Here is a 57,671-nt window from a genome sequence, read left to right on the forward strand (position 1 = left end):
TATCGGTGTGCTGACATTAGCCTTTTCGGAAAAGGAAAATTATGTGAGGTTTCCCGAAGGCGGGGAAGCTTATTACCCTGCGGAGCAGGTAATGATGCTCAAAGATAAACAGGAGGTCTTCAACGACCTGACCAACAATGGCTCGTCCATGCCGCTCGATGATTTCAAGGCAATGTACAAGATCATGCTATTGCAGGATAGGGGAACTTCCCAGGCCTTATATTCCGCGCTGGCCATTGCGAATGATAACCCGGGTGTGCAGGAAAAGGTATTACAACCCATTCCCCCGACACAAAAACAGGAGCTGTCCAAAACGTACAGCCGATGAAACTACTGATCGGCTTCTGCCTGATCTGCCTGCCCCTCAAACATCTTAAAATAAATTCCGAATACGGTTACCGCATCCATCCGCTTACCGGCAAATATGCCATGCATGCGGGTGTCGACCTCAAAGCCCGCCATGATACCGTTTATGCTATCCTTAGTGGTTTAGTCAAATCCACCGGCTACGATAATGGCCTGGGCATCAACATCCGGTTGGCTCATGGAGCGGTTGAATCCATATACGGTCACCTCAGCCAAATTTTTGTGATACCCACCGATAGCATAACCGCTGGTGAGCCTATCGGCATCACCGGCGCTACCGGACACGTGACCGGCGAGCACCTGCACTTCAGTATCTGCTTCAGGCATCAATACATCAATCCAATTAAATTTTTATACCAACTGCTAAAAAAACAAGAAAATGAGCAAAACTTTCAAAGCACTGCCGATCCAGCTTTCAGACAAGCTGATCGGTGAAATCAAAGAGGGTAATTCCCTGTTTCAAAAACCGGTTAAAGAAAACGGCATGCCTGCCTTTGTGAAACCGATCAATCCAGTTACCGGAAAAGGCTATAGCGCCATGAATGCGCTGATCCTGGGTATGCAGCGACACGACGATCCGCGCTGGCTATCGGCAGATGCCGCCCGCTATGCCGGTAATTGGGTAAAAAAAGATGAAAAAGGCACCATTATTGAGTTTCCAAAGACCAGCGACATTCAGGCTATCCGAACAGCTGAAGGTAAGGTTATCAAAGACGATGCAGGTGTTACACAAACCAAAACGATAGAATTTGATAAACCACAGCGTGGACAGGCTTTCCTTTTTAATGGAACCCAGCTAAAGGATATGCCACCCCTGGAAGAATTTTTGGCCAAGCAAAATGAGGGGCAAACACAGTCACCAAACGAGCGCGCGGCAAAGGTGATCGAAGACAGCAAGGCGGTGATCATCCACGGCGGTCAGGAGGCTTACTATGACAAGCAACGGGACGCCATTTTTATGCCGGAACCCGAGCTTTTTGAAAACGAAACTAAATACCTGCAGGCCGCTATTCATCAGCTGGCTCACTGGACTGGTCATGAAGACCGTTTGAACCGCCCGATGGAAGGAAAATTTGGCTCAATGGATTACGCCCGCGAGGAAATGCGGGCCGCAATTGCCGGAATCCTGATCGGCGGTGAACTAAAAATCGGCCATAATTTTGGTCAGCAGGCTGCTTATATGAACACGTTTGCGAAGATATTAAAGGATGAACCATTTGAAATTGCCAAAGCGACAAGGGATGCGCAAAAGATCGCTAACTTGTTATTAGGCGTTTCACAGAAGCGGGAACAAAAGCAAGGTCCGGAAGTAGGTTTTAAACAGGGGGACGAGATTGCCTACATGGACACCACTTATAAGGTGCTCGAAACCTATAAAACCAAAAGCATCAAAGTCGAGGATGCGGAAGGGACTCGCAAGGTATTGAAGCCGGAATATGGCCTTTATAAATCCCTGTTAGAAGCTAAAACCAACCCTCGCGAACCGGAAATGGTATTGGAGGAAGAGCAGCGCCAGTCCGAAGAACAGGGCCAGCAACAAAAAATTGGACGATAAATGAACCTGGTTAATTTTCATGGAGATGATCTCCCGATCAAGGATCTGGAAACCATCGGGCTGGCCGCAGGCGGTCAGCTCCTGTTAAATGTCGATGACCTGAAAGCATTGCTTTCAGGTCGCCGCACTTCTATGCTGGAACTGCATGATCTTGAAACCGACAACATCAAGATAAAATCCATCAACGCCAAGATTTCCCTCAAATCAAACGAGGCGGGCAAATTGGACTTATTGATACATCCGATTTACCGGAAGCCGGAAATACCGGATTTTCTAAACGAAACCGAGGCCGAGAAATTGCGCAAGGGTGAAGTTGCCAGCTTACTCAAGATCACACTCGACAACCACGGCAACAAAAAGGAAATGCTGGTTGAATTTGACCCGCAAACCAAAGAATTCATCGTGTCAGATACTGACAAGATCCTCGCACCGGATATGGTTAATAATGAATTTCTGACCCCCGCTCAAAAAGAAGCCTATAAGAAGGGAAAAGAAGTACAGATTGCCGATGGTACCAGATTTAATTATTCCGGTACAGATCATCACGGCATCCGCGCCAATAAACTGGCCTTGATTGCCTCGATTTTAATTGATGGCGGCCTTTCCTATATGGTGTATAAAGGTTTAAATGCAATGTTTAATCAGAAGCGTGATCAAAAATCAGCTGAAAAATTAAGCCCCGGCTATTATGAGGCGATTAAGGATATCGAAAATCAGCATGGTTTTAAGCCGCACCAGTTTGAGCAATCCCGATCACGCAAAGCCAGGTAATACAGATGAATCGCTTACTGACAGGGCTTGGTATTCCTTTAGAAGTCCAGGCGTTTTTTAACATATCAACCGATCTTACCTTTAATTATGGTGATCAGTTTGAACGATATGATGCCGGTTTCCACATTGTCCCATCCACGCAAAACCTTTGGTTTGCCGGAACTCAAAACGCGACACATTTGATCATTACCTATTCGGTAATGGAAGCGATGGCCTTTATTACCTTTAACCGCCATCGTTTTCCCCGGCTGGAGCAATTGGCATTTATTGCCATCGGCAACAAACTGCATGTGGAACAGGGCGATTGGATCAGGCAAAGTTTTCCGGGTCGTAAGGTTATATTGGTATTTGGCAAAGAACTGGTAGGGCATATCACCGATATAAAGTTAGCAGCTGCTATAAAAAACATCCCTATCCGGATATTTTATAAGGATAGGGATTTTCATATTTATCGCAATAACTGCTTAAAGGTTTTCGATCAGGAGCAGATTTCCTTGCATGCTTTCCAGGAAGCCTTCGCCATTCGCCCCCGTTTCCGAACCGGTAAGCCGGTTCATTCATTAACTTTTTTAGATCAATTAATTTATGATGCAGAACGATGATATTTTACTAAGGCCGGCAATGCTGTTCGCATTCCTGAAAGCCTTGCCGCTCATTACGCTGGCCATCACCTTTCTTTTGCTGGCCTGGTGGCTGTCCCCTTATTTTATTTTATTCAGTATGGTGGTATGCGGTTTCGCCTGGTACAGGCTATTATATATCCGTAGTTTTCAATACCTGATCACCCATGAATATATAAGGATGACGAGCGGTATTTTCTTTAAGCGTATCGATCAGCTGGAAATGTTCAGGGTTAAGGACTACATCATCACCCAATCTTTTATTTTACAGCTATGTAAATTGATGTACCTGACCTTAAAAAGTACAGACCCTGAAAATCCGGTTATACAATTCCAGGGAATCCCTGAATCTGTCATAACGGATACTATTCGGGATAGGGTATTGGAAGCGCGAAAAAGCAATAATATTTACGAATTAAATTAAGTAAGCACTTGGAAATTACTAATCTAATTAGTAATTTTAATTAATAAAAATAATCATGAAAGCGATAGTACGAAACATCTTATTGGCCTGTATAATTTCCATGTTTGCCTTTTTTGGGGCCGTTGGAAGGAAACATACCAGTGATAAAATGACTGACGCTCAAAAGGCAGAGGCAAGGAAGGAAACTATAACCTGTTTAGCGGTTGCCTTTTTAGCCTGCGGTGCCTGTGCATGGAGATGTAACGTTCTTTATAAAAGATTAAATGAAGAACGGGAATACAAGCGCAGGTTCAATGAGTATAGTCGTAATTCTGCGTTTAACAGGCGTTATTAAATTTAATTATTAATTTGGCAACATCTTAAAGCCGGCATTCCTGCCGCGCAATTGTGATAAGGTTTAGGTTGAGAAGTTCCGGCGGCAAGCGCACGGGACTTCTCTATTTTAGACCATTACTAATCTTGGTTATGCTGCTTTTCATGCGGTATTTTCTTGATTGATAGTGCCCCCAAGTGGGATCACTAATTCCCTTCCCTCAAATAGTACCCAATGTCTATCGAAATTATAACGAAAGACGATCTCGAAGTTTTTCGTAAAACCTTGCTAAATGATATTAAACTTTTATTATCTGCTAACCATAATGATGATGATAAGGGTTGGCTAAGATGTAGTGATGTTAGAAAAATGCTTAAGATCTCAACAGGCACCGTACAAAATTTAAGAATCAGCGGCAAGCTTAAATCACAAAAAGTAGGAGGCATCCACTATTATAAACTCACTGATATTGAAAATATGATCAGTGGCAAAATCAAATAGTTATGTCGGAACTCTCAACCTTGTCAAAACTGCAGGATGACATATCCGGTGACCCAAGGGTAACGGTATGGCATATTAGTTTATATTCCTCCATTTTAAACTTATGGCAGCAGGGTGGCTTTGAAAAGCAAATTAAAGTCACCAGGAAGATCCTAATGACCAAGGCTCATTTTGGCAGCACCAGCACTTATCACAAGTGTATGAATAAGCTGATCGAATTAGGATATATCAGCTACAACCCAACCTATGACTGTTATAAAGGCAGTAGAATTGAAATCATACTGGCGGATCAATAACGATCCGCCAGTTTATTCCCCTTTTTCTTCACCAGGCTTTTTTCCAGCTGGAGCATATCCTTGCTCACCTTATAGTCCTGTGTTTTCGCATAATGCTGTGTTTGCTTAATGGAGGCATGGCCAAGCATCTTCGATACAGATTCTATCGGTACGCCGTTATTGAGCGTTACCGTAGTGGCGAAGGTATGCCTGGCGATGTGAAAGGTGAGCTCCGTCTTTACGCCGCACAGGTCAGCGATCTCTTTCAGGTAAGCATTCATCTTTTGATTGGTCAGCACCGGCAAAACCATTCCTGAAGCGACACATTTTGGATGTTCCCTGTAATTGGAAATGATTTGCCTGGCCTGGCCCAGCAACGGCAGATTCGAAGGCGAGTTTGTTTTCTGCCGCTTGATAAATATCCATTCCTTATTGTCAACGCCTTTTTTAATGTCTGATCTCCTCAGATTTCTTACGTCTGCGTAAGCAAGGCCCGTGTAGCAACTGAACACGAATACATCCCTGACAATATCCAGCCTTTCCGAAATAAAATTCCTTTCTATTATTCTAAAAAGTTCCGCCTCTGTTAGTGCCGCCCTTTCGACCGTTTTTTTGGTCAGTTTGAAGTTGGCAAACGGATCTCCGGGCAGCCATCTGTTTTTTACACAGATCAAAACTACTTTTTTAAAGTTAGCCAGGTATTTCATTGTTGTATTGTGATTGCATTTCCGCACGGTTTTTAACCAGAATGCATACTGTGAAATAAATTCGTGGTCCAGCTCTTTGATCGGCTTATCATCTACTTTATACATCCATTTGATGAAAGCGCGGGTATGTTCCAAGGACACATTATAACGGTCTATAGTACCGGTAGCGAAATCTATACCTTCCAGTGCTTTCATTTGATCGTTGTGTTGCTGGAACACTTCCATGATCATTTTTGGTTTTTCAATGTTCCCGGTTAAGATATCCTTAATAGCTAATGCTGAAATGACACTGTCAGAGTAGTTCAGCATCCGTTTCACATGAAATACATGCTGTTCAAAGGAATCAAGATACTGGTTTAATTCCTTGGACGCCTCTTTTGTCCCGATGGCCCGGCCCGCATGGGCATTCCACCGTGATTGTTCACACCTGCGCTTGGTAGAGACCTCGATGGCTTTACCATCGACGGTAATTTTCAGATAGATAAATCTGTTGTCCTGTTGTTTGTTTTTGGGCTGCTTTAAAAAGAACAATAACCCAAACGTTTTTTCTAGCATAAAACATAAATAAAAGTTAAACAAAATTACGTTTCAGCCATTCTTTTCACAAGATGCGCGTGTCGCGAACATGCTGTGATTCAAATGGTTATAAGCCATTCGTAGCGTCTTTTTGATTTTTAGCTTGATTTTGAAAAGACGCTACGAATGACGCAACAGAGTTTTGCGATTATTTGCGAGTTTTGGCAGGTATGTAAAAGAAAAAGCCCCTTAATTTCGCAATTAAGGGGCTTTTGACACTTTTGTTAATGTAATCAGCGGAGAGCTAGGGATTCGAACCCCAGGAACCTTTCACAGTTCAACAGTTTTCAAGACTGCCGCAATCGACCACTCTGCCAGCTCTCCGGGGTCAAAAGTACAAAACCATGGCGAATTGGCAAACTTGATGCAAAGTTTTTTTATTTATTTATAAGTTGCTGATTTGTTGAAGCTTGCGTGCTGTTTTTGGTTGATTTTATATGCTTTTATAAAATTTAAGGTTGCTAACACCTGTTAAAAAGCGCTTAAAAAAGCTGTTGCAACGCATTAATTTTCTCATTCGGGCGGCTTTTGACGAAAGCTGTTAAACATTGGTTTAACCTCTTTGATATTTCGCTTGGAGTATTCGATGCTTGCATTCAACTCGAAGCCTATTAGCAGGATGAGCGAGTTAAGATACAGCCATAGCATGAGTATAATGAGCCCGCCTAATGAGCCGTACACTTTATTGTATGATGAGAAGTTGTTGATGTAATAAGTAAAGCCCAGAGAAGTTAATATGGCCAATATAGTTGCCATTATGGAGCCGGTGCTTAAAAACTTCCATTTTTGTTTGTTAGCGGGCCCATACCGGTATAGCAGGGATATGGTGACAAAGAATATAACAACAATAATTAACCAGCGGGAAAGCGTAAGTAAATAGATCCAAAAATGACTCTTCTCTCTTATGTGCGATTTTAATAGGGTTATAAAAGCCTCCCCGGCTGTCATTAATGTAATTGCCGCTAAAAGCGCTACGCTGATAACTACAGTAAGCGACAAAGCTATGCTTCGCCTTTTTAACCAGGTACGCTTTTCAATAATCAGTGACGAACGGTTAAACGCCTGCATTAAATTGCTGATGCCGTTTGTGGCAAAGTACAGTGCCGATACGAACCCTATTGATAATAATTTGCCGTTGTGGATCTTTACAATATCCTCAATGGTGGCCTCGAAAGCCATATAAGCATTATAAGGTAAAACTGTCGCCAAAACCCTAAGCAATTCTGCCTGGAAATTTTTTATAGGGATGTAAGGGATAAGGGTAAACAAAAATATAGTGGCCGGGAAAAACGCCAGCATAAAATTAAATGCCAGCGCTGATGCCTTGTTCAGTAAAGTACGCTGCTGAACTTCATGTGCAAAAAAGGCAGCTACATTATACAAAGGCAAGGGGTGAAAGCCCGGTAGTATATATGACTTTGACCACCTGATAAATCTTTGGTAAAACTTAAGCCGGAGTAAAAGACGATGTGTCCACTTCATTTAATCAAACTTACTCAAAAAACAGCTTTAATTTATCGCGAAATTCCTGCGGGGCCAGGCAGGGTCGGCTGGTTTTCATGTTTATAAACACCAGGGATGTTTCGCCGATATTTATCAACTCCTGTTTTTCGTTATAAAGTTCATATTTAAAGTGGATCTTTATCCGCGGCATTTCATTCATAATAACTTTTATAGTTATTTCCTCGTCGTATAATGCCGGTTTCAGGTATTTGCAGTTAAGCTCCAAAACTGGCATCATAATGCCTGATTCTTCCATGCCGCTGTAAGTTAGGCCCAGGCTGCGCAGCATCTCCACGCGACCTACTTCATAAAACCCGGCATAATTGCCATAATACATGTAGCCCATCTGGTCGGTTTCGCCATACCGAACCCTTAATTTCGTAGAATGCTCAAACATTATTTTTTGATGTTTCTTTCATTAAGTGCCTGTTGAAATTTGCGCGCATTTACCATATGGTCGGCAACATTGGTGGCAAAAGCATGATAACCTGAAAAATCGGCTTTGGCACACATATAAATATAGTCGCTTTTCTGATAATCAAGCACGGCATTAACGGCATTAACTGATGGCATCATAATTGGGCCCGGGGGCAAGCCTGTATGCAGGTAAGTGTTATAGGGCGAATTTATAGAAAGGTACCTGGTAAGCACCCGTTTAATTGTGAAATCATTTTCGGCAAAAATAACAGTGGGGTCGGCCTCCAGCTTCATGCCCTTTTTCAGGCGGTTTAAATACAGACCGGCCACGGCAGGCATTTCGTCATCATGTAAAGCTTCTGCATCAACTATAGAGGCTAAAACAGAAACCTCTATAGGGTTAAGATTAATGGCTGCAGCCTTTTGCTTACGTTCAGGGGTCCAGAATTTTTCATAATTGGCATACATCCGCTTAAAAAACTTTTCCGGAGTAATGTTCCAGTAAAGCTGGTAGCTGTTCGGCATAAACATGGTATACACATTATCTGTTGTAAAACCATATTGCTGTATATAGCTGGTTGAATCCAGTAACCGGATGATAGCCGTTGAGTCTGGTTCTATCTTTTTGGCCACAAAGCCGGCAAACTCTTCCTTCAGCCTTAAATTATGAAACGACAAAGTAACAGGTTCCTGGGAACCAGAGGCCAGCATGTTTACTAGTCTGCGGTTGCTCATGCCATTTTGCAGGTGATAGCGGCCCGGTTTAATCCGGCTAACATAGTTCATATTTTCGGCTGCATGATAAAACGAGGCAGTATCTTTTACTATTCCCTGCTGCTTAATAGTTTTATAAACATCATTAAAATCAGCGCCGGTGTGTATGTAAAGATATTCCTGTTTGTCTGTTACATTTGGGCTAAAATATTTCAGATAGTAGTTTAATCCGGTAAATCCTATTGCTATAATAAGTATGATCACCATAGCTACAATAAATTTTCTTAAAGTTCCGCCTGATGATGCTTTTTTTGCTGTCATTGTAAAATATTTATTGTGTTAATTTTTGAAGGGCCATTAGGCCGCCGGTTAAGTTGCGTGCCTGCTGGTAGCCATTTTGAATTAATATCGCTCTTGCTGTTTCGCTTCTTAAACCTACTTTGCAAATAACAATAATTTCATCCGTTTTGTTATATCCTAAATGGTTTATGTTATTGTTTAACGCTGATAAAGGGATATTCTTGCCGCCAATGTTGTAGGTATGATATTCTATCTTTTCCCTAACATCAAGCAAATTCAGTTCTTCACCATTTTGGATCTTGGCCAATAATTCCCTACTGTTGATTGGTGACATCTTTTTTACCTTGTGAAACGGTAAGATTTATGCGCGTACCATTACTTGCCTTACTTAATGAGTCGGTTTTCATGGGTGATTGTGCTACAACAACCAAACTGGTAGAATCGGTTATAGCGCCCTGGTAAGTTATGGTGCCTAAAGTTAAGCCGCCGTTTTTTATTACAAATTTGGCCTCGTCAAAGTCCTTATTTACCAGGTCGGGGATGTCAACTTCACTTGCACCTTCGCCGTTGCCCAACACCAGGTCAATTCTTGATCCTTTTGGGATCTTGGCGCCGGCTTTTATAACCTGGCCGCCAAAGCGCATTTCCAGGATCCTGTCGCGCGCAATGTCAGATTTATAAGTTGTATCACCAACTTTTAAGCCATAGTTTGCCAGTGTTGCCACTGCCTCACGGTAAGTGTAAGGCTCCAGGTCGGGCAAAGAAATGGGAGGGGCAAGGCGGGTAACTACCGTTAAATAAATTGTCCTGTTTTCTTTAACGTTAGTGCCGGGATCAGGATCCTGCTCAATAACTGAGCCGGGGGCCTGGTCAAGTACATAAACTGAGTCAATTTTATATTCAAAGCCTTGCTCTTTTAGTAAACCCATTGCTTTTTCGGCCGACAAGCCTTTTAACTGCGGCACAGGGATGCCCGTGCCATGCCTGGTGTAAAAGCTTAAGCTAAAGAACACTATCATAAAAATAACAACTACCGAACCCACCGCTAGAAGCAGATTAGTACGGAATTGCCTGGTTTTTAAATAAGCCCAAAATTTACGCATCTGTTTTTTATAAGGATATTTGTACTCAATTTGCAATCAAACATAGTGCAAAATTTCGGAATTCGGAATTTCGATTTCGGATTTGATAATTGGAATCAGGATTGTTTTTGAGGGTTATGGAAGTTAGCTGAGACTTTAAATCCCTGGAATTTAGAGGTAGTAAATAAGAATAACCCTAACACTTTACAGTTTTCTTTTTAGCAACGGGTTTTCCCCTGCCTATTGTTTTTTGGATATAATCAGCTGCCGCTGGCACTTTGCAAGCCGTACCATTCTTATCTATCATAATGGTACCTAATTTGTTTGCAGTTGCAATGGCATCATCAGTTAAAGCGGCTATGTACGACCCCAGCGAGATTATAAAACCATTCATAGTATAACGCACACGGTTGCCGGCCGAATGGATAGTTTGTTCAACCCTGGTAAGTAACGCTTTCAAAGCCTTAATATCCAATTCATCATCTGGCTTTAGCGAAACTATATTGGAGAGTGTTGCCCAACCGGCGGCGGCAATATATTCCTTTCCGTCATTTATCCATTCACATGCCAGTTCATATCCATAATTGCTTCCAGCAGCCACCCATGGCACAGTGTACTCGCCGATGTTATTCGAAACGGCCTGGTTTACCCAGGTTTGCAAATCATCCCTGGTCATTTTTTCATCATCCGCTATCAAACCTGCCAGGTACATGGCATCGGCATTTCCTGTTGCATAAAGGTCTTTAGCAAGCTGGTAATCTTTTTTGACCTTTTGTTGGATCGTCTTTAATTGCTCTATCTTCACCCCGAAAAATGGCTCTTTAACTCCATGTTTCAGTAAGATCTTTTTTATACTATCGCTGCCCATAGCCTTAAGGTCAGCCATAATTTCTTTTACCTCCATCATGATATTTATGCTAACTCTTTGTTGCCATGAATATATCAAATTTTATAGCTATTAAAATTAAAAAATAACAATTTTACGGCATAAAACTGTTAGCAGGATTAGATTTTATGGGTATAGCAGAAACTTAACTAGCCTTGAAAATAGTAAATACTTCCATGAAAATCAGATTAAATACTGCTCAATAACATCCCCCGGGATCTTTAATCCCCGGCCGGTTGCCATGTCAATCATTACATAATCAAAATAGCCGTCGCAGCAGATTTTTCCGGTTGCTTTGTTGGTGATACTGAACTTTACACGGCAGCCTTTATCGTTTATAGTTTCTATGCCGGTTTTCACTATAAAGTAGTCGCCCATAGTTAGGGCGCGTTTATAATCAACGTGCGCAGTACTCACCACCCAACCAAAACCCCGCTCTATGAATTTTTCCATTGCCATGCCATAGCAGCGTTCCATTTGATCATACCGGGCGGCCAGCACATAATCAAAGTATTTGCTGTTGTGGACGTGATGAAACATATCAATATCATCAGGCCGTACACGGAATTCAGTTTCGAAGGTGGAGAGAGTAGGAGGTGTTTCCATGGGGTATAAAGGTAAGAAATGATGCGCAGATGTGCGAATGTGCAAATGTGCGGATGGCTGTTTTAAACAGAGTTATTTTAGTAGTTACCTATCCTGTATTGTCGCCTGCCTTTCCGCCGGCAGGCTGTGAGGACACAGCCTGTGGGGTTGAGTTAGATTATGTTTAGTGGTGGATTTTGCATTAGCGATAGCAGCGGATACCGGCCTCGCGCCTAAGGCTCGTGGCGTATGAGCGGATAGCGCGGCCCCGCTTCTACCAGCGGGAAACGCCCATGTCCTTTTGAAACTTGATTGAAGGATTAAAAGATGACCATTAAAAATAAAGCAGCCAAAATCCTCAAATCAGGAAAATTATGGTTCAGAAAATAACGCGCAAACAGACGCGAAGCATCGCGTCTCTACCACACATACTATAAATTTTTTCAATACACCAATATAACAACTACAACCAATATAACAACAACAACCATTACAACTTATCCGACCCACCCCTTGTATATTCCACAAACAAAACTTACCTTTGCACCCACAATTAATAGAGTTATTTACGCTTTAATATTATTCACGTAATGTATTTAAGTTCAGAAGCAAAGGCAGAGATCTTTGCAAAACATGGTAAAAGCGCTGCCGATACAGGTACAGCGGAAGGTCAGGTGGCATTGTTCACTTACCGTATTGCACATTTAACCGGTCACTTGAAAAAAAACAAACATGATTTTTCAACCCAGTTATCACTGCAAAAATTAGTAGGTAAACGTCGTGCATTACTTGCATACCTGTTCAAAAAAGACATTGAAAGATATCGTGCTATCATCAAAGCCCTACAGCTAAGGGATATCATCAAATAACTTTTCTTATTTTTTTATAAAAAGCCGTCCGATTTATCTGGATGGCTTTTTTACTTTGGAAAACATTATAAGCCGCTTATAAAAAAATTAAAAGCTTATAATTTCTTCGTTGCCGGTAAAAGGCAAATTATAGAACGAAACTATATACACACACATAAAAACCGATGCGCTCCGAAAGATGAAAAGCGCATCAAAACGAAAAAAAGATGAGTTTAAACGTAATTAAAAAGGTTATTGATTTAGGTGACGGCCGCACCATTGAGATCGAAACCGGTAAGCTGGCCAAACAAGCCGATGGCTCTGTAGTAATTAAAATGGGTGATACCATGTTGCTTGCTACTGTAGTATCATCATTGGAAGCAAAAGAAGGAGTTGATTTTTTACCCCTATCTGTTGACTACCAGGAAAAATATGCTGCCACGGGACGGATCCCGGGTGGGTTTTTACGCCGCGAGGCCCGTTTATCAGACTACGAGGTTTTGATCTCGCGTTTGGTTGACCGTGCTTTACGCCCAATGTTCCCTGAAGATTATCACGCTGATACACAAGTGATGATCTCTTTGATTTCTGCCGATAAAGATATTATGCCTGATTGCCTTGCAGGTTTGGCGGCATCAGCAGCTTTATCAGTTTCTGATATTCCTTTTAACGGCCCTATCTCTGAAGTACGTGTTGCTAAAGTTGATGGACAGTTGATCATCAACCCAACATTAAGCCAGCTGGCTAATGCTACTTTAGAATTTATTGTAGCAGGCAGCGAGCATGACATTAACATGGTTGAAGGTGAATCAAAAGAGATCCAGGAAGAAGAGCTGGTTGAAGCAATTAAATTTGCGCACACTGCTATCAAGATTCAGTGTTTAGCACAAAAAGAACTGACTGCGGAGGTTGGTAAAACGGTTAAACGTGTTTACAGCCACGAGAACAGCAATGAGGATTTAAAGAAAGCCATTTATGCTGCTACTTATGAGCAGGTTTATGCTATCGCATCTTCTGCATCTGCGAAGGATGAGCGTTCAGCTAAATTTAAGGAAGTGCGCGATACTTACATCGCAACTTTAGGTGAGATTGATGACGTTACCAAATTTCTTGCTAAAAAATACTACCATGATGTTGAGTACGACGCTATCCGGAACCTTGTATTAGATGAAGGCAAACGTTTAGACGGCCGTTCAACTACCCAGATCCGCCCGATATGGAGCGAGATTGGTTATTTGCCATCTGCACACGGTTCTGCTGTGTTCACCCGTGGCGAAACACAATCATTAACCACAGTTACCTTAGGTGCTAAGGATGACGAGCAAATGATTGATGGTGCCTTCATTAATGGCTATCAGAAATTCCTTTTACATTATAATTTCCCTGGTTTCTCAACAGGTGAAGTTCGCCCTAACAGGGGAGCAGGCCGCAGAGAAATTGGTCATGGTAATTTGGCAATGCGCTCGTTAAAACGTGTATTGCCTGCTGAAGATGAGAATCCTTATACCATCCGTATCGTATCTGATATTTTAGAATCAAACGGTTCGTCATCAATGGCTACGGTTTGTGCCGGTACATTGGCGTTGATGGATGCAGGTGTTAAGATCACTGCGCCGGTATCAGGTATTGCAATGGGTTTGATCACCAATGAAATGGGTACTAAATATGCTATCCTTTCTGATATTTTAGGTGATGAAGATCACCTGGGTGATATGGACTTTAAAGTAACCGGTACTGAAAAAGGCATTGTTGCGGTACAAATGGACCTTAAGATAAACGGACTATCATACGAAGTTTTAACCAATGCGTTGAACCAGGCTAAAGATGGTCGTTTACACATTTTAGGCGAAATGGCTAAAACCATTACCGTTCCGCGCGAAGATTACAAACCACATGCTCCGCGCATTATCACTATCCGTATTGATAAAGAATTCATTGGTGCGGTTATCGGACCTGGTGGAAAGATCATCCAGGAAATGCAACGCGAAACCGGTGCTACTATCTCAATTGAAGAAGTAGGTAACCAGGGCGTTGTTCAGATCTTTGCAGATAACAAGGAAGCTATTGATAAAGCGGTATCACGTATCAAAGCTATTGCTTCAAAACCTGAGGTTGGCGAAATATATGAAGGTAAAGTAAAATCAATAATGCCTTTCGGCGCATTTGTTGAAATTATGCCGGGTAAAGACGGTTTACTGCATATCTCTGAAATTGATCATCGCAGAATTGAAACAATGGACGGGATCTTTGAAATTGGCGACGAAGTACGCGTTAAATTGCTTGATGTTGATAAGCAAGGTAAATTGAAACTTTCACGTAAAGTTTTGCTGCCACGCCCGGAAGCGCCTAAGAATTAGTAAGTAGTTGATTGGGTTAGATTAAGTTGATTGAGTTAAATGGTTTTTAACTTAATCACTCACTCAATTAACTTAGTCAACTAATTTTAAATATTAAAACCCTCAATATGAGGGTTTTAATATTTAAAATTAATTAATTTCATTTTTTTAAAACAAAAAGGAGCTTTTTCAACTTCAATAAGTTTGAAGTTGACTGATAAAACCGTTAAGTCCGATCCCTGATATAAAATGGCTTCTACTAATAACGATCCTTTAGATTTTATCAATAATTCACCGGGTATACAATCGGGCTCACAGGCGGATTTAGTACAGTTGTTATTATATGAAATTATAAGGGTTAAAGAACTTATTATCTATTACGATTCCATCCCAAATGGAGGTGGCCAGCTTGGCTCGTCTATCTTGAATGAGCTTGTTTCAGAAGCTTACAACTCCCTCGTGAACTATGATACCGTTTTAATGCAGAAATATTATGATCTGCTGTTGAACTGTGATTAGCGCTTCGCAGTGGTTAGAGATTAGAGATTAGTTTTTTGAAGTCTGAAAGAAGGAGATTTATTTCAATATTTACAACTCCTGTAACTCTCAAAACGTCTACAACCTTTACAACATCTACAACCCTTACAACCTTTTCACAATCCTCCGCAAACGAACACTCCGCTGCATCAAAACCGAACGTTTTTATTTACGATTTTTATTTTATTATTTTGATTTTCAATTAGTTAAAATAATGGCATTGTGTTGGCTATTCAGCATTTATAAATATATATGCATTATGTTTACCAACTACTTTAAAATAGCATTCAGAAATCTTTGGAGGAACAAGGGCTTTTCTGCCATAAATATTTTCGGGCTGGCTATTGGCCTTGCAGTTTGCTTGTTGATCACGCTATTTGTTGTGGATGAATTAAGCTATGACAGGTATAACCTAAACGCCGATCGAATTTACCGGGCAAATTCGGATTTTAAAGTAAATGGCGGCGATTTTAAAGACAGGGAAACACCGGCGCCTATGGCGTCTGTGTTGATGAAGGAATACCCGCAAATTGAGCAGGCTACCCGGTTAAGGAATAATGGAAAGACCCTGGTAAAAAAAGGAAATGAAACCCTTACTGAAGATGGCAGCATTTACGCTGATGTTAATTTATTCAAAGTTTTTACTTTGCCAATTATAGCGGGCGATTCCAAAACAGCATTGGCTCAGCCGCATTCATTGGTTATTTCTGAATATATTGCAAGGAAGTATTTTAACACAATCGACGTTATTGGTAAAACACTGCATCTTGATAACACCGATGATTATAAAATAACCGCGGTTATAAAAAATACGCCGCACCAGGCGCATCTTCATTTTAACTTAATTAAGGCAATGTCCGGCTGGCCATCAAGCAACAGTACCGAGTGGTTAAATGTAAATTATATTACCTATATATTAGTACGTAAGGGCATTACCCAGCAGGACCTGGACGGGTATTTAAGGCAGATGACAAAAAAGCATGCCGGGCCCGAATTAGTGAATGCCATCCATAGCTCCATAGCCGACCTGGAAGGGAAAGGTGATCATTTCAGGTTTGTTACCATACCCTTAACAAAGATCCATCTTTACTCAACCTTAGCGCAGGAGCAGGAACCATCGGGTAATGTGCAGTATGTTTATATGTTTATAATCATAGCTGTATTCATATTGCTTATAGCCTGCGTTAATTTCATGAACCTATCAACGGCCCGCTCCGCAGGCCGGGCCAGGGAAGTAGGTGTGCGCAAGGTTTTAGGGTCTAGTCGTGGTACGCTGATCTGCCAGTTTTTAATTGAATCAACACTTACCAGCTTTATAGCGTTAAGCATCGCACTGTTTATTGCCGCGTTACTACTTCCTTATTTTAACCAGCTGTCGGGCAAGCAAATAACGCTCGACTTGCTTGGGACCGTTTGGCTTGTACCGTGCCTGTTAGCGATCACAGTTTTTATCGGTCTTATGGCGGGGCTTTACCCGGCATTCTTTATGTCGGCTTTTCAGCCTGTCGAAGTTTTAAAAGGAAGGCTGGCATCCGGATTTAAAGGCAGCTGGCTGCGCAATAGCCTGGTGGTTTTTCAATTTGCTACAGTAATAATGCTGATTGTGGGCACCCTGGTAATATATAATCAATTAAGCTATATCCGTAACAAAAAACTGGGCTATAACCGCGAGCAGGTTTTGGTGCTGCATAACACTGCATCGCTTTACCTGCGTGCAAAATCATTTAAGCAGGATGTGCTGAAACTGGCAGGCGTACAATCAGGCACCATATCCTCTTTTTTACCAACCGGTATTAATACAAATACGGAAGGTTACAGCAAGGATGCTACTAACAGCCCCGGGCAGTTTACTGCTATAAACACATGGTATATTGATGAAGATTATATCCCAGTACTTGGCATGAAAATGTTAAAAGGCCGAAATTTTTCAAAAGGAACCCTGACGGATTCAACAGCAGTTATTGTTAATGAAACAGCGGCTAATCTATTGGGTTTTCGCGATCCGCTTAATAAAAAGATTTTCAGGGGAATAGCTGACAACCACCTGATGCTTAATGTAATTGGCGTGGTAAAGGATTTTAACGCGGGGTCGTTACGCAGCAAAATTGAACCGCTTATTATGCGGTTGGGCGATGACCGCGGATCAATGGAGTTCAGGGTAAGTACGAAAAATTTACCTGCGTTAATTTCACAAATTGAAACACTTTACCATTCGGCGGATGCAAATATGGCCGGGCAGCCGTTCTCGTATTCGTTTATGGATGATGACTTTAACCATATTTACCAGGATGAACAAAATACCGGGAAAATCTTTATGTCGTTTGCGTTTTTTGCTATATTAATAGCATGTTTGGGTTTATTTGGGCTGGTTACTTATGCAGCAGAGCAACGCACCAAAGAAATTGGCGTTCGCAAGGTATTAGGCGCAAGTGTAACCAGTATTGTAAGTATGTTATCTGTTGATTTTCTGAAACTTGTAGTTATCGCTGCAGTTATAGCTTTTCCCATTGCATGGTATGCTATGAACAGTTGGCTGCAAGGCTTTGCATTCAGGGCTCCCATTAATTTGTGGGTATTTGTTGTTGCCGGGTTGTTGGCTGCGGTAATAACACTGGTAACTGTAAGCTTTAGGGCTATAAAAGCCGCCCTGATGAACCCGGTAACGAGCCTGAAAGCGGAGTAATCGAAAATGAAGCATAGAAATAGAAGTTTCTAAAACTTCTATTTCTATGATCTGTTTAACACGGTATTAACCGTTAGGGCATATCACATACCAGCCACTCAGAGGTGAACATGTAGTACTATGAGTGGTAACACATGTGGCAAACGCAGAGTATGATGTGCCAAAATGCCCGCAATTTGGATTGCAAGAGCTGTAAACAGCCGGACAATCATCAGTGCCTCCTTTTATTTTTGAAAGTTCAGCACGGCTTAAAGGCTCTAGTCCAATTTTTTTGAAATTTTTCATGATTTTTTATTGAATAAGGTTTTAAATTTTTTTAAATATAAATTTTAAAAGTATTATTAACTAATAATTGTTAAAATACATAATGGTTAATAATAGGTGAACTTATGAATTGATATCATAAGTTTAAGCCCAATGTAAATTCTTCCTCCGGCCCTTCAGCCTTTCCCGACTTTCAGACAAAACAACTATCTTTACACCCATGAACCATCTGATAGCGCCATCAATTTTAGCGGCTGATTTTGCCAACCTGCAACGCGATATTGAACTGATCAACAAAAGCGATGCGGATTGGATCCATGTTGATATTATGGATGGTATGTTTGTGCCCAATATTTCTTTTGGTTTTCCGGTTGTTACTGCTGTTAAAAAGCATGCAGCAAAGCCGCTGGATGTGCACTTAATGATAGTTGACCCTGACCGTTATTTAAAAAACTTTAAAGAAGCCGGAGCTGCAGGGATGACGGTACATTATGAAGCATGTCCTAATTTGCACCGTACTGTTCAATACATTAAAGAGCTTGGCTGTCGTGCAGGGGTCGCGCTTAATCCGCATACTCCCGTTGCATTGCTTGAAGATATAATAGGAGAGCTTGATATGGTATTGATCATGTCTGTTAATCCCGGCTTTGGCGGCCAGAAGTTTATAGAAAATACTTATAAAAAGTTAAAAGACATTAAAGAGTTGAGCAGCCGGAAAAAACCTGGTTTATATATTGAGGTAGATGGTGGTGTTGATGGCAGTAATGCGGCTAAACTGGTTGAAGCAGGCGCTAATGTTTTGGTAGCCGGCAACTCCGTTTTTTCAACACCCGATCCCTCGGTGGCGATCACCAATTTAAAAAAATCAGGCGCCTTATCGCTATCGTGATGTAACGCTGATAATAATTGCCCTGAATTTTTTTAATATTTAAAATTCTAAGCTTCATTTGTAAGCTAATTGTATGATTTTTCAAAAAAAGCAAATAATCTCAATAAATATTGTCAAATTAATTAACTTCGGCCCGTCTTAATACCGATTTGTTAATTAGTTGTAATTCAACAAAACCGATCTATAAACCAAAATGAAATCATCGGGAGCAAAGCTCAATGCAATACAGGCTCACGATAGCTTCATTCATCATTGAAAAAATTAAATAAAATGAAACATAATTTTGGCGCCGGACCAGGCATTTTACCGCATGAAGTTTTAAAACAGGCAGCAGCAGCAGTTGTTGATTTTGGGGGAATCGGACTTTCTATATTAGAGATTTCGCATCGCTCGCCTGAGTTTGAATCTGTTTTGGACGAGGCGGTAAAACTGGTAAAAGAATTATTCGGCGTACCCGAAGGATATTCCGTTTTGTTTTTACAAGGCGGTGCCAGCACGCAATTTGCATTAGCCCCTTATAATTTATTGCCTGAGGGTGGTAAAGCTGCATACCTTGAAACAGGTGTATGGGCTAATAAAGCATTAAAAGAAGCCAAGTTTTTTGGCGAGGTAGAAGTAGTTGCCACATCAAAAGAGAAAAACTTTACTTATATCCCAAAAGATTATAAGATCCCGGCTGATGCGGCATATTTTCACATCACATCAAATAATACTATTTACGGAACGCAATTGCAACAGTTCCCTAAATCACCTGTTCCAGTGGTTTGCGATATGTCGTCAGATATCTTCAGCCGCAAAATTAACGTTGCTGATTTTGGATTGATCTACGCAGGAGCACAAAAAAATATGGGCCCGGCAGGTGTAACGCTGGTAATAGTTAAAGATTCCATCTTAGGCAAAACAGGCCGTAAGATTCCTGCCATGTTTAACTACCAGGTTCAAATTGAAGGCGGATCAATGTATAACACCCCGCCGGTGTTCGCTATATATGTATCAATGCTAACCCTTAACTGGCTAAAATCAAAAGGCGGTGTGGAAGCAATTGAAAAAGAGAACATAGCTAAAGCAAGGGTATTATACGAGGAAATTGACCGCAATCCATTATTTAAACCGGTTTGCGAAGTTGAGGACCGTTCGCACATGAATGTTTGTTTTGTGATGGAAAACCCTGAGCACGAAAAACCATTCCTTAAGCTTTGTGATGATAAGGGAATAATCGGCATTAAAGGCCACAGAAGCGTTGGCGGTTTCCGGGCTTCAATTTATAACGCATTGCCTATCACCAGTGTTTATGTACTGATTGATGCCATGCAGGAATTTGCAGAAAAGAATAAATAGTGATTAGAGGTTAGAGACTGGAGATTAGTTAATATCTGCAGCTGCCTAACCTCTGATCTCCAATCACTAATCTCTAATACAACATGATCAAAATATTAGCTAATGATGGTATCGATCCGATAGGAAAAAAAATGCTGGAGGATGCCGGTTTTTTTGTAGATACGAATAACATACCGCAGGAAGAATTGCCTGTAAGGTTACAGGAATATGATGGTATTACTGTACGCAGCGCTACCAAGGTGCGTAAAGCATTAATTGATGCTTGCCCTAACCTGAAACTGATTGGCAGGGGCGGAGTTGGTGTTGATAATATTGATGTGGATTACGCCAGGGAAAAAGGCATCGGCGTGTATAACACACCTGCGTCATCATCATTATCAGTAGCCGAATTGGTATTTGCACAGCTTTTTGGCTGTGTGCGTTTCTTGCCTGACAGCAATCGCAAAATGCCTGTTGAAGGTAATACCAAGTTTAACGATCTGAAAAAAGCTTATGCTAAAGGTATTGAGCTGCGCGATAAAACTTTAGGCATAGTAGGTTTTGGCCGTATTGGCCGCGAGGTGGCAAAAATTGCTATCGGCGTAGGCATGAACGTTTTGGCGTATGATCTTTATCCATTCAGCCCGGAGCTTGAACTTACTTTAGGTGGCGGAACGAAAGTTAAGGCAGCTGTTAAAACAGCCACGCTGGACGAAATCATCAAAACTGCAGATTTCATTACCTTGCATACACCATTTGTAGATAAAGCATTAATTGGTGCAGAAGAATTAGCGCAAATGAAAAAAGGGGTTGGCCTGGTGAACATTTCACGCGGCGGTTTAATTGACGAACTTGCTTTGGTTGATGCGTTGAACAGCGGCCAGGTTTCATTCGCAGCTTTAGATGTATTTGATAATGAACCAACACCTCGCGAGGAAATAATCAAACATCCTAAAATCTCATTAACACCGCATATTGGAGCTGCTACCAACGAAGCACAGGAACGGATTGGTGTAGAACTGGCCAGTTTGATAATAGGGCATTTTAATAAGTAATTGACACGAATGGTCACGAATTAATTCGAATTACACGAATTTTTTAATAGGCATTAATTGTCACGATTTTAGTCGAATTACACTAATCTGCTTTGATAGTGTAGTTCGATTTTTTATTTCGGTTAATTGACGCCTGCAATTTCTAATTAGTGTCCACTCAAATTCGTGTAATTCGGAAAAATTAGCGCAATTCGTGTTTAACTCCTTTTTCCGGGATAGTTACGGAATACCCCTCAACCTCCAGCGCATCCGCTAAAGCCTGCATACTTGATACCTCCCCATGCACCAGGAACACATTTTTGAGCTTTGTTTTATCCTGCTGCTTTACTGTGTTAACAAGATCGTCATGATCACCGTGGGCACTTAGAACGTCTGTTTGTTTAATGGTTGCATAAACGGCCAGGTCGCGGTCTTTAATGTGTACAATGGAATCACCGCGTAATAACCGGTGACCCAATGTTCCTTTGGCGCAGTAGCCTATAAAAAGTATGGTGCAATAGTAATTTTGGATGTTATAAAAAAGGTGATCCTGGATCCGGCCGCCTTCCAGCATCCCGGCGGATGAGATAATAATACAAGGTTCGTAATAGTTGGATACCTGCCGACTATCTTTAAGTGATTCCACGTAGATCAGGTTGTCAAACTCAAACTCATCACCCTGTTTCTGATAAAATTCCTGTGCTTCCTGGTTTACCAGGTAGTGGTATTTACGAAATACTTCGGTTGAGCGCGTTGCCAGCGGACTATCAACAAATACCTTTACCGGAGGCAATAAACCGCTGCTGAAGATCTTATTCAACGCATAAACCAATGATTGTGTGCGGCCAATACTAAAAGCCGGAATTATTAACCGCCCTTGTTCTTTTATACACGCTTTCTCAATAGTTTCAACAAGCGCCTGCTCAACAGTCTTGTCTTTGGTATGCAGCCTGCCGCCATAAGTCGACTCTGTAACCAGGTAATCAACAGGTGGCAATGATTGCGGATCATCAAGCACCGGGTAGTTTTTACGGCCTATATCCCCGGTAAACGCAATTGATTTCTCAACTCCATCTTCATTAGTTACCTTAAATATCGCAGCAGCAGCACCTAATAAATGCCCTACAGGGATAAAAGTAAGCTCAATACTGCCGTTAATGCGGAATGGCCTGTCAAAACCTATAGTTACGAAACGATCAACCGTATCCATTACATGCTTTTGCAGATAAAGAGGTTGAGCGCCTGTATTAAATTTCCCTTTGCGGTGTTTACGCCCTTTATCAGCCTTACGCATAAATATATTTACCGAATCGAGCAATAATAGTTCAGTCAGATCGGCAGTAGGTGGGGTGCATAAGATCTGCCCTTCAAAACCCAAACGGACAAGCGTAGGTAAATTACCCGAATGATCAATATGTGCATGGGTTAATATAACAACATCTATTTCTTCGGGCCTAAAGGGAAAGTTCTCGTTTGCCTGTATGTTCCGGTCCTTCTCGTAATCAAGCCCGCAATCTATCAATATTTTAAATTGGCCAACCTCCAGCAAATGCATGCTCCCGGTTACCTGTTGCGCTGCCCCGTATATAGTTAATTTCATTGTTTTCGTTCATTTGTTCATCGGTGTCATTAGTTCATTGGTAATATCGCTTTAAATATTAAAGCAGACTAACGAACTAATGAATAAGTAAATCAATGAACCAACTACAAACTTATTATTAATGTTGTAACATTTTATGCTGAAATAACATTACAGGCAAAGTTTTTGCAAAAGGTGTAATGATTTGATTAACCGCGATAAATTAACCTGTTTTAGTAATTGTTAAACAATTAGCCATGATAAACCAAACAACCTACAGTGGATGGATGAGCTAAACTTGGAAGAAGCTGCAGAAATTGCTGAGTTTATTAAAAATTACAAAGATCCAGCCGAAGCAGACCCTGATCTGTTACAATCGCCGCAATAATTGTTCTTTTAACAATAATAATATTGATATAAGTAGGATTTATAAGATTAGTGATTAAATTTATCCATCAATTATCACTAACCTGATTATAAAATGCTTAAGAGAATATTTTTTGTAGCCTTACTGGTGCTGATCCGTATTGGTGTATTCGCTCAAAATAGCGGGACTACTTTATTTGATGACAATTGGTCTTTTTATCGTGGTGGTGCGTTAAGCGCCGAAAATGAAAGCTATGATGATGCCAAATGGAAAAGGGTTGATCTTCCGCACGATTGGAGCATTGAGGACCTGCCAGGCACTTCATCACCATTCACTCAAAATGCAATAAGCCAGGTAGGTGGAGGGTTTACAATCGGCGGCACTGCCTGGTACCGCAAAACTTTTACTGTACCCACAACTCAAAAAGGGAAACGCTTAATTATTCAGTTTGATGGTGTTTATATGAACTCCACAGTTTTTATAAACGGGCACAATTTAGGTACGCATCCTTATGGCTACACCAGTTTTTGGTATGATATAACTGACAAAATAAAGTTTGGCCAAAAAAATATTATCGCCGTTGAAGTAAAAAACGAAGGGCAAAATACGCGCTGGTATTCAGGTTCGGGAATTTACCGGCATGTATGGCTAAAAGTAACCGATCCGGTACACATGGCCCAATGGGGAACATTTATTACTACACCAGAAGTTAGCGCGAAAGCTGCAAAAGTTAATATTAAGACAAATGTATTAAATGGAACTACAGCAGAACAAAAAATTAAGCTGATTACGAAGATCTTAGATCAAAAGAATACCACAATAGCGACCGTTGAGGCTGACGAATTAATTAAAGCTGGGGCATCGTTTGAATTTAAAAAGGATATTGATATTGCTAATCCTGAATTATGGTCGAGCGAGGCGCCTTCATTATATACTGCTGTTACCGAAGTTTATGTAGATGGGAAATTAACAGATGAGCAGAGAACAAGCTTCGGGATCCGTAAAATTTCCTTTGATACGGAGAATGGTTTTCAGCTAAATGGCAGAACTGTTAAATTAAAAGGTGGCTGCGTCCATAATGATAACGGGCCGCTTGGCTCAAGAACTTACGACCGGGCTGAAGAACGGAAAGTTGAGCTTTTAAAAGCCAGCGGGTTTAATGCCATAAGATGCGCACATAACCCGCCAAGTCCTGCTTTTCTGGAAGCCTGCGATCGTTTGGGCATACTGGTTATTGATGAGGCCTTTGATGCCTGGAAATATGGTAAAAACCCGTACGACTATCATTTATATTTTAATGATTGGTGGAAAAAAGATATTGAAAGCATGGTTAAGCGCGATCAAAATCATCCAAGTATAATTATGTGGAGCATAGGTAACGAGGTGCCCGAAAAAGGAACTCCCGAAGGTGCAGAAACCGCAAAACTTTTAGCAGATTATACCAGGGAACTTGACCCAACAAGAGCGGTAACATCAGCTGTTAATGATATTAAAGAAGATAAAGACTCTTACTTTGCTACTTTAGATGTAAGCGGATACAATTATGCTGTTAATACCTATGGGCATGAGGCAAGCACATACGAGGCCGATCATAAACGCATTCCAGGCAGGATAATGTTTGGGACTGAATCATTCCCAATGGAATCATTTGGCAACTGGATGGAGGTAACGGACCATCCTTATGTTTTGGGCGATTTTGTATGGACGTCATTTGATTATATAGGCGAGGCAAGTATTGGCTGGTTGGGTTATCCGCAAGGCACAAGCTTTTATCCATGGAACCTGGCGTATTGCGGTGATCTCGATATTTGCGGATGGAAACGCCCACAATCTTATTATCGCGATGCACTTTGGAAAAAAGATCAGCTATCAATTTTTATTACCGCGCCTAAACCATCATTCGCCCTGAATCCAAAAACTGCATCATGGTCAAAGTGGAATTGGTTTGATGTTGTTGCCGATTGGAACTGGAAAGGATATGAAAATAAGCCATTAACGGTAAATGTGTATTCATCGTGCCCACAGGTGGAGCTGTTTTTAAATAACAGATCATTAGGGAAAAAAGAAACAAATCGCGCTACAAAATTTATGGCAAGCTGGAATGTACCTTATCAGCCCGGCACATTGACAGCCATAGGTTATGATGGAGACAAAAAGGTTAATACTTCAACACTACATACTGCTGAAGCACCTTCCATAATCAAATTATCAGCAGATAGAACAAGGTTAAAGGCAAACAACCAGGATCTAAGTTATATTACCGTTGAGCTTACAGATGCAAAAGGTAACTTAAATCCGCTTGCCAATAGCCTGATTCATTTTAAAATTGAAGGCCCCGGTACCATAGTTGGTGTTGGCAATGCTGATCCTGAAAGTGTGGAAAGTGATCGGCTGCCACAGCGCAAGGCATGGCGGGGAAAATGCCTGGTTATTATAAAATCAACAGGTAAACCCGGTGATATAATATTAAGAGCAAGTGCAGATAAACTAACCGGTAAAACTGTAATTTTGCACATTTATTAAATTAAAAATACCCCTGCATGGACGAAATAGAAAATTTCTCAGAAAAAATACATGAACAAAGCAATGAGCACGCCCATCATATGCTTAATGAAGGAAAAGAGAAATGGGTTTTATATGTGGCGCTTACCACTGCCGTATTTGCGGTTTTAGCTGCAATTGCAGGGCTGATGGCCGGGAGCCATGCTGATGAGGCTATGCTGTCGCAAATGCGCTCATCAGATCAATGGGCGTTTTACCAGGCGAAGGGTATTAAGTCGGAAATGCTTGTAACTTCCAATAAAATATTGGTTGCTATGGGTAAAGCGCCTGTTGCTGAAGATGCTGAGAAGGTAAAGGAAAATAAAGCAGAACAAGCTAAAATAATGGCCGAAGCAAAAGCTTTTCAAAAAGAGAGTGACGAACATACAGCCAAGCATTCAACACTTGCAAAAAGTGTAACGTTGTTCCAGGTTGCCATAGCTATTGGCGCTATATCCATTATAACAAAACGAAAAGCCTTGTGGTGGGCAAGTATGGGATTTGCGATTATTGGCATTTTCTTTTTGGTGGGTGGGTTTTTGTAGACAATTGCGCAGTAAGCACCAGCCCCGCAGACATGAAGGATTGAAAAATTGTAAAACAGGATCAAATAAACTTTAAGTACAGTGGCAAACACGAATCATCAAATTTATCAGCAAACAGTTTTTGCTGTTAAACACAGGGAAGCTGTGATTGAAAAAGACTGGAAACTCCAACTCTTTTCTGTTATTGGTAATTTGATCAATGAAGCTAACCATTATTGTAAACGGAGTGGAAGATCATGTGCATTGTTTTCTCGGGCTTAAGCCTGTCGTGTCAGTTTCCGAACTAATGAAAACAGTGAAGGCAAAGTCATCTAAATACATCAATGATCACTCACTAACTCCCCATCGTTTTGAATGGCAGGAAGGATACGGCGTGTTTTCATACGGGCAATCGCAAGTTGAAAAGGTTTATAAATACATTCAAAACCAGGAAGAACATCACAAAAAGCAAACCTTTAAAGTAGAGTACATAGAGTTGTTGAAAAAATTCAACATCGATTATGATGAACAATATCTTTTTCATGACCTGATGTAGAAATATGGGTCGTGCCTAAGGCACTTTTGCTGGGGCATTGTAAGCAACGGGTTAAAACCCGTTGTTACAAAATGCTTCGAGCCTACGGCTCTTTGAAATGTGGTGATTAACTTATAGCCCCATAAATTTAATAAACAGGATAAATCAGAGGCATAGCCTCGGCCAATATTGTAGCAACGGATTTTAATCCGTTGGGTATAGGCCATCCGAAACGAGTGCCATAGGCACGAAACATCTTCTAACAAATTGATATATTACATACCATATGGAATCCTCCTATTGGAGCGGCTTCGGTATAACAGGATGCTATCCCCTTTATTCCGTATCTTTGCCCCACATGATAAAAAAAGCGCTCGAAAAGCTAAAGATAACCGAACTAAATAAAATGCAGTATGCTGCGCTTGAAGCTGCAAAAAAGGGAGATGTGGTTTTACTATCTCCAACAGGTTCAGGTAAAACACTTGGCTTTTTGTTACCGTTATTATCCCTGTTAGATGATAAAATACCAACAGTACAGGCCCTGATCCTTGTTCCCTCCCGTGAATTAGCTTTACAGATAGAGCAGGTATTTAAAACTATAGGTAGCGGCTTTAAGGTAAATGTTTGTTATGGGGGCCATCCGGTAAAAATTGAACGAAATAATCTTTCACAGCCACCTGCAGTCTTAATAGGTACACCGGGAAGGATAGGCCACCATCTTCGCAGAAATAGCTTTAGTACCGATACTATTAAAACATTGATACTTGATGAGTTTGATAAGGCACTTGAATTCGGTTTCCAGGAAGATATGACCTATATCATCCGTCAGATGGACCATTTGAGCAAACGCATCCTTACTTCGGCGACTAAAATGGAAGAGATCCCGTCATTTACAGGGATCAATAATCCCATCGAAGTAGATTTTCTGCAAAATAAAACAAACGTTCCCGATCTTAAATTAAAAGCTGTTATATCACCGGCTGCTGATAAACTGGATACATTATTTTCACTGCTCTGTAAAATAGGGGACAAGGCTACACTGATTTTTTGTAATCACCGTGAAGCGGTTGAGCGAATAAGTGAACTGTTATGGGATAGGGGGCTGGAACATGATATTTTTCATGGGAAAATGGAACAGGAAGACAGAGAACGCGCATTGCTAAAGTTCAGGAACGGAAGCCATCGCCTTTTGATCACTACTGATCTTGCATCCCGCGGGCTTGATATTCCCGAGATTGAATATATAGTGCATTACCAATTGCCGCATAACGAAGAAGCATTTTTACACCGCAACGGCCGTACAGCGCGAATGCAAGCAAAAGGAACTGCATACCTGATATTAACCGAGGACGAAAAGCTTAAGTACCTTGATCAGGCCCCTGAAATTGAAGTACTGTCGGCTGATCTTCCTGTCCCCAAACCCACGCCATGGCTTACCGTATATATAGGCGCTGGCAAAAAGGATAAAATTAACAAGGTTGATATTGTTGGCCTGCTGTTGCAAAAGGGCGAGCTGTCAAAAGAAGACCTGGGCTTGATTGAAGTTCTGGATTATTCGTCCTATGCTGCAGTTAAACGTAACCGGGCAAAGCGGACTGTAGAATTACTTAAATCAGAAAAGATTAAAAACAAAAAGGTTAAAATCGAAATTTCAATATAAATACTTTATAATAAAGAGAATATGAGCAATAATGATATCATGAAAAAGCTAAGGGTAGCCATGCATTTTACCGATGATGATATTATAGAGGTTTTAAACCTTGCAAACTTCAGGATCACTAAAACGGAGCTTGGCGCAATATTTCGCAAGGACGATCATCCCAATTTTAAACCTTGCGGCGACCAGATCCTTCGAAATTTTTTAAACGGATTGATTATTTATAAACGCGGACCCAAAGAGAATAAGGCAGAGTAGGTTATCTATTCTCAATCAATTTAGCCTTACCGCTCTTTATCATCTTCAGCTGTTCTTCAGTAAATGATTCCCGGCCACCAAAATCCTGAACCCAATAAGTATTGTGAAGCGCTATCCCGATTTCTTTAAACGCAGGGTTCATCAGGTTTTTGCAATGGCCCGGGCTTTTAAACCAGCCATCCATTACTTCAGCTATGCTCATTTGGCCCTGGGCAATGTTTTCGCCTACGGCAAAACTTTTATAACCCTTATAAAGATATCCTGCGGCTACTACACGTTTATCCATAGTGCGCCCATCTTTACTGGTATGACTAAAATAATTTTTATTGGCCATATCTTTCGCATGCCCAAGGGCCGCAACTTCCAGGTCATTGTTCCAAACTAACGGAGGAGCAGGAGCCATAAAGGTTGTACCGCAATTGCAGCCTTTTTTTCTTACGTGATTAATGTTTTCTAAAAATTCGCGCCTGAATTCAGACGTACTTACAGTTTGCTGTGCAAATGTTGATTGAAAAAAGAGTATGGAGAGTGTTGTAAATAATCCTTTTAATAAAATCTTCATAACTATTTGACAACTAACATCAATAGAGGTTTAGTATTGACTCAATAAAATAAATTACCTTTTTGGTCTTCGGACTATTGATCTCCAATTACCACGTTTACGCTTATAAAAAATGAATACCGCTGTAACTACTAATGAAATTACAATTACAAGAACTATAATGTAGCTACTTTCCTGACGGAGCCGCTTTTTGAGGGCTTCCTGGTATTTGAGGTATATACTTTTTTTTTGACTTGAATCGAATCTGCTTTTTTCTTTTCTGCTGAATCTTTACTAGCTAAACTGGCGGTGAGTTTAGCTACCTCATCTTTTCGCATCCGCTCCTCTAATGAATCCCGTTTTTTTAGCATTGCTTCTTCTTTAGGATAGTTTTTAAGACGGCTATAAAACAGTGCGAAGTTTTTCAATACTTCCAATTCGGTTTTTTGATAGTGATTGGCTTGTGCAATTTGCAAAGCTTCATTCAAATCGCCCACTGCGAGCGTATAATCCTTTAATTCACTTTTTATAGCCGACAGCGTAATAAGTGAAGCTATTACATTATCAGGATCGTTCTTGGCTCTTGACAAAGAATTTGATTGCAGTATGAACCACTTTGCCTGGCTGTATTTCTTTTGCGACATATAAACTTTAACCAGGTGGTCAAAAGATATTCGCAAACCCACAGTATCGTTAAAATGTGAGTACTGGTGCAATGCCAGCATCGTATAGTTTAATGCCTTGTTCTGAAAACTTGCCCGGGTCATCCTATTACTTATGGTGTCGTAGGCCAGGTAACGGGTTGCAATCTCATTATAGATCTGACCCTTAAATAAATCGGCGGCAGGTAGCTTTAACTGTTGTTTAAGGCTGTCGAGACTCATTGTAGCCAAATGCTGTCTTACACTGTCTTTATTTGCCCTATAGATCACAGATTTTATGCTATCCTGTCTTATTAATATGGCTATAAGTCTAAGGCTATCCGCATTCCTTATCCTTAACAGATTATTTGGATTCTCGGCAAGGTGTGAGTCTGCCATGCTTAAGCTACCGGAATGTTTTGCAAGCGGCGAAAAATTCAGGCTATCCGGATAAGTAATTGCTATTAAACCAAAATCCTCCTGGTGATGTACAGGGACTGAATAATTCAAATCAGCGGGATAGTGTGAAGTTACTGCCAAACTCAAGTCGTTTTTAGGATGAACAGGTATTGAAAAATCAGAAAGCGCTAAAAATTTAAGATTAGCTGTGGCTTGCTCCTGAGATTTTATACTGTCTTTTTGAGCGTCGGGTATTATTACCTTATCGGTATCAATAAAGACTGCTGATGCCGATAACTTAAAGCAAACTAATATTAAAATAAATAGCGTAGTCGTTTTTTTCATAAGCTATCCCGGTGCAAGGAGTATAAATATACTTATCGCAGTCAAAAAATGTGCCTATAATTGGTAACATGACAGTAATTGGCATTGTATTTTCCTCCTAATAAATAATTTATTGCTATGTGAAATTGAAAACACTTTTATTTAAGAATCCCTGTTATGACAAAATAATAATAAACGTTATTAATAGGGTATAGTGGTCAAGACTGACAAGTAATTAGTACAGAAATTCCGGCTAAAAGGATAAAGAGGTAATATCAGCTGATATATTTTTCGTAATTATCTATGGATTTTCTAAAGAAATTTACCCTGTTAATTAAAATATTAAAAATAGCAATGCCCACAATTGCTGAAAGGATGCCAGCTAGCACATCTAAAATATAATGATGACTTGCATATACAGCGGTAAACCAAATGCCAAACATTACCACTGCAAAAAATATATTGATCATTCCCAAGCGGTTTTTTATTCCATAATATAAAACTATAAGTGGGTATGATGAATGCAGAGACGGCATTGCAGCAAATACATTTGAACCTTTTGAGTATATTGATTTAAAAACACCTGTGCGGAAGTAAGCATCAAATTTTGCCAGTCCGGCAGTATTTCCAGGTGTTTTAGCATGAAAGATAAAACCGTTATACTGCACATACCATGGCGGTGCGGCAGGGTATAGGTAATAAACCACGAAACCAATGAAATTGACCAAAACAAAGGTCAGCGAAAAATATAAAAACAACCGCCTGTTTTTGAAGAACAGAAAGCCCGCAAACGCTAAGGGAACGGGGATCCAGCAAAGGTAAAATATGCCGGCGGCAACATCCATCCAGGTTTTTCCATTTACACGCCAATATTCATTTGGGGTCAAAAGCTTGCCATTAAAATGAATTCCGAACAAATGCTTTTCAAAGTTGTACAAATCTGCAATATGCACCGTATTATAGTTGTAATTTGGAAATGCCTTCATATAATCGAAGATGATCCAATAAACTATAAATATAGAAAAACCAATAATGAATTTACGGCTTATGGGCGATAGGAAAAACGCAATGTTAAATATGCCCGCAAGAAATAATTGATCGGTTTTAAACCCAACTAGTACTGCGGATAATAGTAAATAAAATAAGGTTATTATTATAATAATAGACACAGATCGTATATTGATCTTTATACGATCACCAACAGCATTAGTCATGCTATTTTTTTAAGAAATCTGACCTGAAAATTTTATCCCAAAGCGGCGAACTAACGCCGTATCCCTTGGCCGGATCCTGGTAATGGTGTAACATATGGTGTTGTTTTATTTTTTTCCAGATATTGCCTTTAAAATTGAAATGATGTATGGCATAATGTGATATATCATAAAACAGGTAGCCTAATATAAAAGCCGGGAAAAAGCCAAAAACGTAATTGGTTGGTAAAATAGCATTAAACAAAAAGTAAAATCCGGTTGCCAACGGAATGCTCATAGATGGAGGCAGAACCAAACGTTTGGCATCGCTTGGATAATCGTGATGTACTCCGTGAAAAACAAAATGCATTCTTTGCGCCCATGGTTTGTCGGCAGGCTCATAATGAAATACAAAGCGGTGCATTATATATTCAACTAATGTCCATATAAAAAGGCCCGATATAAATAACTCAATAAAAAGAAGAGTACCTAAGCCGGTTTGAGTATATTTATAGATACAGAAAGCTATTACAGGTATAAAAATATACAAGGGTACAGTAAAATGAACTTTAGATAGACGCTCTAAAAAGTCACTCTTAAACATTCTCACAGATTCCTGTGAATTGGAAACATATTTCTTTTTCATCTTTGCTCAGGGTTTAAAATGTTTAAAATTTCTCTGCCTGCTATTCAATTTATTAATTTATTTGAAGCACCAATTTTAGCAAAGTTTTGGTGAACTGTAAGCCTTTTTATGTAATTGTTACGAAGATATGATATTTTCCGTCTAAGAGGTCTATCTAATGTACAATTACTTAATATTTAGACGATCACAAAGCCAAATTATTGTTGCGCTATGAGTGACTTTTTAGCATCAATCAATCTTTTAAACGCGGTAATATTTGTAAGTATAGCTACAACTGCAATTGGAAAAGTAAATATCGTCATGGTTTCAAAAACGTGAAACTTAATCCCCGGTACATAAAGCTTATAATCGCCGCCAATATATAGTGAGGTAAGGCCGCAAAGCATGGCACAAAAGCCAATAGTAACTACGCGTTCAGGTCGTTGCATTAAACCGCCTTTGCACTCAATGCCAAGACCTTCTGCCCGTGCCCTTACATAGCTTACCATCATTGAGCCGATAAGTGCAATAAAGGCGAATATCGAACTTAAAAAATAATGGTGGCCAACAAGATAATAGCAAATGCCTAAAAACATTATCAATTCGCTGTAACGGTCTAATACCGAATCATACAGTGCACCGAATGTTGATTTCATATTTCCCAGGCGGGCAACCTGGCCGTCAAGCATATCAAACAAGCCGGCAAAAAGTATAAGGCCGCCTGCCCATCCCACATAAGTAAGATCGCCGCGGTTACCTTCTTCGGCACCTATAATAAATATTATAGCTACCCCAACGTTCAGTACAAATCCAATTGATGTAACTACATTTGGTGTAAGGCCCAATTTTATAAAAACCTTAACTACAGGGTCTATAACCTTATAAATGCCCAACTGAAGGTTAGTACGTACAGATGTTTGCTGTTCCATTTTTTATGATGCCAATAATTTAAAAATCAAATTTTACCCGTGCACGGATCCCCATTTTTGAAACATCAGGATGATCTAAATAAGTAAATCGCCTAACTAAATCAATTCGTACAAATTTAAATATATTTTCAATCCCAACACTACCTTCAACATAAGGAGTATTTCCTAACGCATATGTTATTGGTTGTCCGGTTGCAGTTACAGGAAATTGATATAATGACGGATGCAATGAAGGATTATTCTGATCATTCAACCCGCCATAAATTGCTTTAAATGTAGCAACCTCGCGCCATTTTAATTTTTTTAACAATGGGATCTTATTGAAGAAGAACCCTGCAAAATGCTGATCAATGTTTATGCTTGCATAATGATCGCCCACAAACTCTAAAAAGTTCATTAAGTTGTAGGAGTAAATATCATAAGCATAAGTTTGGTTTGCACGGAATATATCAAGCAGGGGATAAGGCACCTGTCCAAACATTTTTGCTCCTTCAATAGTAACATCGGCATAGCCCAGGTACGAAAGATAAAAACGCTTATCCATTTGCAAATGCAGATTTTGATAGCCATAAGCACTGCTTAAAACATTTTTTAAACCGGCAGTATAATCAAGCGATAACACAGGGTATTTGCCAGGTATTGGAATACGGTATATTTTACCCTGGTAAAACTGCTCCTTAGGGGCATATCTTAAGCTTAAGCCCACTTCGCTGGTTGTAAGATCTTTTACTTCGTTTGCGGTATTATTGTCTACTGTATTTAAAAAATATAAAGAACCCGCCGGTGCCTGGGTTAATCTTTTCAGGCTAAAATGATAGGAGAAATGGTTTAGAAATTCCTGTACATAGTCAAAATTGTAGTTTCTGTCATACAGGTATTTATCATTCTGGCCTCTTTTAAATGAGAGCAAAAAGTTGTCTTCCTGTACAAATTGGAGGTTAGCCCCCGGAATATGCGTATCATATTGAGTGCTTACCCTAATATAGTTTTGTGGAAACTTGTAGATAGATTTATTATTAAGCGAGTAAGTAGCGCTTAAGAAGTATTTAAAACGCTCATCTTTAAAACCATAAGCGCCATAGGTTTCAAAATAATATCGTTTGCTTAATTCGGGAGTTGTACGGCCGCCAACACGGAGTTTAAAACCTTCAACCGGGTTAAAGCTATAAAATGTATTTGCCGGACCTAATTCAAATCCGCCAAAGCCTTTATAACCCGCCAAGATGAGTGTCGCAATATCCATGGTACGCCTGAAAGATGGCATATTTCTTAAGCTATCTACATTTTTATACACCTTTGACTCTGCCACGCTAAGCGTATCCAAACGGTTTTGGTCCCAAAATTCATCACTTCTGTGTTTTACTTCGTCAGATTCTTCCAGCTCCTGGTGTTGGTAAGTGGTATCAGGGCGCTGTTTATTAACCTCATAATTAGCATAAGTAATAGTCCGGATCCCAAACAAGCCGCCTTTCTTATTTTTAGTTAAACCAAAATCAGCGAGCGTAGTGCTTTTACTAAGGTGAAACCGCCCATCAGGGTTTTGTTCAAACTCCTGGTTAACTTTCATGGAGTTAACAAAATTAAGATTAATGTTTTTGTTGATGTTAAGCTCAACTTTTTCAACAGCATAGTTGCCATCAAGCGTTACATACAATTTACCTACAAAAAGCATATCGGCTGTATTTCTTGGGGTAAAGCTTAGCTCAATAAGCTTGGTGTTTTTAAATGCAATGGTGTCAGTTATAAAAAATTTATAAAAGGTTGGAGATGAGTTGGCTATGGGGCTCAAAAAGTTATTGGTCATCAGGAAGATTGTATTATCATAAATATCAACCTTGTAATACATGTGTTTAAAATATGCACCTAAACCTTCACTATCAACCGAACCACCAAAATTTACATTTTTTTCGCCAAGTACAATTGTTTTTTCTTTTTCGGGGTTTTTGCGGTAATAGTATTGAGTAAGTTTTTCATTAAGGAAAATAGGCAATAATGATTTACCGGGCACCGTAGTGCTATCACGGTTGTTTATAACAAATGCATATTTGCGAAAAAACTTTTTATCAGCTAATGTTGGTGAGACATTGCTTAGTGAAAACTGCATTTTATCATACTCTTTATACTCTACATATGGATAACTTTCGGGACGGTTTTTTTCTTTATTTTCAATAACCTTACGGATCAGCTCGACTGCTGGATTATCTTTATTACGATATTTGGGCTTTTTACCCGCGGTGACCGTAACCTCATTCAATTGATTGGACACCGGAACTAACTTCACATTTATTACTTGCGTAATACCCTGTTTAACAGGTAAATAAACATCTTTATAACCCAGGAAAGAAACTTTGATCTGTTTAACAGCACCATCAGTGCTGATATTGAACTTACCATCATTATCGGTTGGCCCGCCTATTGTTGTACCTGCAAATGCAACAGTTACAGAAGGCATTGGCTGTTTATTACTAGCATCAGTAACAATGCCGCTAACAACCGTTGTTTGTGCATATATTATTGTGGTAAAAAGTAAAAAGAAGCTTAACAAAAATAACTTCTTGTATATAAATGTATAGTTCATGTAGTTAACGCGGATACAAATTTTATAGATATACGTGATTGTGGGCTATAAAATATGTATGAAATCATCTTTTAACAATAATTAACCAATTTACTTGCAATAAGCACTCCAAAGATTACAGATAATATAATCACTCATTAAACCAGCCCGCTTCAAGACAGATTTACTTTTAAATTATAGAAACCTTAGCTTCAAAACTCTATTCGGAAAGCATTTTTAGATATGTGTGACAAATTGTAATTCTGTGCCAAAGGTAAAAAAAATCCTTACAGACTATTGTGGTCAAAAAGTCAAATATGATTTGCAGTTTGGATAGGTTTAGCGTGGTTTTCAATTGCATGGGTATAAATTAAACCCTACAACGTTGAAAAATAGGATGATAGTATAAGGCTAACGAATTGTAACTTAATTGATAAGGTTGTATATGATTAGGCTAGGTTAATGAGTTGGATTAAATTGATTTGGATAACAATAGCTAACAAAATCAACTTAATCAGCAACTCATGCAGTCAACTTTTACAACACATCAACCAGTTCCTGGTAATAATCAAGACCAAGGTGAGTGATCAGGTCTTCACCCATTAAATGGCGGAGTGTATTTTGTAATTTGATTAACTGTTTAAAAATGTCATTTTCAGGCGGCAGGCCTTCCGCTGTTTGTGGTGATTTAAGGTAAAATGATAACCACTCCTGGATCCCGCTCATGCCTGATCTTTTAGCCAAATCACTGAATAAAGCCAAATCCAAAGCAATAGGAGCAGCTAAAATAGAGTCGCGGCAAAGAAAATTGATCTTGATCTGCATTTTATAGCCTAACCAACCAAAAATGTCAATGTTATCCCAGCTTTCTTTATTATCGCCATGCGGCGGATAATAGTCGATACGAATTTTATGATAAAGGTCGCCATATAATTCGGGGTTATCTTCAGGCCTCAAAATGTCTTCAAGTACACCCAGTTTTGAAACTTCCTTAGTTTTAAAGTTATCCGGATCATCCAATACCAAACCATCCCGGTTTCCTAATATATTGGTTGAGAACCAGCCTTTAACACCTAATGACCGTGCAGCTAAGCCTGGTGCTAAAATAGTTTTCATTAAAGTTTGGCCTGTTTTAAAGTCTTTACCTGCAATTGGGGTTTCAGTTAATTTTGCAAGCTCAATCATTGCCGGGATGTCCACTGTTAAGTTAGGTGCACCGTTTGCAAACGGGATACCCATTTTTAAAGCAGCATAAGCATATATCATACTTGGCGAAATACGTTTATCATCATCAATTAAAGCTTGCTCAAACTTGGCAATAGTTTGGTGAATATCTGAAGCTTCGTAATATATTTCTGTTGATCCGCACCAGATCAATACGATCCTATCGCAGCCATTCTTTTCTTTAAATGTGGTAATATCATTCATTACCTCCTGCGCCATTTCATAACGGGTACCAGTTTTAACGTGTGTACCTATCAGGTTTTTTGCGTAGTTTTTATCAAAAGCAGCCTTCATTGGCACTACAGCTTCAAGCTCTGATTTTACCGCGTTTAGTAAACCGGCTTCAAGCACTTTAGCTTTTGTTGCTGCTTCAAAAACATTATCTGAATATACGTCCCATCCGCCAAATACAATATCGTCAAGTTTCGCCAATGGAACAAAATCCTTAACCTTTGGGTAACGGTTTTCTGTTCTTTTTCCTAAACGTATGCTCCCCATTTGGGTAAGCGAGCCTATGGGTTGTGATATGCCTTTTTTTACCGCTTCAACGCCGGCAATCATTGTTGTGGCTACCGCTCCCAGGCCCGGAATTAAAATACCTAATTTACCATTAGCTGGTGTAATATTAGTTTTCATATTTATTAATTATAGTGTATACAATTTTTATAGCCAATTATTGGCTTTATACCATTTCAGTGTTTCGATCACTCCCGATCTCAGATCATACAGGGGAGAAAATCCAAGATCAGCTTTAGCTTGTGCAATATCACAATTCCAATTAACGGCCATGAGCTCATTTAGTTTCTCAACATTCAATACAGAAGCTTTGTTGCTCAAAGAACTCACTTTTTCAGCTATATTAGCTATTAATTTTACAAAGTTTACAGGCAAATGAAATTTAACGGTTTTTAAATTTAATACTTCCTTAGTAATATTGCCTAATTCATACCTGTTATAAAAGCTTCCGTCACTCAGATTATATGTTTTTTTATTGCCTGCATATAAAGCTTTAATTGCCGCTTTTGCCAGATCTGAAACATATATAAGGCTCAAATTTTGCTCAAAATTACCTATGTACGGCTCAATGCGATTATTAAGCTGTTTAAAAAAAATGAAAATATCACGGTCGCGCGGACCATATACGCCGGTGGGCCTTAATATAGTATAGTTTAAAGCAGCTAAGCTTTCTAATTTTTCTTCGGCAAGCAATTTGCTTCTGCCATATGCCGTAACCGGGTTTGGGGTAGTGTTTTCGGTTATTATTCCATTTAAATTATTTAACGGGCCAACAGCTGCCAGACTGCTTACAAGTACAAATTTTTTAAAGTCGATGTTGCTTTCAAGCGCGGCTAATGCAAGATTATAAGTATAGCCGGCATTTATATCGTCATACTCTTTTGATGACCTGGCTTTGGTAACTCCGGCAGCATGAATAATATAATCATACTTATTTTCATTTATATTATCCTTTAACGCCTGCAGGTTGGTAAAGTCAGGGTAAGTATATTTAATGTCAAATCCTTTTAAATGATCGGTTTTACTGCTTTTACGTACAGCTGCAAAAACTTCGAGATTGCTATTTAATGCTTCTTCAATAAGGTGGTATCCAACAAAACCACTTGCACCGGTTATTAAAACCCGTTCCTTCATATTTCTTTTTCGTAGATCCTGTATGTTTTATATGGATCTCCTTTAATAGCAATAATGGCTTCGTTAATAAGCACGTTATTTTCCAGGGTCCAGCCTGCTTCTGCGTGCAGAAGACCTTTCCGCTTATATGCACTTATTATCGATCCGTATAAACAAGCTTCAATACCCATTTTGCGATAGCCGTCAACAACGCCGAGCGCATAAATACGGATGCTTTTTATTTTCTTTTTATTTAATAACAATTTAAAAATGCCAGTAGGGAATAGTCTGCCCCGTTTAATTTTTTGAAAAATTTCATTAAAATTTGGCAAAGCCAAACCAAATCCAACAATTTTATTATTCTGTTCGGCAACCCAAACAAAATCCTCATCCAGGATCAATTTCAGGTCTTTAGCCAGGTAGTCAAACTCCTCATCTGTAAATGGCACAAACCCGCTGTTTTGATCCCATGCGGAATTGTAAACCTCACGCACCTTGGCAACTTCATTTTTAAAGTCTTTCAAATTAACTTTACGGATAACGATATTGTTGCGTTTTAGCCTTTCCTGCAAAGCAGTTAGCAACCTTATTGATTTATCATCATATCCATCGCCATCCCAATGCCAGGCAATTAGGTCGATTTGTTTTTCAAATTTTGCTTTTTCAATCAGGTCGATGTAATACGGATAATTATAGGTCATCATCAACATAGGCGGGCTGTCAAAACCTTTAATTAACAAACCGCAGGCTTCGTTGGTCGAAAAGTTAACCGGGCCGATGAACTTTTGGTCTACACCTCTTTCCTTAAGCCATTTTGTAGCTGTTTCAAAAAGCAGATTGGCAGTTTCCTGGTCGTTTATACAATCAAAAAAGCCCCAAAAGCCATCGTTTCGCTTATTGTATTCGTTGTGGCTATTATTCAAAATGGCAGCAATGCGGCCAACAATCTTATCACCATCATAAGCCAAAAAAGCTTGCAGCGAATTATGCTTGTGAAAAGGATGTATGGTTAATAAGTCGCGCTGAGCTATAAATAATTCCGGAACATAGTTTGGGTCGTTCTTATAAAGGTCATGCGGAAAATCAATAAATGCCCCAAGTTCTTTTTTAGAATTAACCTGTACTATTTTCTTCATTAGGATATAAAGTTCTGTAATGTGTATTTTTCCTTAAACGTAATAAGCATCGCGGATAAATTAATATCTGCGATGCTTGTTTTTTTTTGCGCTAAGCTTTTGTTATTTCGGCACAAGCCGGCTTATATGTTTTCTTTAATTGATGTAACGCCAACATCTTTAAATGCTTTAGTGATTTTTTCAATGGCCTCTTCAATTTGTTCAAAAGTATGTGTAGCCATTAATGAAAAACGTAGTAAAGATGAGTCGGAAGGTACGGCAGGAGAAACAACCGGGTTAACAAAAATACCTGAATCCTGCAGGTGTTTGGTAACAAGGAATGTTTTATGATTATCCCTGACATATATTGGTAAAATTGGACTTTCTGTAGGACCCAGGTCAAAACCTTCCTCTAAAAGAAGTTTCATTGCATAATTGGTATTATCCCACAATTTGGCAATACGTTCAGGTTCTGATTCAATAATATCCAATGCTGCAATTACACTTGCCACAGATGCCGGAGGCATACTTGCACTAAACATTAAAGCGCGTGCGCGGTGTTTAAGATAATCTATCGTTTCGGCATCGCTGGCAATAAATCCGCCTAATGAGGCTAATGATTTACTGAATGTACCCATTATCAGGTCAACCTGGTCGGTAAGGCCGAAATGCGAAGCGGTACCTGCACCATTATGGCCAATTACCCCTAAACTATGAGCATCATCAACCATTATATTGGCACCAAATTTATCAGCAATCTTAACAATTTCAGGGAGCTTAACAATATCGCCCTCCATGCTAAAGATACCATCAACAGCTATTAGTTTCACAGCTTCCTCAGGTAAAATGCTCAGCTTGCGCTGAAGATCTTCCATATCGTTATGTGAATACTTAATAACTTTTGAAAATGACAACCTGCTTCCGTCAATTAACGAAGCATGATCATATTCATCCAATATCAAATAATCATTACGGCCGGTAATGCTTGAAAGCACACCCAGGTTAACCTGGAAACCGGTACTGAATAAAACAGCTGCTTCCTTATCAACATATTTAGCAAGCCTTTGCTCCAGCTCAATATGTATATCAAGTGTTCCGTTTAAAAATCTTGATCCTGCACAGCCGGTTCCATATTTATCAATCGCCTTTTTTGATGCTTCTTTGATTTTAGGGTGACTTGTTAATCCTAAGTAGGAATTGGAACCAAACATTAATACACGTTTGCCATCTATAAATACTTCTGTATCCTGACCTGATTCTATCGGTCTGAAATACGGATATAGGCCCATTTCCCGGATTAGGTTGGCATCCTGGAATTGTGCTATCTTCTCATGTAGTCTTTTAACCATGTATTAACCCTGCTTAAATTTTTTGTAAAAATACCATGAATTAGGTTATATCTTATATTTAGTTAGTAATTTTTTTTAATTACGATAAAAGCAAACCAGCTCCCATTCGGCAAATTAATTAATTTTTTTAGTTATTTGGTGACACTATTTTTCATTTTTTTATAAAAACTTCAAAAACAGCTTCTAATTGTTGTTTTTATGACATACTTGCGTAAAAATATTGTTGCCTGATTTACACCAGAAAGAAAATGTAACCATATTAGCACATCCTTATGAAAAGTTAAAAATAACACAAACTTTCTCATATTTTTGTGTTAATACCAGGACGCTGCACCTCAATATATGAAAAAAACTGTTTACTTCCTTATATTTTGTTTAACAATAATATTGCCAGTTACTCTTTTTGCGCAAAACAGCGGCGATACCGTTGTAACCTTAAAGCAATGTGTTGAATTTGCTTTGCGCAATCAGCCGGTGGTAAGACAAGCCTCCATTGACGAGGCTATTAATGAAAGGGATATAAAAATAAGCCTTTCAGACTGGTTACCACAGGTTAACGGTTCCGGCCAGTACCAGCATTATTTTAAGGGCACCCCTCAAAATACCGGCACGGGTACAACACCTGCTGCAGGTACAAGAATAGACGAGTTTTCATTATTGGGCCTGCAGGCCAGCCAGGTTGTTTATAATAATGATGTGCTGCAGGCGGCTAAAGCTGCCAAATATTCGCGCCAATATTATAAAGAGAATATTTTAAGCAGCCAGATAAATGTGGTATCGGATGTTAGTAAGGCATTTTTTGATGTGCTGCTGTCACAAAAGCAACTGGATATTTTAAATGAAGATATTACCCGCCTGCAGCGCAGTTTAAAAGATGCCTATAACAGGTACCAGGCCGGCGTATCTGATAAAATTGACTACAAACAAGCAACTATCGCGCTAAATAATTCAATAGCAAGCCGAAAACAAACTGCTGAGGCAATTAATAGCAAACTTGCCTTTCTGAAACAAATTATGGGAATCTCTGCCGGTCATAATCTGGTATTGTCTTATGATTCAACCCGGTATGAGCAGGAAGCCAACATTGATACAAACCAAAAGCTGGATGTAAACAATAGAATTGAATACCGTTTATTGCAAACGCAAAAAAATCTGCAGGGCGTAAACGTAAATTATTACCGGTATGGATTTTTGCCATCCTTATCGGCATCGGGCAGCTATAATTGGGTGTATTTAAGCGACAGATTCAATAACCTTTATAATAAACCGTACCCAAGCGCTTATGCAGGGCTTTCATTAGCGTTGCCTATTTTCCAGGGGGGGAAGCGCTTACAAAATTTAAGCAAAGCACGTTTGCAGGTTACACGTACTGACCTGGACATTGAAAATTCGGCAAATACTATTAATACCGAATATGTACAGGCAATGGCGGGTTATAAAAGTAACTATACCAGCTGGCAGCTGATAAAACAAAATGTTGACCTTGCCAAAGATGTGTACAAAATAGTTAGCCTTCAGTACAGGGAAGGAATTAAAACTTACCTGGATGTAATTGTGGCGCAATCTGATCTGAGGACTGCTGAACTGAATTATTATAATGCGTTGTTCCAGTTATTATCAAGCAAGATCGACCTGGAAAAATCATTGGGCATATTGTCTGTACAATAAAAATTGAATATGAAAACAAGAGATATACTTTTAACAGGAACGGTTTGTATGTTAGTATGGTCGTCATGCCATAATAAGGCAAAGCAAAACGCTGCACCGCCGCCAACACCGGTAAATGTTACAGAAGCCAAAAAAGCCGAAGCCGTTTATTATGATAAATACCAGGGAAGCGTAATTGCTTTAAATACTGTTGAGCTAAGGAGCCAGGTTACCGGCTTCATAACCGGTATATTTTTTAAAGAAGGCGAGATAGTTACACAAGGCAAACCTTTGTATGAAATTGACCGCCGTAAATTCCTTGATGCTTATGAGCAGGCGCAGGCAAATTTATCAAGTGCCCAGGCAAATCTTGTAAAAGCACAAAAAGATATTGATAGGTATAATATGCTGTTGAAAAACGATGCCGTTGCCCGCCAAACTGTCGACCAGGCTGAAGCAGCCTATGAAACCAGCAAAAGCCAGGTAGCGGTAGCAAAAGCTTCGTTAGCATCAGCCAAAACAGATCTTTCATACGCAACCATAAGCGCTCCTTTTACCGGCCGGATAGGCATTTCGCAGGTAAAGCTTGGCGCCCAGGTTACGCCGGGGAGTACTTTGCTGAACACCATATCAAGCGAGCACCCAATTGGTGTTGATGTGGTAATTAATGAGCAGGATATCAATCGTTTTTACGGGCTCCAAAAAAGCAGCACAGATTCTACCTTTAAACTTCAGCTATCTGATGGTACAACTTATAACCAACCAGGTAAAGTTCGGGCTATTGACCGCGGGGTTAATAACCAGACAGGAACCATTAAAGTAAGAATTGAATTTCCAAATCAGAATGACGTACTTAAGGATGGCATGAGCTGTGTGCTAAACGTATTGAACAGCGAATCGGGAAACAAACTGCAGATCCCATACAAAGCAGTGTCTGAAAATATGGGCGAATTTTTTGTATTTGTTTCTCTTGATACTATTGCAAAGCAGCATAAAGTAAAACTAGGCCCCCGTATAGGTACTGATGTAGTTATAACCTCGGGATTAAACCCGAATGATAAAGTTATTACAGATGGCTTTCAGCGTTTGCGTGACAGCGGAAGGATAACATTGGGAAAACCGGCACAGCAGGTAGCTCCGGCTAAGGCTAAACAATAAGCTTTTGCATTATAAACAGTAAAGGGGAAATAATTGACTTTTTTCTAAAAACAACCGAATGATCGCAGAAACTTTTATAAAAAGACCGGTTACAGCAATTGTTATTTCGATAGTAATTGTGATAGTTGGTATTTTATCAATCACCAACCTCGCAATAGGGCAGTACCCGGAAATTACACCACCAACTGTACAAATTTCAGCAACATACAGCGGCGCGGATGCTTTAACAGTTGAGCAAACTGTAGCCACACCAATTGAAGTGCAGGTAAATGGCACTCCCGGAATGACCTATCTGCAAAGTAACAGTACCAGCAATGGCCAAATGACCATGACAGCTAATTTTGAGGTAGGCACTGATATTAATATAGCCGCGCTTGATGTGCAAAATCGTGTTGGTATAGCTACACCAACTTTACCTCAGGATGTGCAACGTTTAGGATTAACCGTACGGAAACGTAACCCAAGTATATTAATGCTGGTTGCAATGTTTGCCCCTAAAGGGACACACGATGTTACCTTTATGGATAATTACACCAATATTTTTATAAAGGATGCGCTTTTACGTACCAAAGGCGTGGGCGACGTTTTTACCCGTGCCGATGACTTCAGTATGCGAATATGGCTAAAGCCTGATAAGCTTGCCGCGCTTGGAATGACCGCTGCCGACGTAACCGCCGCATTAAATGAACAAAACGCACAGGTTGCAGCAGGTACAGTTGGATCAACACCTCAGGAAAAGGCACAGCCTTTTGAATATACCGTATTAGTAAAAGGGCGCTTATCAAAACCCGAAGAATTTGCTAATGTTATAGTAAAAACGCAGCCGGGCAATGGCTCCGTAGTGCACTTAAAGGATGTTGCGCGTGTTGAATTGGGCAAGTTTAATTATGCCGGCAATTCATTTGTTGACGGTAAAAGAGCATCGTACCTGTTAGTATACCAGGCCCCTAACAGTAATGCGATTGAAACAGCTGATGCAGTGTATGCTACTATGAATGAGCTTAAAAAAGCATTTCCTACTGATGTTGATTACGTAGTGCCATTTGAATCAATAACCGTAGTAAAGGTTTCGGTTCAGGAGGTTGTTCAAACATTGGTAATTGCACTGGTATTGGTTATAATAGTCGTGTTTTTGTTTTTACAAAGCTGGCGTACAACTCTTATACCTGTACTCGCCATTCCTGTATCAATTATAGGTACATTCATATTTTTTATCCCTTTACACTTCACCATAAATACACTTACCTTATTTGGGTTTGTGCTTGCTATAGGTATCGTGGTTGATGATGCTATTGTGGTGGTTGAATCGGTACAGCATTATATGGATGAAAAGGGAATGTCACCAAAAGAAGCTACTGTTCATGCCATGCGCGATATATCTGCGCCGGTAATAGCAATAGCGCTGATATTAGCCGCCGTATTCGTTCCGGTAGGGTTTATACCTGGCATTGTAGGCAGGTTATATCAGCAGTTTGCCATAACCATTGCCATATCTGTTTTAATCTCGGCATTTGTAGCCTTATCATTAACGCCGGCATTGTGTACCCTTATTTTACGTCCTCACAAAATTGATGAGAAGTCAAAAGGGCTCAATAAATTCTTCTTTAAATTTAATGAATGGTTTGAGCGCATAACCGGAAAGTACAGAAATGGGGTTGATAAAAGTATAAAAAACTCCAAATTTGTGATCATTATTTTGGTATGCATGGTTGTAGGTACAATTATTTTATTCAGGAATAAGCCAAGCGGATTTATTCCGCTGGAAGATGACGGCCGTATTTATGTTACCTATGACCTGCCGGAGGCCTCATCAACCCAAAGAACGGTAACCGTTTTACATGAGATGATGGCCACCATGGACAGCATACCGGGGATATTGCATTATGCAGCTCTTGGCGGTTTAAATGCGGTGAGTTTTGCCAGCAAATCGAACAGTGCCACCATATTTGTTCAGCTTAAGCCTTGGGACGAAAGAAAAACTGATGAAACGCAGATAGGTGCAATTACAGCCAACCTGCAAAAACGACTGGCAAGGTTTAAAGAAGCCAGCGTGGTTGTAATTCAGCCACCGGCCATTCCCGGTCTGGGAAGTACGGGCGGCTTTTCATTTATAATGGAGGAAAAAGAAGCTGGCGGAGACATTAAAACGTTTGAAAAAACACTCAAAGATCTTACAGCTGCAATAAATAAACGGCCAGAAATCGGTAAGGCTTTTTCATTTTTTACTGCAAGTACGCCTGCATATCAGTTAACCATTGACCGTGAAAAGGCTAAACGTTTGGGAGTAGCAATAAGTGATATTAATAACGCATTGCAAACCTACATGGGAAGTATATTTATTAATGATTTTACCATTTATGGGCGAAACTTTCACGTTTTGGCACAGGCGGATACCAATTACCGGACAAATATTGATAACATAGGCCAATACTTTGTACGTAACCAGGCAGGCGGGATGGTGCCATTAAGTACATTAACCACCTATAAGGTAATTGAAAATGCACCCTTAATATCGCACTACAATCTGTTCCGCTCTGCTGAAATTGATGGAAGCCCTAAGCCGGGTTATAGTAGCGGCGATGCCTTAACGGCGCTTAAAGAAGTTGCTGACAGTACTTTACCACAGGGGTATGGATATGAATTTTCTGGTTTAAGCCGGGAAGAATTACTGTCAGGGTCAAAGACCGTTTACATCTTCCTGCTTTCTATAGGCTTTGTGTTTTTATTCCTGGCAGCATTGTATGAGAGTTGGTCGGTACCATTTTCGGTGTTGCTGGCTGTGCCTTTAGGGGCTTTCGGAGCAATTTTGTTCTTATATTTAAGTCCATCGCTTACTAATAACGTCTATGCCCAGATAGGGCTGATAACACTTATTGGTTTGGCGGCTAAGAATGCTATTTTGATTGTTGAATTTGCCAAAGAACGTGTAGACAGGGGAATGGAGCTTGAAAAGGCGACATTAGATGCTGTACGATTACGTTTACGCCCCATCCTGATGACATCCCTGGCATTTATATTTGGTGTGTTACCTCTTGTATTTGCATCGGGTGCAGGTGCCCAGGCCAGGAGAACTATTGGTATGACAGTTTTTGGCGGAATGCTTACAGCAACATCATTTGCAATATTTATTGTGCCTGTTTTATTCTTTGTGATAACCAGGCTTGCTTATGGCAAAGAAAAACTGGCTGAACTCGAAAAAAACTATAAACCCGATCCTGAGATCGATCCTCAGACGTAAATAAAAATCTTTTACTACAAAATAAAATGCTTTTCGTCAATCCGCTTCGGTAGATGATGAAAAGCATTTTGTCGTTTTAAATGACTCAAATTCTGAAACAGCGTGACCGGAGATATTCTCGTTATTTGTTTAAGTGCAGATATATTCATTTGTTAATAAAATTAAATTGATGAAAGGATCGAGGTACGTCTTTCCGTCATAAAAATATTAATCTCTAACCTCTGGCCTCAGATCTCTCGTGCCAATTCGTTGTTTGAAAAGTACATTTCTGACCTTTTTAGGCTGCAAAAATGTTGCGGCAATAAGTTAAGTTTCATTTTGCGGAATATGTTCTGTCTTCTTCATTGTAAAAAATTATTAACTAATATACTCACTAATAGTAGGTGAAAAGTTAGCTAATTGTCACATGTGAGCCATTAACAATTGTTAATAAATTATGTTAGATCATTGCGGATATTGCTTGTTTTACATAAAATAGACAATGAAAATGGCACAGTGGCAAAGTATTTGTAAAGCCGATGTGTATATAGAATTATCTATTATTTACTAAAAACACAACAATGAAAAATTCAACCAAATGGATAGCAACGGTAGCAACTGCTGCTGCTATATTCTTTTCAGTTAATGTAAAAGCTCAAACAACAGATAAAAGCGCATGGCGCCTCGGCTTTGGAATTGAAGGCGGCATACCAACCGGCTCTTTACACACCGACCCGGCCTATTCGAAATTTGAATTAGGCGGGACTGCCCGCTTGCAATACGGTGTTGCTAAAAATGTAGCTTTAACGCTAACATCAGGTTATTATAACTTCTTCGCTACACAAGCAGCAAAAGATGTAGGTGGTACCAGCTTTGGTGTTGTTCCTGTTAAAGTTGGTGCTAAGGCATTCTTTACTGAGAATGTTTATTTTGGAGGTGAAGTAGGTGCCGGTTTTGAAACAAAATATGCTAAGAACACAAAATTGATCCTTACACCAGGATTAGGTTGGGCAAATAAATCATGGGACGTAGGTGTACGCTATGAAAATTTCTCAGGTCAAAGTGATAACTATGGCTTAGTTGCACTACGCTTAGCTTATGGTTTTTCTTTATAAGTAAGTGTAAGCAGAACTCAACAAAAAACCCCTTGTCAATTTGACAAAGGGTTTTTTGTTGATATTGAGTCCGGAATATATTTATTTACACCTCAAGACACAAATCTCTCTAACTCAACCTTCCTAAAGCTTCTTTTATTCTTTTCATTGCCTCTATCAACTTATCCTCGGCAGCAGCGTAGCTGATCCGGATAGATTTTTTATCACCAAAAGAATCACCGCCAACTGTCGCTACATGGGCTTCTTCTAAAAGGAAAATGCTTAGCTCATCGGCATCATTAATGGTTTTGCCATTGCAGCTTTTACCAAAAAATGAGGTAACATCAGGAAAAAAGTAAAAGGCACCTTCGGGCAGGTTTACTTTTATTCCATCAATGTTTTTCAAAAGATCATAAACAAGGTCACGACGTTTTTTAAAGGCATCGCGCATTTCCAAAACTGATTCCAGTCCGCCTTCATAGGCGGCAACACCGGCACGTTGTGTAATTGAACAGGTACCTGAAGTTATCTGGCCCTGCATTTTATCACAAGCGTTAGCAATTTCTTTGTTCGATGCGGTATAACCAATGCGCCAGCCTGTCATAGCAAATGCTTTTGACCAGCCGTTTATTATAATTACCCGGTCTTTTATATAATCAAACTGAGCAATTGATTCATGCTTGTCAACAAAATTTATATGCTCATAGATCTCATCAGAAAGTATATAGACCTGAGGATGTTGTTCAAAAACCTTAGCCAGGCCTTCTAATTCGCTTTTGCTGTAAACGCTGCCGGTTGGGTTACATGGCGATGAAAACATAAACAGTTTTGTTTTTGGCGTTATAGCAGCCTCTAATTGTGCGGGAGTAATTTTAAAATCCTGCTCAACAGGTGCCTCTATAAAAACGCTGACACCTTCGGCAAGCTTAACAACCTCAGAGTACGATACCCAATAAGGAGTAGGGATAATTACTTCTTCGCCGGGGTTTACCAAACACAGTACAGCATTGGCTATAGCCTGCTTAGCGCCTGTTGAAACAACTATTTGACTAAAATCATAATCCAGCCCGTTCTCATTCTTAAGCTTCGCTACAACGGCTTTCCTTAAATCAGGATAACCCGATACAGGAGTATAATAGGTGTAATTTTGATCCATGGCCTTCTTGGCAGCTTCTTTTATATGCTCAGGGGTATGAAAATCAGGCTCGCCGAAGCTAAGGCTGATCACATCTACGCCTTTTGCGGCAAGTTCGCGGCCCATTTTGGCCATCTTGATGGTTGCTGATTCAGACAGGTTATTGATCCTGTTACTTAATGTACTCATATAATTTTTTCTTATTGCGGCAAATATAGAAAAACTCCTAAGTCCTATATAATTGGTGTTAAGTCATTTCTTGTTTTCCAGGTAAGAAATTTTTACGATCAGTTTAAGTTTTTGAAAAAAAGCCAATTTTTAATCCTGTTTTTGTTTCCTGATTAATAACTTTTCAATTTCCGCTTTAAATTTTACAAAAAAATTAATTTTAAAGTGATTTATTTCTTTTTTAAGCAGGAATAAATATTATTACCCTAAAGCTTATTAAAACCGTTAAGCCTCAAGCCTTTTCTTTCTTTTTTATGATCCGGGGGTAATGACTATCTGATTAAGACTTAAAAATACATATTTTTGCCCGCTAATAAATATAGTTTTGAGAGAGCAGAAAAGAATAATACTAATAGCATTGATAGTCGGTATAGTTCTGATGCTTGCAAAATTCGGGGCTTATTTTGTAACCGCGTCAAACTTTGTACTCACAGATGCAGCCGAAAGCATAGTTAACGTTCTGGCAAGTTCCTTTGCATTTTTTAGTATTTACCTGGCAGCACAGCCACGTGATGAAAATCACCCTTACGGGCATGGTAAAGTTGAATATTTCTCAGTTTTTATCGAAGGCGCGTTAATCGGCATCGCTGCCATTATCATAATTGTAAAATCCGTTTACGGAATATTTTATCCCCATGCTATACATGATCTTTTAACCGGGGCCATAATAATTGGAGCCACGGGAGTAATCAATGGCGCTTTAGGCTATTATATGCTAGGCAGGGGGAAGGCATTGCGATCAATTACTATTGAAGCTGATGGAAGACACCTGCTGGCTGATATGGTTACCAGCATAGGCCTTGTGGTTGGCTTGCTGCTTATTCATTTCACAAAAATATTGTGGCTGGACAGCGCCTTGTCCATATTAGTTGCTTTATATATTTTATATAGCGGTTACAGGCTTGTCCGCAGATCTGTATCAGGATTGATGGATGAGGCCGACTTTGGCGTTGTTACTGAAATAGTAGCTATTTTGAATGAAAAGCGAAGGGAGGAGTGGATTGATATTCATAATTTCAGGGCTCAAAAATATGGTAACGAATTGCATATTGATTGCCATTTAACTTTACCCAATTATTTTGACCTGAATAGGGTGCACGAAGAGGTAAAACTAGTTGATAAGCTGATCAATAACGAGGTTACAAAAACTGAATTGTTTATTCATGCTGATCCTTGTGTGCCCGAATGCTGTCACTATTGCAGCATGCCTAACTGCCCTATAAGGAGTGAGGCTAAAACAGAGGATATAACCTGGACACTGGACAAAATCATCCGCAATAAAAAACACTTTGAATAATGTATCCATTTAACGTTAGGGTTTATGGCATTTTAATTAATGATGCTAATGAAGTACTGATTAGCGATGAGCAGGAATATGGCATGCGTTTTACAAAGTTCCCTGGTGGTGGTTTGGAGCCTGGAGAAGGTTTAACAGACGGATTAAAACGCGAATTTGTTGAGGAGTGCAATATTAACATTGAGATTATAAGCCATTTTTATACTACAGATTTTTACGTAAAATCGGCTTTTAACGATTCACAGGTAATAAGTGTTTATTATATTGTGAAAAACATTGATCCGATTAATTTTACCATAAAAACCGTTGTATTTGATTTTGACGGAGAAGGAGATGTGTTGCAAGCCTTTAGATGGGTAAGAGTGACGGAATTAAACCCCGAAGATTTTATTTTTCCAACTGATAAACGTGTGGTTGAGCTTTTAATAAATAATATATGAGCCTGGTTGATAGAGATTTAAAAGTAATATGGCACCCTTATACACAAATGCAGACGGCTTTGCCTCCTATGCCGATAGTAAGGGGCGAAGGTGTCTGCCTTTTTGATGAAAATGGCAAAAAATATATTGATGCTGTTTCATCATGGTGGGTTAATATCCACGGGCATGCACATCCTTACATCGCTCAAAAGGTTTCTGAACAATTAAATAAGCTTGAGCATGTGATATTTGCAGGCTTTACACATGAGGGTGCAGTTGAATTAGCTGAGCGGTTGCTTAAGCTATTGCCAATTAACCAGAAAAAGGTTTTTTATTCAGATAATGGTTCAACTGCTGTTGAGGTAGCTATTAAGATGTGCCTGCAATACTGGCATAACAAGGGTGAGGGTCGTACTAAAATCCTGGCCTTTAAAAATGCTTATCATGGAGATACTTTTGGCGCCATGGCTGTAAGCGGCCGAAGCGCTTTTACTGCAGCATTTGATTCTTTATTATTTGAGGTTGAGTTTATTGATCTTCCAACTGAAGAAAATATTGAAAGTCTCAAATCTCAAATCTCAAATCTCAAATCTAACTTAGCGTGTTTCATATTCGAACCTTTGGTACAAGGCGCCGGGGGGATGTTGATGTATGAAGCTGTGTACTTAAACGAGTTGATGGCGCATTGCCGCAAGGAAGCTGTTTTGATGATTGATGATGAGGTGTTTACCGGCTTTGGACGCACAGGTAAATCTTTTGCCTGTGATTATGTGGCTGAGCAGCCTGATATTATGTGCTTTTCAAAGGGATTGACAGGTGGCACAATGGCTTTGGGTATTACCACCTGCAGCCAGCAGATCTACAATGCTTTTTTATCTGATGACAGGTTAAAGACTTTGTTTCACGGGCATTCATTCACTGCTAACCCAATTGCCTGTGCCGCTGCCCTGGCAAGTATGGATCTTTTTACGGAGCCCTCAACGCGGGAAAATATACAGCGGATTGAGGGGTTACACAGCCAATTTTTAGAAAAGATCAGGCATCACCCTAAAGTTAAAACAGTAAGACAAACCGGGACCATTTTGGCTATGGAATGGGAAACCGGGAATGATACCTCGTATTTTAATTCATTGCGGGATATTTTATACCGGTATTTTCTGGATGCCGGTATTATACTGCGCCCGCTTGGAAACGTTATATATATTTTACCTCCATATTGCATAACAGATGTTGAGCTGAATTACATTTACAACAAAATAGAGCAAGCATTGGAGGAAATTTAATTGATGGCACCGATTTGAAGAAGATTACACCGATTATAAAAGGATTACACCGATCAGAAAAGATTTTACTAAATATTTCTTTGTAATCAATAGATCAATCAGTGAAATCAATTAAAATAATCAGTGTAATCATTTTCAAAAATCGGTGTAATCAAAATTTATAATATGGAATTAAACAAAATATTACCTTTAATAATAGCGGATAAAGTGTTGCATGCCAAATGGTTAAATACGTTATCATTAATGGAAAATACCGGCGCACGCAAAATATCAGCCAGTGAAGATCCGCTAACGGTTACTTATATCATCCTAAAGCACGCCGCCGAAGAACACCGCCATGCCTTCTACCTAAAAAAACAAATAGAAAAAATAGGCGGAGAGATCTGCCCAACCTACGCTCCTGAATTTTTATTAGCCCCGGCTTATAGCAAATTTTACCTCAATCAACTGGACATACAGGTAAGCAGGTACCTGAAGCATACATTAGGTCTGGTTGGGAAAGAATTGCGCTTTGCAGCCTACCTGCTGGTTACCTATGCAATTGAAGTACGTGCCGATGAGCTTTACCCGGTTTACCAGGAAGCATTGGAAAACGCCGCAAGTAAGGTTAACGTAAGGTCAATAATATTAGAGGAAGAGGGACATTTGGAAGAAATGATTAGCCAGCTGAAAAAATTTTCGCCGCACTGGGAAGAGCACGCCAAAATAGCAGCCGATTATGAGAGCCATTTATTTACCGATTGGGTAAATGCTTTATCAGGTGACCTGCTACTGCTAAATTGAGCATGACCTGCTGGACACAAAAAAACCATTTACTGCGATGAGCAAATGGTTTTTCTATTGAATTTTTTCTATAATTATTGGGCACTCAAATCGGCCATTGAACCCTTGATATAATCTTTACCTATGCTAAATGTTCCGGCAGGTGCTATTGTATCGGCTATGCTTGTAATAGTGATGCTGGTTTCCTGACCCTGCTGAAAAGCAGTATACTGCACAGGGAAACCACCTATTTTAGCATAATATACTGGTAACGCAGTTTCTGGTACTGTAAAATCATTGGTGATCCAGATGTCATACGTTTTGCCGCTTTTCGCGTCCTTGGCTACTACTTTTTTACAGTTAAATCCTGAAATTTGTTTGGTTTCAGTACCTGGAGTAAAAGTAAAATTTGGTAATTGGCTCATAGCTTCTTCAACCTCAGCAGGTGTGGCTATGCCTGCCTTTTTGATGCTTGCAACAGGTACATCAAGTACAACAGCAAAAAAATCATGCTTGGCATTGCTTAATATTTTTACATTGGCAGGGCCCATTGTTATTAAAGCAGCTGTTGAATCGGCTGTAAAATATTCTTTAACCTCCGCAGGTTGTCCGCGCATTTCGGTAGTGAATGACACAACACCTTGCGTGTAATTTTTTTGTGCGCTTGCACTTAAGGTAGTTGCTGTAAGCGCCATGCCCAGGGCAACGTTAAAAAGTTTAATATTCATATCGTAGGGTTTATTTTAATACAATTTAGATTTTTAATGACTCAGATGCAAATTTTGTTGATCTTTTATTGTTTTCAATTAGATACAGCAATTAGCGAAATGTTACGCTTTAATATTTTGTATTTTACTTTTTTATTTTCAGTCTCTTCCTTTAACTTTCCTATATAATTATCGCTATTACTGCCATCCACTATAAGTAATTTATAATCAAAGTTGTTGTTTATTGCTGTTAAACTGGTATGCGGGTTGCCTGTTAGATAAATATAATCGATTTTTAGTTTTGGGGTGAGACTTTCATCCGCCGGTTGCCCGTTTAAAAGAAACATTTTAGTATTTAAAAACTGAACCAGTCCATCCTTTTTTGCCATCCAGGGGATTTTAATATTTTGGTTGAGCCGCAGCAACCGGGTATTACTTACCTGGCAACTATCAAGATAAGGTTGTATGGAGTAACGATACGTTTTATCGGTGTCTTGCAGGTCAGTAAGCACAATAGCTGCATTGCCTTTTTTAAAGATCACTGCCTTGTGCTTGTTAAGGGTTAGCCATGCAATATTATTGCTTGCAGATGCGTTCATTCGCTTTAAACTGATGCTAATACCAAACAGCAATGTACATACAAGGCTTACTTTAAGCAACCAGGATTTTTTATCATAAAAAAAATAAAATAAGCTGATGATGATGGCATAAAGCAACAGATATTCGGCTGTGGTTAGCCAGATTTTTGAAATAGAAGCGAAAGGTAAATGTTCTATCCAGGTTAAAAACTTATTCATAAGCAGGATTGAATTTTCGAGCACAAAGGCAATGGCTTTGGATACAAACGTTATTTGCGGCAACAGCAAGTAGCAGATCCCCGAATACATGATAATTATAGTTGGAATTATTATAAACAGGTTGCTCGCCAAAAAATAAACCGGGAACTGGTGAAAATAAAACGCGCTTAAAGGAAAGGTGATAACCTGCGCAGCTATCGATACTGAACAGGCCATCCATAATTTATCAATCCATTTGTTTTTAAACTTTAACCAGTTATACACAACAGGCTGAAAAACAATTAATCCAAATACAGCAAGATAGGAGAGTTGAAAGCCAACATCAACAATATAAAGCGGATTATAAAGTAACAACCCGAAAGCAGAAATAGCCAAAATGTTTAAGGTATTGATATACCGGCTATAAGTTTTGCCAATAACAACCATGCTGATCATTACGGCTGCCCTGCAAACAGCCGGTGAAAATCCGCTAAGCAATGAATAATACCAGATTATACTTATTATGATAATGGCCTTAAGTAATCTGCCATATTTAAACCTGTTTAAAAAGCTAAGTGTAAATGCCAGTAATATATAAATGACCGCCACATGGGCACCTGATACCGAAAGCACGTGTACAGTTCCGGTTTTTGAATAGGCCTGTAAAACATCATTGCTTAAATCGGCTTTGTAGCCTAATATAAGGGTTGATGCTACTGCAATGGCGTTAGTATCGCGCATGTTTAGCTTTAGCTTTTCAACCAGGTTATGTCTTAGCTGTAACGAATAGCTGATTATGGCATTGCCCTTACCTGTGGCTAATAACTCATATTGTTTAGGGAATAAAAAGCCCTGGTAATAGATATTCTGATTGGCAAGGTATTTTTTATAGTTGAATTCTGCTGGGTTAAATGGTTGGTTTACAGTATTGTATTTAGCCGGGATAAGCAGCTCATCCCCATAGGTTAGATCGCTTGTATTATCTTTTAAAGATAAAAGTAAAGTCCCCGCAGATGGAGACTTTTTGCCATTATTTACGGTTTCTTCAACATCTGCGGTAAACCTGAGCCAGCCATTTTTAAGGACGGGTTCATTATTGATCTTTACTACAAGGTACTGTGCCTGCGCTTTTGAAAAATGGCGTTTATTGTTAAGCTCGTTGTTTTTGATTACGCTGATATAGCCGGATAAAAATAAAATGAAAGTGATAAGTATGCCGCCAATCCATCTGAATTTATAAAGTTTGAGTTTTGCATAAGTTAAATTGAGTGTGATAAATATAAGGCTGATGAAAAAGAAGGAGATTACAAGCCCGTTAATATTTGTTGTCTGCGATAAATTAATAGCTAAACTGATCCCCAATATAAATGGAAACAACAGGACAAGGAAAGGTATTTCGCCTTTGTGGTTGGCTATCATATAGACACGAATTTGCACGAATTTATTCGAATTTCACGAATTGAGTTGAACACAAATTGCACGAATTTATTCGAATTACACGAATTAAATAAAGATGAATGTTGAATAAGGCCACATTATTATATCCGCTATGATTGGTGAAATTCGGATAAATTAGTGAAATTCGTGTCTCTTCTTTATAACTGATCCCTAACTTCAATAAGAAATTTTTTGAGGCTTTCAAGTGAGCTGATCACCCTATGGCTGTCTTTACTGTCGGCCATGTTATTTTTTAAATATTCCTTTGCGCCATTAAGAGTATAACCCTTATCGCGGATGAGGTGGAAAATAATTTTCAGGTTCTCAATATCCTCGGGGGTAAAGTAACGATTGCCTTTTTTGTTCTTTTTAGGCTGTAGAACATCAAACTCCTTTTCGTAAAATCTTATAAGCGATTGATTTACATCAAATAGGATGGCAACCTCACCCATGGTGTAGTACATCTTGTTGATTTCCCGTTCTTTATAAGGCATATGCAAATGTAATTGTTTAATTGGAAGTGAAAAAATCCGATAGCTAAATTTAAAAGTTTTCGGATGTGAAAATTAAAATGGTTGCCACCTTAACTTATTTCGCTTTTTCACGTAAAAAAATGTTTTATATTAGAGAGCCTTCACTAATTAAATATGATTAAACCTTTACTACTATGTTGTGCGTTGTTGTTTGCTGATTTACAAGTATTTGCCACTCTGCCCGACTCCTCTGTTATAATTGCATCTGCAAAAAATACTTATCAGTTTGTTTATAATTCAAAAGCCGCAAGGGTTGAGATCAAGCATATTTTAAATACAGTTTATGCCAGTAATAATTATACGGTAACACTGCCTGTTGCTGAAACCTATAATGACCAGGTAACAATTGACAAAGTTGAATGCAGGGTTGACAACCATACACCCAGCAATTTTCAGCCAAAATATTCCTATTACTCGGTTAATGATGTTTTTTATTCTGACGAAAAGATCTGCTATTTCCAGCTGTTTCTTCAAAAAAAAGGCAGCATTGC

General features: G+C 39.5%; 54 protein-coding genes and 1 tRNA gene (1 of these 55 running past the window's edge). 30 read left to right on the plus strand and 25 right to left on the minus strand.

The window, feature by feature from the left end; all coding sequences use genetic code 11:
• From JWQ54_RS11530 to JWQ54_RS11570, 9 genes are all read left to right on the plus strand, one after another.
• Positions 1 to 328 (plus strand): hypothetical protein (locus JWQ54_RS11530; RefSeq protein WP_299584732.1); only part of this gene is annotated, 328 nt, incomplete at its 5' end.
• Positions 325 to 801 (plus strand): M23 family metallopeptidase, encoded by a 477-nt coding sequence (locus tag JWQ54_RS11535; RefSeq protein ID WP_299584735.1) that lies wholly within the window; start codon positions 325 to 327, stop codon positions 799 to 801. The genes JWQ54_RS11530 and JWQ54_RS11535, both read left to right, overlap by 4 nt.
• Positions 746 to 1,921, plus strand: coding sequence for a zincin-like metallopeptidase domain-containing protein (locus tag JWQ54_RS11540; RefSeq protein ID WP_299584738.1), 1,176 nt, complete (start codon positions 746 to 748; stop codon positions 1,919 to 1,921). Before JWQ54_RS11535 ends, JWQ54_RS11540 begins: the two co-directional genes overlap by 56 nt.
• Positions 1,922 to 2,692, plus strand: coding sequence for a DUF4099 domain-containing protein (locus JWQ54_RS11545; protein ID WP_299584741.1), 771 nt, complete (start codon positions 1,922 to 1,924; stop codon positions 2,690 to 2,692). It begins immediately after the preceding gene.
• A 5-nt stretch (positions 2,693 to 2,697) separates the two neighbouring features.
• The gene (locus JWQ54_RS11550; protein WP_299584744.1) at positions 2,698 to 3,294 is read left to right on the plus strand and encodes a hypothetical protein; all 597 of its coding nucleotides are present in this window, start codon (positions 2,698 to 2,700) and stop codon (positions 3,292 to 3,294) included.
• Positions 3,278 to 3,736: a PH domain-containing protein gene (locus tag JWQ54_RS11555; protein WP_299584747.1), complete on the plus strand. Its 459-nt coding sequence runs from the start codon at positions 3,278 to 3,280 to the stop codon at positions 3,734 to 3,736. Before JWQ54_RS11550 ends, JWQ54_RS11555 begins: the two co-directional genes overlap by 17 nt.
• A 55-nt stretch (positions 3,737 to 3,791) precedes the next feature.
• Positions 3,792 to 4,070: a hypothetical protein gene (locus tag JWQ54_RS11560; RefSeq protein WP_299584750.1), complete on the plus strand. Its 279-nt coding sequence runs from the start codon at positions 3,792 to 3,794 to the stop codon at positions 4,068 to 4,070.
• A 213-nt stretch (positions 4,071 to 4,283) separates the two neighbouring features.
• Entirely contained in the window at positions 4,284 to 4,550 is a 267-nt protein-coding gene (locus JWQ54_RS11565; RefSeq protein ID WP_299584753.1) for a helix-turn-helix domain-containing protein, read from the plus strand.
• Positions 4,551 to 4,552: 2 nt separating this feature from the next.
• Positions 4,553 to 4,846, plus strand: coding sequence for a hypothetical protein (locus tag JWQ54_RS11570; protein ID WP_299584756.1), 294 nt, complete (start codon positions 4,553 to 4,555; stop codon positions 4,844 to 4,846).
• On the opposite strand, the gene JWQ54_RS11575 is transcribed toward JWQ54_RS11570, so the two are convergent.
• From JWQ54_RS11575 to JWQ54_RS11615, 9 genes are all read right to left on the minus strand, one after another.
• Positions 4,840 to 6,087 carry a site-specific integrase gene (locus JWQ54_RS11575; RefSeq protein ID WP_299584759.1) on the minus strand — a complete coding sequence of 416 codons (1,248 nt, stop codon included), beginning with the start codon at positions 6,085 to 6,087 and terminating at the stop codon, positions 4,840 to 4,842. The genes JWQ54_RS11570 and JWQ54_RS11575 overlap by 7 nt on opposite strands.
• Positions 6,088 to 6,345: 258 nt before the next feature.
• Positions 6,346 to 6,432, minus strand: a tRNA-Ser gene (locus JWQ54_RS11580).
• A gap of 189 nt (positions 6,433 to 6,621) precedes the next feature.
• A complete protein-coding gene (locus JWQ54_RS11585) occupies positions 6,622 to 7,590 on the minus strand; it encodes a YihY/virulence factor BrkB family protein (protein WP_299584762.1) in 969 nt (322 codons plus the stop codon).
• A 10-nt stretch (positions 7,591 to 7,600) separates the two neighbouring features.
• Positions 7,601 to 8,008, minus strand: coding sequence for a thioesterase family protein (locus tag JWQ54_RS11590; protein WP_299584765.1), 408 nt, complete (start codon positions 8,006 to 8,008; stop codon positions 7,601 to 7,603).
• A complete protein-coding gene (mltG, locus tag JWQ54_RS11595) occupies positions 8,008 to 9,063 on the minus strand; it encodes an endolytic transglycosylase MltG (protein WP_299584767.1) in 1,056 nt (351 codons plus the stop codon). Before mltG ends, JWQ54_RS11590 begins: the two co-directional genes overlap by 1 nt.
• Positions 9,064 to 9,073: 10 nt before the next feature.
• A complete protein-coding gene (locus JWQ54_RS11600; protein ID WP_299584769.1) occupies positions 9,074 to 9,376 on the minus strand; it encodes a rhodanese-like domain-containing protein in 303 nt (100 codons plus the stop codon).
• Positions 9,357 to 10,145 carry a PASTA domain-containing protein gene (locus tag JWQ54_RS11605; RefSeq protein ID WP_299584771.1) on the minus strand — a complete coding sequence of 263 codons (789 nt, stop codon included), beginning with the start codon at positions 10,143 to 10,145 and terminating at the stop codon, positions 9,357 to 9,359. Before JWQ54_RS11605 ends, JWQ54_RS11600 begins: the two co-directional genes overlap by 20 nt.
• 175 nt (positions 10,146 to 10,320) lie before the next feature.
• Positions 10,321 to 11,031, minus strand: coding sequence for a DNA alkylation repair protein (locus tag JWQ54_RS11610; RefSeq protein WP_299584773.1), 711 nt, complete (start codon positions 11,029 to 11,031; stop codon positions 10,321 to 10,323).
• 162 nt (positions 11,032 to 11,193) lie between these two features.
• Positions 11,194 to 11,616 carry a thioesterase family protein gene (locus JWQ54_RS11615; protein ID WP_299584775.1) on the minus strand — a complete coding sequence of 141 codons (423 nt, stop codon included), beginning with the start codon at positions 11,614 to 11,616 and terminating at the stop codon, positions 11,194 to 11,196.
• Positions 11,617 to 12,185: 569 nt separating this feature from the next.
• Here JWQ54_RS11615 and rpsO point away from each other — a divergent pair.
• From rpsO to JWQ54_RS11635, 4 genes are all read left to right on the plus strand, one after another.
• Complete coding sequence (gene rpsO, locus JWQ54_RS11620; RefSeq protein ID WP_073400969.1) at positions 12,186 to 12,464, plus strand: 30S ribosomal protein S15; 279 nt, start codon at positions 12,186 to 12,188, stop codon at positions 12,462 to 12,464.
• Between the two features lie 206 nt (positions 12,465 to 12,670).
• Complete coding sequence (gene pnp / locus JWQ54_RS11625) at positions 12,671 to 14,800, plus strand: polyribonucleotide nucleotidyltransferase (RefSeq protein ID WP_299584777.1); 2,130 nt, start codon at positions 12,671 to 12,673, stop codon at positions 14,798 to 14,800.
• 228 nt (positions 14,801 to 15,028) lie between these two features.
• A complete protein-coding gene (locus JWQ54_RS11630; protein WP_299584779.1) occupies positions 15,029 to 15,298 on the plus strand; it encodes a hypothetical protein in 270 nt (89 codons plus the stop codon).
• Positions 15,299 to 15,575: 277 nt separating this feature from the next.
• Positions 15,576 to 17,999 (plus strand): ABC transporter permease, encoded by a 2,424-nt coding sequence (locus JWQ54_RS11635; RefSeq protein WP_299584781.1) that lies wholly within the window; start codon positions 15,576 to 15,578, stop codon positions 17,997 to 17,999.
• A gap of 66 nt (positions 18,000 to 18,065) precedes the next feature.
• On the opposite strand, the gene JWQ54_RS11640 is transcribed toward JWQ54_RS11635, so the two are convergent.
• Positions 18,066 to 18,284 carry a hypothetical protein gene (locus JWQ54_RS11640; protein WP_299584783.1) on the minus strand — a complete coding sequence of 73 codons (219 nt, stop codon included), beginning with the start codon at positions 18,282 to 18,284 and terminating at the stop codon, positions 18,066 to 18,068.
• Positions 18,285 to 18,483: 199 nt separating this feature from the next.
• Here JWQ54_RS11640 and rpe point away from each other — a divergent pair, with 199 nt between their 5' ends.
• From rpe to JWQ54_RS11655, 3 genes are all read left to right on the plus strand, one after another.
• Entirely contained in the window at positions 18,484 to 19,152 is a 669-nt protein-coding gene (gene rpe / locus JWQ54_RS11645; protein ID WP_299584785.1) for a ribulose-phosphate 3-epimerase, read from the plus strand.
• A 270-nt stretch (positions 19,153 to 19,422) separates the two neighbouring features.
• Entirely contained in the window at positions 19,423 to 20,490 is a 1,068-nt protein-coding gene (gene serC / locus JWQ54_RS11650; protein ID WP_299584787.1) for a 3-phosphoserine/phosphohydroxythreonine transaminase, read from the plus strand.
• A gap of 83 nt (positions 20,491 to 20,573) precedes the next feature.
• Positions 20,574 to 21,524, plus strand: a complete 951-nt coding sequence (locus JWQ54_RS11655; RefSeq protein WP_299584789.1) for a D-2-hydroxyacid dehydrogenase — start codon at positions 20,574 to 20,576, stop codon at positions 21,522 to 21,524.
• Positions 21,525 to 21,705: 181 nt separating this feature from the next.
• Here JWQ54_RS11655 and JWQ54_RS11660 read toward each other — a convergent pair whose 3' ends face one another.
• Positions 21,706 to 23,103, minus strand: a complete 1,398-nt coding sequence (locus tag JWQ54_RS11660; protein WP_299584791.1) for an MBL fold metallo-hydrolase — start codon at positions 23,101 to 23,103, stop codon at positions 21,706 to 21,708.
• A 460-nt stretch (positions 23,104 to 23,563) separates the two neighbouring features.
• On the opposite strand from JWQ54_RS11660, the gene JWQ54_RS11665 reads away from it, so the two are divergent.
• The 5 genes from JWQ54_RS11665 to JWQ54_RS11685 all read left to right on the plus strand — a co-directional run bounded on the left by JWQ54_RS11665 (position 23,564) and on the right by JWQ54_RS11685 (position 28,964).
• On the plus strand, positions 23,564 to 25,972 hold the full coding sequence (locus tag JWQ54_RS11665; RefSeq protein WP_299584793.1) for a glycoside hydrolase family 2 TIM barrel-domain containing protein: 2,409 nt from the start codon (positions 23,564 to 23,566) through the stop codon (positions 25,970 to 25,972).
• 17 nt (positions 25,973 to 25,989) lie between these two features.
• Positions 25,990 to 26,535, plus strand: coding sequence for a DUF4337 domain-containing protein (locus tag JWQ54_RS11670; protein WP_299584795.1), 546 nt, complete (start codon positions 25,990 to 25,992; stop codon positions 26,533 to 26,535).
• A gap of 199 nt (positions 26,536 to 26,734) precedes the next feature.
• On the plus strand, positions 26,735 to 27,070 hold the full coding sequence (locus JWQ54_RS11675; RefSeq protein WP_299584797.1) for a transposase: 336 nt from the start codon (positions 26,735 to 26,737) through the stop codon (positions 27,068 to 27,070).
• A gap of 265 nt (positions 27,071 to 27,335) precedes the next feature.
• The gene (locus tag JWQ54_RS11680) at positions 27,336 to 28,709 is read left to right on the plus strand and encodes a DEAD/DEAH box helicase (protein WP_367187094.1); all 1,374 of its coding nucleotides are present in this window, start codon (positions 27,336 to 27,338) and stop codon (positions 28,707 to 28,709) included.
• A 21-nt stretch (positions 28,710 to 28,730) separates the two neighbouring features.
• A complete protein-coding gene (locus JWQ54_RS11685; protein WP_299584800.1) occupies positions 28,731 to 28,964 on the plus strand; it encodes a DUF1456 family protein in 234 nt (77 codons plus the stop codon).
• Position 28,965: 1 nt separating this feature from the next.
• Here JWQ54_RS11685 and JWQ54_RS11690 read toward each other — a convergent pair whose 3' ends face one another.
• From JWQ54_RS11690 to JWQ54_RS11735, 10 genes are all read right to left on the minus strand, one after another.
• Positions 28,966 to 29,526 carry a CAP domain-containing protein gene (locus JWQ54_RS11690; RefSeq protein WP_299584802.1) on the minus strand — a complete coding sequence of 187 codons (561 nt, stop codon included), beginning with the start codon at positions 29,524 to 29,526 and terminating at the stop codon, positions 28,966 to 28,968.
• A gap of 155 nt (positions 29,527 to 29,681) precedes the next feature.
• On the minus strand, positions 29,682 to 30,890 hold the full coding sequence (locus tag JWQ54_RS11695; protein ID WP_299584804.1) for a hypothetical protein: 1,209 nt from the start codon (positions 30,888 to 30,890) through the stop codon (positions 29,682 to 29,684).
• 254 nt (positions 30,891 to 31,144) lie between these two features.
• Complete coding sequence (locus tag JWQ54_RS11700) at positions 31,145 to 32,083, minus strand: phosphatase PAP2 family protein (protein WP_299584806.1); 939 nt, start codon at positions 32,081 to 32,083, stop codon at positions 31,145 to 31,147.
• A 1-nt stretch (position 32,084) separates the two neighbouring features.
• Complete coding sequence (locus JWQ54_RS11705; RefSeq protein WP_299584807.1) at positions 32,085 to 32,705, minus strand: sterol desaturase family protein; 621 nt, start codon at positions 32,703 to 32,705, stop codon at positions 32,085 to 32,087.
• A 197-nt stretch (positions 32,706 to 32,902) separates the two neighbouring features.
• The gene (locus JWQ54_RS11710) at positions 32,903 to 33,613 is read right to left on the minus strand and encodes a CDP-alcohol phosphatidyltransferase family protein (RefSeq protein ID WP_299584808.1); all 711 of its coding nucleotides are present in this window, start codon (positions 33,611 to 33,613) and stop codon (positions 32,903 to 32,905) included.
• 19 nt (positions 33,614 to 33,632) lie between these two features.
• Entirely contained in the window at positions 33,633 to 36,191 is a 2,559-nt protein-coding gene (locus JWQ54_RS11715) for a DUF5686 and carboxypeptidase-like regulatory domain-containing protein (RefSeq protein WP_299584810.1), read from the minus strand.
• A gap of 516 nt (positions 36,192 to 36,707) precedes the next feature.
• On the minus strand, positions 36,708 to 38,030 hold the full coding sequence (locus JWQ54_RS11720; RefSeq protein WP_299584812.1) for an inositol-3-phosphate synthase: 1,323 nt from the start codon (positions 38,028 to 38,030) through the stop codon (positions 36,708 to 36,710).
• Between the two features lie 27 nt (positions 38,031 to 38,057).
• Positions 38,058 to 39,044 carry an NAD(P)-dependent oxidoreductase gene (locus JWQ54_RS11725; protein ID WP_299584814.1) on the minus strand — a complete coding sequence of 329 codons (987 nt, stop codon included), beginning with the start codon at positions 39,042 to 39,044 and terminating at the stop codon, positions 38,058 to 38,060.
• Positions 39,041 to 40,159 carry a hypothetical protein gene (locus JWQ54_RS11730; RefSeq protein ID WP_299584817.1) on the minus strand — a complete coding sequence of 373 codons (1,119 nt, stop codon included), beginning with the start codon at positions 40,157 to 40,159 and terminating at the stop codon, positions 39,041 to 39,043. The genes JWQ54_RS11725 and JWQ54_RS11730 overlap by 4 nt, the downstream gene beginning before the upstream one ends.
• Before the next feature lie 122 nt (positions 40,160 to 40,281).
• The gene (locus tag JWQ54_RS11735) at positions 40,282 to 41,487 is read right to left on the minus strand and encodes a pyridoxal phosphate-dependent aminotransferase family protein (protein ID WP_299584819.1); all 1,206 of its coding nucleotides are present in this window, start codon (positions 41,485 to 41,487) and stop codon (positions 40,282 to 40,284) included.
• A 342-nt stretch (positions 41,488 to 41,829) separates the two neighbouring features.
• On the opposite strand from JWQ54_RS11735, the gene JWQ54_RS11740 reads away from it, so the two are divergent.
• From JWQ54_RS11740 to JWQ54_RS11755, 4 genes are all read left to right on the plus strand, one after another.
• Positions 41,830 to 43,155, plus strand: coding sequence for a TolC family protein (locus JWQ54_RS11740; protein WP_299584821.1), 1,326 nt, complete (start codon positions 41,830 to 41,832; stop codon positions 43,153 to 43,155).
• A gap of 9 nt (positions 43,156 to 43,164) precedes the next feature.
• Complete coding sequence (locus JWQ54_RS11745) at positions 43,165 to 44,292, plus strand: efflux RND transporter periplasmic adaptor subunit (RefSeq protein WP_299584823.1); 1,128 nt, start codon at positions 43,165 to 43,167, stop codon at positions 44,290 to 44,292.
• A 58-nt stretch (positions 44,293 to 44,350) separates the two neighbouring features.
• A complete protein-coding gene (locus JWQ54_RS11750) occupies positions 44,351 to 47,530 on the plus strand; it encodes an efflux RND transporter permease subunit (RefSeq protein ID WP_299584825.1) in 3,180 nt (1,059 codons plus the stop codon).
• 560 nt (positions 47,531 to 48,090) lie between these two features.
• Positions 48,091 to 48,624, plus strand: a complete 534-nt coding sequence (locus tag JWQ54_RS11755) for a hypothetical protein (RefSeq protein WP_299584827.1) — start codon at positions 48,091 to 48,093, stop codon at positions 48,622 to 48,624.
• A 109-nt stretch (positions 48,625 to 48,733) separates the two neighbouring features.
• Here the strand turns inward: JWQ54_RS11755 and JWQ54_RS11760 are convergent, their stop codons facing one another.
• Complete coding sequence (locus JWQ54_RS11760) at positions 48,734 to 49,927, minus strand: pyridoxal phosphate-dependent aminotransferase (RefSeq protein WP_299584829.1); 1,194 nt, start codon at positions 49,925 to 49,927, stop codon at positions 48,734 to 48,736.
• Between the two features lie 364 nt (positions 49,928 to 50,291).
• On the opposite strand from JWQ54_RS11760, the gene JWQ54_RS11765 reads away from it, so the two are divergent.
• From JWQ54_RS11765 to JWQ54_RS11780, 4 genes are all read left to right on the plus strand, one after another.
• A complete protein-coding gene (locus tag JWQ54_RS11765) occupies positions 50,292 to 51,263 on the plus strand; it encodes a cation diffusion facilitator family transporter (RefSeq protein ID WP_299584831.1) in 972 nt (323 codons plus the stop codon).
• Positions 51,263 to 51,703, plus strand: coding sequence for an NUDIX domain-containing protein (locus JWQ54_RS11770; RefSeq protein WP_299584833.1), 441 nt, complete (start codon positions 51,263 to 51,265; stop codon positions 51,701 to 51,703). Before JWQ54_RS11765 ends, JWQ54_RS11770 begins: the two co-directional genes overlap by 1 nt.
• Entirely contained in the window at positions 51,700 to 52,965 is a 1,266-nt protein-coding gene (gene bioA / locus JWQ54_RS11775) for an adenosylmethionine--8-amino-7-oxononanoate transaminase (RefSeq protein ID WP_299584835.1), read from the plus strand. The genes JWQ54_RS11770 and bioA overlap by 4 nt, the downstream gene beginning before the upstream one ends.
• A gap of 165 nt (positions 52,966 to 53,130) precedes the next feature.
• Positions 53,131 to 53,748: a hypothetical protein gene (locus JWQ54_RS11780; RefSeq protein ID WP_299584837.1), complete on the plus strand. Its 618-nt coding sequence runs from the start codon at positions 53,131 to 53,133 to the stop codon at positions 53,746 to 53,748.
• A 74-nt stretch (positions 53,749 to 53,822) separates the two neighbouring features.
• Here the strand turns inward: JWQ54_RS11780 and JWQ54_RS11785 are convergent, their stop codons facing one another.
• The 3 genes from JWQ54_RS11785 to JWQ54_RS11795 all read right to left on the minus strand — a co-directional run bounded on the left by JWQ54_RS11785 (position 53,823) and on the right by JWQ54_RS11795 (position 57,141).
• Positions 53,823 to 54,455, minus strand: a complete 633-nt coding sequence (locus JWQ54_RS11785) for a hypothetical protein (protein ID WP_299584839.1) — start codon at positions 54,453 to 54,455, stop codon at positions 53,823 to 53,825.
• Between the two features lie 74 nt (positions 54,456 to 54,529).
• The gene (locus JWQ54_RS11790; RefSeq protein ID WP_299584841.1) at positions 54,530 to 56,629 is read right to left on the minus strand and encodes a ComEC/Rec2 family competence protein; all 2,100 of its coding nucleotides are present in this window, start codon (positions 56,627 to 56,629) and stop codon (positions 54,530 to 54,532) included.
• A gap of 176 nt (positions 56,630 to 56,805) precedes the next feature.
• Positions 56,806 to 57,141, minus strand: a complete 336-nt coding sequence (locus JWQ54_RS11795; protein WP_299584843.1) for a MerR family transcriptional regulator — start codon at positions 57,139 to 57,141, stop codon at positions 56,806 to 56,808.
• 153 nt (positions 57,142 to 57,294) lie between these two features.
• Here JWQ54_RS11795 and JWQ54_RS11800 point away from each other — a divergent pair, with 153 nt between their 5' ends.
• Positions 57,295 to 57,671 carry the 5' end (the start) of a transglutaminase family protein gene (locus tag JWQ54_RS11800; protein ID WP_299584845.1) on the plus strand. It continues 1,501 nt past the right edge of the window, so 377 of the gene's 1,878 nt are visible here — the first part of the coding sequence; its start codon is at positions 57,295 to 57,297; the stop codon falls past the right edge of the window.

Source organism: Mucilaginibacter sp. (assembly GCF_028288225.1).
Classification (GTDB): Bacteria; Bacteroidota; Bacteroidia; order Sphingobacteriales; family Sphingobacteriaceae; genus Mucilaginibacter.

What these genes read in the sequence shown, in the direction of transcription:
- JWQ54_RS11575 (WP_299584759.1), bottom strand. Translation starts at nt 6,087, where the DNA reads ATGCTAGAAAAAACGTTTGGGTTATTGTTCTTTTTAAAGCAGCCCAAA.
- JWQ54_RS11630 (WP_299584779.1), top strand. Translation starts at nt 15,029, where the DNA reads ATGGCTTCTACTAATAACGATCCTTTAGATTTTATCAATAATTCACCG.
- JWQ54_RS11750 (WP_299584825.1), top strand. Translation starts at nt 44,351, where the DNA reads ATGATCGCAGAAACTTTTATAAAAAGACCGGTTACAGCAATTGTTATT.
- JWQ54_RS11550 (WP_299584744.1), top strand. Translation starts at nt 2,698, where the DNA reads ATGAATCGCTTACTGACAGGGCTTGGTATTCCTTTAGAAGTCCAGGCG.
- JWQ54_RS11735 (WP_299584819.1), bottom strand. Translation starts at nt 41,487, where the DNA reads ATGGTTAAAAGACTACATGAGAAGATAGCACAATTCCAGGATGCCAAC.
- JWQ54_RS11790 (WP_299584841.1), bottom strand. Translation starts at nt 56,629, where the DNA reads ATGATAGCCAACCACAAAGGCGAAATACCTTTCCTTGTCCTGTTGTTT.
- rpe (WP_299584785.1), top strand. Translation starts at nt 18,484, where the DNA reads ATGAACCATCTGATAGCGCCATCAATTTTAGCGGCTGATTTTGCCAAC.
- JWQ54_RS11540 (WP_299584738.1), top strand. Translation starts at nt 746, where the DNA reads ATGAGCAAAACTTTCAAAGCACTGCCGATCCAGCTTTCAGACAAGCTG.
- JWQ54_RS11745 (WP_299584823.1), top strand. Translation starts at nt 43,165, where the DNA reads ATGAAAACAAGAGATATACTTTTAACAGGAACGGTTTGTATGTTAGTA.
- JWQ54_RS11565 (WP_299584753.1), top strand. Translation starts at nt 4,284, where the DNA reads ATGTCTATCGAAATTATAACGAAAGACGATCTCGAAGTTTTTCGTAAA.
- JWQ54_RS11710 (WP_299584808.1), bottom strand. Translation starts at nt 33,613, where the DNA reads ATGGAACAGCAAACATCTGTACGTACTAACCTTCAGTTGGGCATTTAT.
- rpsO (WP_073400969.1), top strand. Translation starts at nt 12,186, where the DNA reads ATGTATTTAAGTTCAGAAGCAAAGGCAGAGATCTTTGCAAAACATGGT.
- JWQ54_RS11555 (WP_299584747.1), top strand. Translation starts at nt 3,278, where the DNA reads ATGATGCAGAACGATGATATTTTACTAAGGCCGGCAATGCTGTTCGCA.
- JWQ54_RS11605 (WP_299584771.1), bottom strand. Translation starts at nt 10,145, where the DNA reads ATGCGTAAATTTTGGGCTTATTTAAAAACCAGGCAATTCCGTACTAAT.
- JWQ54_RS11795 (WP_299584843.1), bottom strand. Translation starts at nt 57,141, where the DNA reads ATGCCTTATAAAGAACGGGAAATCAACAAGATGTACTACACCATGGGT.
- bioA (WP_299584835.1), top strand. Translation starts at nt 51,700, where the DNA reads ATGAGCCTGGTTGATAGAGATTTAAAAGTAATATGGCACCCTTATACA.
- JWQ54_RS11665 (WP_299584793.1), top strand. Translation starts at nt 23,564, where the DNA reads ATGCTTAAGAGAATATTTTTTGTAGCCTTACTGGTGCTGATCCGTATT.
- JWQ54_RS11585 (WP_299584762.1), bottom strand. Translation starts at nt 7,590, where the DNA reads ATGAAGTGGACACATCGTCTTTTACTCCGGCTTAAGTTTTACCAAAGA.
- JWQ54_RS11560 (WP_299584750.1), top strand. Translation starts at nt 3,792, where the DNA reads ATGAAAGCGATAGTACGAAACATCTTATTGGCCTGTATAATTTCCATG.
- pnp (WP_299584777.1), top strand. Translation starts at nt 12,671, where the DNA reads ATGAGTTTAAACGTAATTAAAAAGGTTATTGATTTAGGTGACGGCCGC.
- JWQ54_RS11680 (WP_367187094.1), top strand. Translation starts at nt 27,336, where the DNA reads ATGGAATCCTCCTATTGGAGCGGCTTCGGTATAACAGGATGCTATCCC.
- JWQ54_RS11720 (WP_299584812.1), bottom strand. Translation starts at nt 38,030, where the DNA reads ATGAAAACTAATATTACACCAGCTAATGGTAAATTAGGTATTTTAATT.
- JWQ54_RS11675 (WP_299584797.1), top strand. Translation starts at nt 26,735, where the DNA reads ATGAAGCTAACCATTATTGTAAACGGAGTGGAAGATCATGTGCATTGT.
- JWQ54_RS11695 (WP_299584804.1), bottom strand. Translation starts at nt 30,890, where the DNA reads ATGAAAAAAACGACTACGCTATTTATTTTAATATTAGTTTGCTTTAAG.
- JWQ54_RS11755 (WP_299584827.1), top strand. Translation starts at nt 48,091, where the DNA reads ATGAAAAATTCAACCAAATGGATAGCAACGGTAGCAACTGCTGCTGCT.
- JWQ54_RS11685 (WP_299584800.1), top strand. Translation starts at nt 28,731, where the DNA reads ATGAGCAATAATGATATCATGAAAAAGCTAAGGGTAGCCATGCATTTT.
- JWQ54_RS11740 (WP_299584821.1), top strand. Translation starts at nt 41,830, where the DNA reads ATGAAAAAAACTGTTTACTTCCTTATATTTTGTTTAACAATAATATTG.
- JWQ54_RS11760 (WP_299584829.1), bottom strand. Translation starts at nt 49,927, where the DNA reads ATGAGTACATTAAGTAACAGGATCAATAACCTGTCTGAATCAGCAACC.
- JWQ54_RS11785 (WP_299584839.1), bottom strand. Translation starts at nt 54,455, where the DNA reads ATGAATATTAAACTTTTTAACGTTGCCCTGGGCATGGCGCTTACAGCA.
- JWQ54_RS11600 (WP_299584769.1), bottom strand. Translation starts at nt 9,376, where the DNA reads ATGTCACCAATCAACAGTAGGGAATTATTGGCCAAGATCCAAAATGGT.
- JWQ54_RS11770 (WP_299584833.1), top strand. Translation starts at nt 51,263, where the DNA reads ATGTATCCATTTAACGTTAGGGTTTATGGCATTTTAATTAATGATGCT.
- JWQ54_RS11730 (WP_299584817.1), bottom strand. Translation starts at nt 40,159, where the DNA reads ATGAAGAAAATAGTACAGGTTAATTCTAAAAAAGAACTTGGGGCATTT.
- JWQ54_RS11725 (WP_299584814.1), bottom strand. Translation starts at nt 39,044, where the DNA reads ATGAAGGAACGGGTTTTAATAACCGGTGCAAGTGGTTTTGTTGGATAC.
- JWQ54_RS11700 (WP_299584806.1), bottom strand. Translation starts at nt 32,083, where the DNA reads ATGACTAATGCTGTTGGTGATCGTATAAAGATCAATATACGATCTGTG.
- JWQ54_RS11535 (WP_299584735.1), top strand. Translation starts at nt 325, where the DNA reads ATGAAACTACTGATCGGCTTCTGCCTGATCTGCCTGCCCCTCAAACAT.
- JWQ54_RS11715 (WP_299584810.1), bottom strand. Translation starts at nt 36,191, where the DNA reads ATGAACTATACATTTATATACAAGAAGTTATTTTTGTTAAGCTTCTTT.
- JWQ54_RS11640 (WP_299584783.1), bottom strand. Translation starts at nt 18,284, where the DNA reads ATGAAAAATTTCAAAAAAATTGGACTAGAGCCTTTAAGCCGTGCTGAA.
- JWQ54_RS11590 (WP_299584765.1), bottom strand. Translation starts at nt 8,008, where the DNA reads ATGTTTGAGCATTCTACGAAATTAAGGGTTCGGTATGGCGAAACCGAC.
- serC (WP_299584787.1), top strand. Translation starts at nt 19,423, where the DNA reads ATGAAACATAATTTTGGCGCCGGACCAGGCATTTTACCGCATGAAGTT.
- JWQ54_RS11690 (WP_299584802.1), bottom strand. Translation starts at nt 29,526, where the DNA reads ATGAAGATTTTATTAAAAGGATTATTTACAACACTCTCCATACTCTTT.
- JWQ54_RS11780 (WP_299584837.1), top strand. Translation starts at nt 53,131, where the DNA reads ATGGAATTAAACAAAATATTACCTTTAATAATAGCGGATAAAGTGTTG.
- JWQ54_RS11610 (WP_299584773.1), bottom strand. Translation starts at nt 11,031, where the DNA reads ATGATGGAGGTAAAAGAAATTATGGCTGACCTTAAGGCTATGGGCAGC.
- JWQ54_RS11545 (WP_299584741.1), top strand. Translation starts at nt 1,922, where the DNA reads ATGAACCTGGTTAATTTTCATGGAGATGATCTCCCGATCAAGGATCTG.
- JWQ54_RS11705 (WP_299584807.1), bottom strand. Translation starts at nt 32,705, where the DNA reads ATGAAAAAGAAATATGTTTCCAATTCACAGGAATCTGTGAGAATGTTT.
- JWQ54_RS11655 (WP_299584789.1), top strand. Translation starts at nt 20,574, where the DNA reads ATGATCAAAATATTAGCTAATGATGGTATCGATCCGATAGGAAAAAAA.
- JWQ54_RS11660 (WP_299584791.1), bottom strand. Translation starts at nt 23,103, where the DNA reads ATGAAATTAACTATATACGGGGCAGCGCAACAGGTAACCGGGAGCATG.
- mltG (WP_299584767.1), bottom strand. Translation starts at nt 9,063, where the DNA reads ATGACAGCAAAAAAAGCATCATCAGGCGGAACTTTAAGAAAATTTATT.
- JWQ54_RS11570 (WP_299584756.1), top strand. Translation starts at nt 4,553, where the DNA reads ATGTCGGAACTCTCAACCTTGTCAAAACTGCAGGATGACATATCCGGT.
- JWQ54_RS11615 (WP_299584775.1), bottom strand. Translation starts at nt 11,616, where the DNA reads ATGGAAACACCTCCTACTCTCTCCACCTTCGAAACTGAATTCCGTGTA.
- JWQ54_RS11635 (WP_299584781.1), top strand. Translation starts at nt 15,576, where the DNA reads ATGTTTACCAACTACTTTAAAATAGCATTCAGAAATCTTTGGAGGAAC.
- JWQ54_RS11670 (WP_299584795.1), top strand. Translation starts at nt 25,990, where the DNA reads ATGGACGAAATAGAAAATTTCTCAGAAAAAATACATGAACAAAGCAAT.